Consider the following 56,228-nt stretch of genomic DNA (forward strand, 5'->3'; position numbering starts at 1 on the left):
GAATGGCTTCTCTCATTTTATCGCTTCAGCTTGGTGGTTTCATGGGAAGAACGGGTCGCACGCATCATTGCGCGGCGGCGAGACCGGTTTTGTCGCGCTCGTGGAGCTGCCCGACAAAAGAAAGGATCGCGTCAAGCGGCACCGCCTTCGAGAAGCCGCCCTGATGCGCCAGCCTGCCGCCAAGAGACTGGATAGCCTCGTTATACGGTGTCGCGACGTTATGCAGACGGCCGAGCAGCACAATCTCACCGTTGAGAAAGTCGACCTCGCTGGAAGCGCCCCGGGCAAAGCTCTGCCAGGTCGATTGCTGGCCGGGCTGAATGCCGCTGTTTTGAGCGATGCTCCAGCCTGAAATATCGACAGCCCGTTCAGAGGGAGAGGCGAGATTGTAGCCTGCTATCTCAAGCGTCTGGCGGGCTTCATTGACCAGCGCTTCGGCAATCGATGCTCGCAGATCGTCTTCTCCGTCGAACAGATCCAGCGCGTTGCGGACGTTATGAAGCAGTTTTGCCGATTTCCAGCGGCGGATATCGCTGCTGGTTTCCGCAAGATAATTGGCGCGTGTGAGGTCTGCGGCAATCTCCTTCGCCGTTTCATCGGAACCGGCCGGGAAGCGCCCGATCGTGACCACGCCGACCTGCGGATTGCCGGCCGCCGCAACCGCGCCGGTTTGTGTAAACCGGGCAGGGGTCAGAATACTGGCGCCGTAGACATTGGCGAAGGTCCTGAGCGCCAGCGCTTCCGTCGCCAGACCGTTCTGAAAGGTAACCACCGGCAACTGCGTGGCTGTTAGACCTTCCACGCCGGATACCTGTCGCCATGACCAGTCTGCCAGAGTGGCTGCCGCATCCTGCGTTTTGACGGTCAGCAGCAGGATATCGTCGGGCGCCAGGTCCGGCGGAGCGGATACGTCGAAGGCGTTCAGCCTTATTTGCTGCGTGCCTGAGGGGCGTTGGTAGCTCAGCCCCTGTTCAATGATGGAGGCAATTTGTGCGCCGCGTCCGACCAGAGCATATTTGATGCCGGAAAGCTCGAACTGTGCGGCAAGGCTTGCGCCAACCGCGCCTGCGCCAATGATAACGTATCGTGTCACCTTTTCCTCCAATTCTACCGGGCCGATAATGCGCCAGTATCAATTGCAGCGGTGCAGTTTGCTGGATCGATACGGGATTTCGCTCAACATCGGTCCTCCCTGACGGCGACCAATGATGACAGCTAAACTAGGCATGAGGAGCGCCTCAAGAAAGACAGGTCGTTCTTTTTCTATCTATTTTATAGAAAATAATTCGGCGTAGGGAAAATTTGCGATCACCTTATTCCCGACAGCAGTCCTGGCGCGGTGAAACCCTGGAATAAGCCCCAACGAAGCACACCGTCAGCGCGCATGGGAGAGCATCAACTCGCCGGGATTTTTCAGGAGGCCGCCTTGAAGAGAACCGTGACGACGGTTCCGCCGTCTTGTCGCGGATCTATCTGCAAATCGCTGTCATGCGCGCTTGCGATCGCTCGAGCAATCGACAGGCCGAGGCCGGTGCCACCGGTCTTACGTGCACGCGACGGCTCTGTGCGCCAGAAGAGTTCGATGCCGTGTGCCTCGATGCCGGGGGGAAAACCCGGCCCCTTGTCTTCGATTGTTATGAAGGGACGTCCTTCCCGGACTCCGGTCGAGCAGAAGAGGCTCTTCCCGCTCGCCGCATAGCGGCGTACATTATCCATCAGGATGAGCAGTAGCTGTTGAAGGCGTTGAGGGTCGCCGCTAATTGGAGCCGTCTGCAGCGACATATCGAGACGAATTCCTGCCTCTTCGAGAAGAGGCCGTGCCGCCTCCGCCACGGCCGCGCATTCGGTAGCGAGATCGAGTGGCCGCATCTCCGTAACGAGACTGTTGGTTTCTGCCAGCGAAAGCGTCCGCAGATCGTCGACGAGACGCGCAAGTCCTTCCACATGGCCGATTAGGTGGCGAATGGCCTGCTTGTCGAGCGGAAAGACGTCATCGGCAATGCCGTGTAAACGGCCTTGCAGGATGGTCAGCGGGGTGCGCAGCTCGTGGGCTACCGCCATGGTGTTGAACTTCAACCGGCGCTCCATCATCTGAAGCTCCTGCGTCAAAGTCTCGAAACTGTCGACCAGAAATCCGACTTCGGCGATGCGGCTCGCCTTGATCTTTGCGCCTCCGCTGAAGTCGCCCGTCGCCATGCGCCGCGCCGCGTCGGCAAGTTCGCCGAGAGGTGCTGCAATGCGCCGGGAGATGAAATAACCAAGCAAGCTGCATAGGAAGACACCGAGCAATCCGAAGAGGAACACCGATTTGAGAAGTTCGCTATCTGCCTGGTCCTCCAGGCCCGGTAAAACCTCGATAAGGGCCTGAAGCTGGCGCTGATCCGGCATCACGCCCCGGTCAATATCCGAGAAAGCCTTGGCGGCATCAGGCGACAGTTGGGCAAGGATGCGCTCCTCAATGGTGTCCGAATACCAGGAAACGCCGAAATAGACCAACGCAACCGCAAAGATGAGCATTGTGGTGATTGTGATCGCCGTCATCGTGCGCAGGCGGAGCCGCCGGAACCTCATGATGTCTGCTCCCTGGCAAGTCGGTAGCCGATGCTGCGCACCGACACCAGATAACCGCCAGCACCGTGATCCGTCAGTTTTTTACGCAGATTGGCGATGTGCGTATCGACCGTGCGTGCCAGCGCATCGCTTTCCGGCAGGCAGGCATCCAGAAGATCGGCCCGCTGAAAGGCATAGGTGGGGCGACGCGTCATATGGGCAAGAATTCTGAATTCGCTGAGCGTCAACGGCAGAACGGTTCGTCCCGCATCGCTGCAAACAGCCGCGATGTAAGCTTCGGTATCTATTTCGATGGCGCCGAAACGCAGGATCCCTCCGCCAGTTGGCTGACGCGAGCGTTTTAGAACGGCATTTACCCGGGCGACCATTTCCTGCGGGTTGAAAGGTTTGACGATGTAGTCGTCGGCACCCAGGCGCAGACCGGTCAGCTTGTCCATATCTTCGGCAAGGGCGGTGACCATGATGATCGGCGTATCACGCTCCCGCCGGATGCGTGTCAGCACATCGATGCCATCGAGCTTCGGTAGCCCGATGTCGAGAAGAATGAGATCCGGCCGCAGCATGGAGAAATGCGTCATGGCCGTCTCGCCATCCCCGGCTCTAACGGTTCTGTATCCGTCACGAATGAGATAGGCGTCCAGAATCTGCATGATGTCGGGGTCGTCTTCGACGATGAGAATGAGACCTTTGTCCATGCTGACCTTACGAACTTACTGATATTACCGCTTTATTGCCGGGACGCTAAGCCGACGCAAAGCGCCGGGCAAGAGCCGTCTCACGAGATAGATGCGGCAGGCACGCTTTTCCTCTCAGTCTTGGGACTTCCTCCGCAGAACCTTGACATTTCTACGGAAGAAAGCTGGCCATGCACCAGTATCTCTCCCATAAGACCGAACAGAAATGGCCAGGCCGGCCCGAAAAGCCGAAGTTCCGCTTTGCCGTCATCCCCACGGCGCGCCAGACTTTCGCATGGGTTTCCGGCAGCCCATCTCTGCTCGCGCTTTCGACCACGCTTGCAATGATGGTCTTCTTCACTGTCAGGCCGGATATCGATCTTGACGCCAGTCGCTGGTTCTGGACAGATGGTTTTCGTCTTGGCGAGGATCAATTCTTGATTTCCGTCCGCGATCTGAACCGCGCACTTCCCGCCATTTTATTGTCCACGCTTGTCTGCCTGCTCCTTGCAACGCCATTTGTCTCCGGCGTGCGGCGTGCCATCCGCCCTCACAAACTGCTACTTGTTCTCACCTTTTATGCGCTTGGGCCGGGTGCGACCGTGCATGTGCTGAAAAACCTGTTCGGACGTGCCAGACCGCGGCATATCAGTGAATTCGGGGCAGATTTGTTTTTTACGCCCGTTCTTTCCCTCGATGGCAGCTGTTCGCGCAACTGCTCCTTTCCGTCCGGCGAAAGCGCGTCCGCAATCGCCCTGCTGGCGTTCATCATCTTCCTGCCGGAAAAATTCCGCCTGAGCGCCACGGCGATCTTGATGCCGTTCATCGTGCTTTGCTCCCTAAACAGGGCAGCTATGGGCGCACATTTTCTCTCCGATGTCCTGATTGCATGGCCACTGATGCTCGCCGTGTTCCTCTCACTGCATCGGCTGTTCACGAAGCATGCGGACACAATCGACACTGCGTTTCTGTGCTAATTCATGGGAATACGGCATAGCGCCGAACAAAGGTCATGCCCTGAGCAATAAATTTGTGTTCGGGGTTCGTCCGCCGCCTGCTCAAATCGCACATGCCCGTGCCTGTGGTCTGGTACGGGCATGTGCAGACGAGGACTGCCTTATTTCACCTGGGCTACGACCAGCTTGCCATCCGCACGTTCGGCGATGAACTCGATGTTCGCGCCTTCCTTGAGCTTGGCGAGCAGGGCATCGTCCTTGACGCGGAACACCATCGTCATGGCGGGCATGTCGAGGTTCTTCAGTTCCTCATGAATGATGGTGACTTTCTTGGCGGTAGCGTCGACCTTCTTCACCGTACCCTTGGTGAATTCCTGTGCGAATGCGCCAAAGGGGGCTGTAAGCAACAGAGCGGCTGCAAGGGTAATTTTAACGATCGTCTTCATGGTCAGATTCCTTTTTTCGATTGGTTACTTGGCCGAAACTTTGAGATCGCCGCGCATGCCGGCCTCGTAATGTCCGGGCTTCAGGCAGGCGAATTCGAACATGCCGTCATTGGTGAATTTCCAGATAATTTCGCCACTTTCGCCCGGCGCAAGGCTGATTGCGTTCGGATTGTCGTGTTCCATCTCCGGGGCCTTTGCCATGGCGGCCTTGTGCTCCAGATTTGCGCTCTGTTCGTCGAGAATGAATTCATGGTCCAGCTCGCCGACATTCTTCACGGCAAAGCGAACGGTCTTGCCCTTCTTGAATTCGAACTTGGCGGGCGTGAACAGCATCTTGCCATCAGGCGTTTCCTTCATGGTGACCTGTATGGTCTGGGTTACCTTGGATTTGTCGCCGGGTTCGCCGATCGCCATCGCTTCATGGCCGCCGCCGTGGGTGCCCGATGCGAAGGCGGGTGTGGCAAGAGCGGTGAGAAGCAGTGCAAGTTTCAGTCTGGTCATCGAATTTTTCCTTGGTTCTGGTGGGGATATGGTCTGCACGATCAGCCGTGTTTCATCGGATTCGGCGTGATCTGTGTTTTCGGATCATTGGTCTTTTCGGTATCCGGCACGTCGCCGGTCCATTCCCAGGCCTGGGTACCGGGCGGGTTTTGGTACCAGCCGGGATCTGAGTAATCGCCCGCGGAAATGCCTTCGCGGACCTTCACCACGGAGAACATGCCGCCCATTTCGATGGGGCCGTGCGGACCCCAGCCGGTCATCATGGGAACGGTGTTCTCAGGGATTTCCATCTCCATCGCGCCCATATCGGCCATGCCGGCTGTACCCATCGGCATGTATTCCGGCCGCACCTTGCGGATCTTTTCGGTGACGGTCTTCTTGTCGACGCCGATGAAGGTTGGGACATCGTGTCCCATCGCATTCATCGTGTGGTGCGACTTGTGGCAATGGATCGCCCAGTCGCCGACATATTTGGCGTCGAATTCATAGGCCCGCATGGCGCCGACGGGGATGTCGATGCTGACCTCCGGCCACCGGGCCTCGGGCCGCACCCAGCCGCCATCCGTGCACGTCACCTCGAAATCATAGCCGTGCATGTGGATCGGGTGGTTGGTCATGGTCAGGTTGCCGACCCTGACACGCACCCGGTCGTCCTTGGAGACCACCAGCGGATCGATGCCCGGAAATACCCGGCTGTTCCATGACCACAGATTGAAGTCCGTCATGGTCATGATTTTCGGAACGTAGGAGCCGGGATTGATGTCGAAGGCGTTGATCAGGAACACGAAGTCGCGATCAACAGGCATGAAGGTCGGGTCCTTTGGATGGACCACGAAAAAGCCCATCATGCCCATCGCCATCTGCACCATCTCGTCTGAATGCGGGTGGTACATGAAGGTGCCGGACTTCACGAGATCGAACTCGTAGACGAAGGTCTTGCCAACGGGGATATGCGGTTGCGACAGGCCGCCGACACCGTCCATGCCTGATGGCAGGATCATGCCGTGCCAGTGGACCGTTGTATGTTCCGGCAGCTTGTTGGTCACGAAAATCCGCACCCGGTCGCCTTCTACGGCCTCGATGGTCGGGCCGGGTGACTGGCCGTTATAGCCCCAGAGGCGGGCGGTCATGCCCTCCGCCATCTCGCGTTCCACTGGCTCGGCGACAAGGTGGAATTCCTTGACGCCATTGTTCATCCGGAAAGGCAGGGTCCAGCCGTTGAGGGTGACGACCGGATTGTAATCGGGACCGGTAGTGGGCTTGACGGGGGCTTGCGTTGCTGCCGTTTCCATCACGGCAGCTTCCGGCAGGCTGCTATTCGATGTCTTTGCCCAGGCCGCCGTGGAGACCATTGCGGCGCCGACGCCCAGAAAGTTTCTTCTATTGAACATGGTCGTTTCCTCTCTCAGTGTCCGCCACCGCTGCCGCCACCAGTGGCGGCAACTTCGGTCTCCGCGCCTGCCGTACCCGCGCCACCGCCGTAGATGGCGGGCGCAAGGCCGGCTTCCGCGAGCCAGAAGTCACGTTTGGCATTGATGGCGAGCAGGTTCGAATTGACCTTTTCGCGGCTGTCGGCGAGCAGTTCGAAGGTGTTGGTGAGCATGCCGTTATAGGTCAGCAGCGACTCCTCCTCGATCTTGGTCCGCAGCGGCACCACGCTGTTGCGATAGTGCCGGGCGATGTCGTAGTTCGAGCGATAGGCCTGATAGGCGGAGCGGGCTTCGGAGCGGATATTGACCGCTTTTTCGGCCAGCAGGTTTGCTGCGCGCATATAGGCGAGTTCGGATTCCCGCATTCTTGCCCGACCGGAATCGAAGATCGGAATGACGAATTCCAGCTCGGCATTGCCCGTCGTCTGTTTGTGTTTTTCGCCGTCTTCAAGTTCGCGTTCGGTCTCGAAGCCGGAACGAAGTTCTAGATCGGTGACGTATCGGGTGGCTTCTGTGAGTTTAAACGACCGGGCGGTCGATTCCAGATCGAGCTTCGCCATCTGCAAATCCACCCGGCGCTGCAGCGCCTCAGCCTCGATCATCTCACGTTTGGCCAGATCCTTTGGAAGCTGGGGCAGGCGGTTGGGGATGGAGTAGTCTATGTCCGCGCCCCACAGGCCCATCAGCCTTGTCAGTTCCTCCTTCGCAAGCCGGGCTTCAAGCCGCGCCTTGGCGATCTGGCCGGTCAGTTCGGCATAGAAGACCTGCTCGCGAGCCTGGCCTTCCTTGTTCAGCGAGCCTGCTTCGCCAAGCTTCCTCGCAAGTTCCGAGGCGGCATCCGCGGCTGTCTGGGCCTGCGCCAGCTGGCCGACATTTTCCCAGGCAGCAACCGCCGTGATCCAGGCGCGGCGGGTATCTGCCGCCAATTGCAACGTCTTCAGCGCGGCTGCGAGCTGCGCCTTTCGGAAGCCGGTATCGGCAATCTCGACATTCTGTTTGAGCGTGGCCAGTGCCAGAATATTGGTGACGATCACACCCTCGATCGCCTTGTAGGCCCGGAGCCCCGGAGTGCCGATCCCCGTCAATCCGATGCCGACCCTCGGATTGACCAGCATGGTCGATTGCCAGGCGGTTGCGGCCGATTCACCCAGATCGGCATAGGCCGCCTGAAGGCCCTTGTTGTTGAGGAGCGCGACCTGAACCGCCGTCTCGACATCGATTGGTTTCGGCGACATCAGCGATTTGACGCGGGTTGCGGTTGCCTGCGCCTCGGCCCGGTTCTGTATCCAGACAGTCTGCTTTCCTGTCGCCTCGGTCGCCCTGGCCGAAACGGTGGTGAAGCCTGCGTTCTTCGAGGTGTAGTCGGTGGCCGTGACGCAGCCGCCAAGAACAAGCGGGACGGAAAGGACGGCCGTGAGTTTGATCACGCGTAGCGTCATGATGCGTCTCCTTTCGGAGCCTGCGCATCGTTCTGATTACGCCAGGGCTTCGGGTCCACCGGAGCACGGTGTGAGTAACCTGTGACCGGTGTCTGATAACGCAGAGGGGTGACGCCGAGCGACGGGTTTGCCGCGTCTTCATACGAGGCGGCCTCGTTCATCGAGGATGTGGCTGTGCAGCCGCCCAGCAAAAGGGGCGCTGCAACCACGATGTAGATAGGGTTCATGGTAATTTCCGAACAGGAGATGCAACGGCGCGACGGCGCTAAAGCCGTTCACGCACGATCATTGCCCGAGAGGCGGGCTTTGCCTGTTCAGATATTCGGTGGACGGTGAAGCAGCGGGATCTGGCCCACGGTCTTGCTGTCGTCAAGGAAGGAACGGATGGAATTGACGACTGGTCCGCCAAGGGCGTCATGCGCAATCAGTACCGCCATGCCGAGACAGAAATCGTTGCAGCATTCCGGCTTCACGGGCTTTTTGACGCCGCTGTCGTGGTCTGCCGTATCCATATTATGGTGGTCGCTGGACATCATGGCCGAACCGCCATGGTCCATCATCGCGCCATGATCCATCATCATGGCGGATTGGGTGGTCTGCATTTCCGCGGTATCGGGACCATGCATTGCGGCATTGACGGTGGAAACGCTGTATCCCGCCAGTGACAATATCATCACCAGTCGAAACAGCAGTGCCGTCAATTTCGATGTTCGCAACATCCCACGCATGCCCTGTAGAAGAGCCGCAGTCCTGAAGTTTGTCAATGGATATCGCTCATAACCATCAATAAATAGCACGTCTGCCGGTTCTTTAAACCTTACACTGTCTCCATAAAGGCATCGTCGAGAATGAGGAGTTTACGTGCCTGCATGCGGGCATATTCCTCGTAAAAGCCCTGGGAGATCCAGAGAGCGGAACGCCCCTTCCGTCCGCTCCAGCCGATGCCACCGATCAGTTCGGCCGCGCCAAGCTTGCGCCTGACATGGATTCGGGAAAGGGAGGGCGATGCCGCCAGTTGCGATGCTGTTTTAACATCCGTCAGGTGTCTGCCCTGTTCTGTCGGCTTTTCCCAGTCGATCCCGGCGATCAGGCGGTCCATCAGCAGCCCGCCCGCGTCGAACCAGTTGAAGATGATGGACAGCGGGCCCGGGCAGCGCACTTCCGGATTGGACAGCAGCGCCTGCGCCACGCGCGGATGGATGTGTGCGAGCATGGTTTCGGATCGCTCGATAAACCGAGAGGCTCTGAACCCCTCATCGATGAGGTCCAGCGCCTGAAAATGCACGTCGTACCATTGGGCAAGCATCGCCAGGGTGGACGGTGAAGGCACCACGCCATCGGCCGGCTTTTCGCCGGCTTGGTGCGCCGGTCTTGTCAGGCCGCGTTTCAGCGCCTCTTTGAAGAAGGCATAGGCGACATCATGGCTGGCAATGCCGTGTTGGAGCGCGAGTTGGCCGAAATCTTCCCGCGTCAGGGCGGGTTCGTCCGTTCCGGTCTTGCGCTTTTGAAAATAGAGCGCCAACAGCGCGTGGCAAAAAGCGCGGTTATGTCGGGCGAACCTTCGTACAGGGCGATGAAACTTCCCGCCAGCAACCGTAGTGCTGCCGCGAAAGCACCCGTTTGAAGCAACCGGTCGATTTCGCTGGGTGGTAGCCTGCGGCCAACGGCGGAGGCGTCCGGCAACCCGGAGATCGCGAAATCGAAAAAATTGGTCATGGGCAGCGCTCCTCGAATTGCCGGCACCATCCTCCTTGCGGAGTGTAATGAGGATTGGATGATCCATCGGCCTTACAGGGGTCGGGATGAGGCGTCTTCTCATTGCGCGCAGAGGTGACACTTTTAGGCCGTCGGCATGCCCGTGGCGCGGGCTTCGCCGGGCGTCATGCCATAGGTGCTGCTGAACACCCGGTAAAAGGTTGGAAGACTGTCGAAGCCGCAGCCATACGCGACCTGCGTGATTGGCAGGGCGGGAGATTCCAGCAGCAGGCGTCGCGCTTCCTCGATCCGCATGGAGGCGAGCGTGCGGGAAAAAGTCAGCTCTGCGCCATCGAAAACGACGTGCAGTTGCCGAAGCGAAATGCCCAGTTCCTTTGCCACTGCGGCAGGCGTGAGGTTCTGCCAGGACTTTTTGCGCATCATGATGTCCTGGGCCGCATAACAAAGCCCGGTGCGGAGTGCGGCGCGCACTTCCGGCATTGCAGGCGAAAGCCGTCCACGCGCCGTCATGGCTAATCGGGCGATATGTGTCACATCGCGCACGGGATCGATGAGCCTGCCGCGTTCGGCGTTCAGCGCGTTGAAGAGCGCCCGGAACGGCCGGGAGAAGGCGGTCTTGTCGGCGTAACGCGTGGCGAACAGGTCATCGGCCGGTCGGCCAAGCATGACTTCGTCGTCGACAGGGATCTTGAGCATCTTGTAGTGAAAATCCGCCTCACCGCCCGGTATCGCGTCATAGGGCAAGTCCGAATAGTTGATGGTGAAATCACCACCGCTGACGGCATGGATCCTGTCTCGGCCGGCATGCAGCAACCCCGAACCCTTCACCTGCAAGCCAATGCAGAGGCTGTCGCCGGCAATGCGGGCAATATCGGCTTCCGTGCGGTTGACCCGGTAAGAGGAAGCGCGCATTTCGCTTACGACGGCGCCTGCAACAGAGCGCGCCTGAAACGACCCGCTGAAGGCCTGGCGGCGATCCGGCGCAAGCTCAATCGTTACGCCAAACAGGCTTTTGCCGCGCACTTCGCGCCATTGGTCGAAGCGGTGCTCGGGCTGAAAATCCTCGGTTGCGAAACGGATGATGGTGTTCGTGGCTTGCTCCCCCCAGATGAGCCATGTCCCCGCGGCTTATTGTTCGGTTGCGCGAAACCCAAGATGGACGAGCGGATAGGGCCGTCCCTGCCCGTCGAGGTCGGAGCGTCCCGTCGGCTTGAAACCGAGCCGGCGATAAAAGCCCATGGCCTGCGTATTCTGTTCGTTGACATCGGTGGTCAGCGCGGGGTGTGTGGCAAGCGCTGCCTGCACGAGCGTCTTGCCGATGCCTCTGCCGTGATAATCCGGATCGATGAAAAGCGCTTCCATGTGCCCTTCATGCAAAAACATGAACCCGAGAGGCTTATCCGACGCATCGACGGCGAGCATCAAAGCGGCCTCGGGAAGAAAAGCCGTCACTTCTTTCTCGATTGCGGCGCGATCCGCTCTGTGAAGAAAGTCATGGGTAGCGTCTACGGCCTTACGCCATATTTCAAGGATGCGGGCCGTGTCGCGAGCGTTGGCGGGACGAAGTGTGATCATGCCTGACCCTTAGCAATTGCGGCGTTTTTGCGCCATGGATCTTTTTCGCAAGGCGTTTTCCCACCCGCTAAATCCCCGCAGCCAAACGGCGCAGTCTTATCCCGCATATTTCTTCGATCTCCGGTGCCTGACGTTTTTCTCGAAAAAAGTCCTTGCAAAAGGGTCCGATAAAAAAATAGATAAAAATAAGTTCTATCTATTTATTTGAAGGGAAGATCGCCGGATGAATCAGATTATCACGGAAATTGAACAAAATCAGGCGCAGATTCCCTCAATCAAAGCGGATCCTTCACTCGAAGAAGCAAAAATTATCTATAATTTACCATTTAATGACCTCCTGTTCCGGGCACAGCAGGTGCATCGTCGCCATTTCGATGCCAACGCCATCCAGATGAGCCGGCTTTTATCGATAAAGACCGGCGGCTGCCCGGAGGATTGTGGTTATTGCAGCCAGTCCGCCCGCAATCCAACAGGTCTGAAGGCTTCCAAACTCATGGAGGTGGAGCGAGTGCTGGCAGAGGCACGCAAGGCGAAAGAGGGCGGGGCGACGCGCTATTGCATGGGGGCGGCGTGGCGCAACCCTAAGGAGCGCGACATGGAGGCGGTGGTGGCAATGGTCCAAGGCGTCAAGGCGCTCGGCATGGAAACCTGCATGACACTCGGCATGCTGACGCCGGAACAATCCGAACGTCTCGCCCACGCCGGGCTAGATTACTACAATCACAATGTCGATACGTCGGAGCGGTTCTATTCGGAGATCATCACCACCCGCACCTTCGAAGATCGGCTGGAAACGCTTGCCAATGTTCGTGATGCCGGCATGAAGGTCTGCGCCGGCGGCATTCTCGGCATGGGAGAAACGGTCGAGGACCGTATTTCCATGCTGGTAACCCTTGCTAATCTGCCGGTTCCGCCGGAAAGCGTGCCGATCAACATGCTGATCCCGATCCCCGGCTCGAAGCTTGCCAAGGCCGCTCCGGTTGATCCGATCGATTTCGTCCGCACCATTGCGCTTGCGCGCATCCTCATGCCCCGTTCGCATGTGAGGCTTTCCGCCGGACGTACCGAAATGAGTGATGAGACGCAGGCGCTCTGTTTTCTGGCCGGGGCGAATTCCATCTTCGTCGGCGAGACGCTGCTGACGGCGGATAATCCGGGGGAAGATCACGATACGGCGCTGTTCCGGCGGCTGGGCCTGAAGCCGATGGCGTTGCAAACGGCGGAAGCGGGAGAGACCCGGTGAATTCGTCGGCGCTCTCCGCCTATGAGCTGAAGCTTGCCGGTCTGCACCGCAAGTCGCGCCTGCGGGCGCTAGCGCCCCGGCAGGGTATCGACTTCACCTCCAACGACTATCTCGGGCTTGCCGATGCACCCCGGCTGAAGGCGGCGATCACTGACGCAATCGAGAGGGGCGTGCCTGTGGGTGCAGGTGGTTCGCGGCTGCTTCGTGGCAACCATCCCGAACATGAGGCGCTTGAAACGGAGGCGGCGGTATTTTTCGGCGCTGAGAGGGCGATCTATTTCGGTAGCGGATTTGCCGCCAATGTCGCACTTTTTTCCGCGCTGCCGCTGCGGGACGACCTCGTTCTCTACGATGCGCTGATCCATGCCAGCGTGCATGACGGCATTGCCGCCGGCAAGGCGAAGGCGGTCGCTGTGCCGCATAATCAGGTTGAGGCATTCGAACGGGAAATAAACAGATGGCGGCAGGCGGGCGGCAAAGGTCGCCCGTGGATCGCGGTGGAGAGCCTCTATTCCATGGATGGTGACCGGGCGCCGGTTGCGGCCCTTGCCGACCTCGCCGGGCGACATGGCGGCTTTCTCGTCGTCGATGAGGCGCATGCCACCGGCGTGTTCGGGCCGGGCCGGCGCGGCCTGGCCGCTGAACTGGAAGGTCGGGGTAATGTCGTGGCGCTGCACACCTGCGGCAAGGCGCTTGGTCTTTCCGGCGCGCTTATCAGTCTGCCTGCGGTTCTTGCCGATTACCTCACCAACCGCGCCCGCGGTTTCATCTATTCGACCGCGCCGTCACCGCTGATGGCGGCGGCTGTGCGGGAGGCCTTGCGGATCGTCGCCGACGAGCCCTGGCGGCGCATCCGTCTGGAAGAACTGATAAATTTGGCCAGCGAACAATTACGATCCCGGCTGGGCGTGACGCCCGGCGGCTCGCAGATATTGCCGGTGATGATTGGTGACAATGCGCGTGCACTGAAGATCGCCACGCGTATGCGGGACGGCGGCTTCGACGTGCGCGCTATCCGCCCGCCAACGGTGCCGGAAGGCACGGCACGCCTGCGCATATCCATTACGCTCAATGTCGAGGAAAGCCAGATCGCCGATATGGTCGGGCTGCTCGCCCTCGCCATGGAGGAGGAACGATGAGCCTCCGTTTCATCGTCTCGGGCACCGATACGGGTATCGGTAAGACGGTTTTTTCTGCGGCGCTTACTCACGCATTGCAAGCCCATTACTGGAAGCCGGTGCAATCCGGGCTCGAGGAAGAGACCGACAGCGAGGTGGTGGAGCGGATGGGTGGCGTGCCGCGCGCGCGCATCCTGCCGGAGGCCTATCGCCTGAAAATGCCGGCCTCACCGCATCTTTCGGCCCGCTTCGACAATGTCACGATCGAGCCCGAGCTTTTGCTGCCGCCGGAAACGGATGGGCCGCTGGTGATCGAAGGGGCGGGCGGTCTGCTGGTGCCGCTGACCGACACATTGCTGTTTGTCGATATTTTCGCCCGCTGGCGAATTCCGCTGATCCTGTGCGCCAGAACCTCACTCGGCACCATCAACCACACGCTGCTGTCGCTCGAGGCGCTGCGGCTGAGAGCCATTCCGGTGCACGGCGTGGTCTTCATCGGTGATGAGAACCGGGAAAATCAGCGCATTATCGCCGATATCGGCCGAGTTCGCTCGCTTGGCCGCTTGCCTCGCATACCGGAGATGACTGCCGAGGCGCTGCACCATGCATTCGCTCAACAATTCGATCTCGCTGATTTCCTGGAGGTGCCGGCATGAGTCGTTCCCGCGTCTGGCATCCTTTTACCCAGCACGGGCTGGAACCGCCGATGAAACGCATCGTCTCGGCGGAGGGCGCCTATCTGGTCGATGAGGATGGCCAGCGGTTGTTCGATGCAATTTCATCCTGGTGGGTCATCACTCACGGCCACCGGCACTCGGCAATCATGTGCGCCATCCGCGCAGCGACCGAGACCTTCGACCAGATCATTTTCGCCGAGTTTTCGCACGAGCCGGCCGAAACGCTGGCCAAAGGGCTGATCGAACTCGCGCCTGCCGGCTTGGAACATGTGTTTTATTCCGATAGCGGTTCGACCTCGGTGGAAGTGGCGCTGAAAATGGCGCTCGGTTATTTTCACAATTGCGGTGAAAAGCGAGATCGCATCGTGGTCATGGAGCACGGCTACCACGGTGATACGATCGGCGCCATGTCGACGGGCGAACGCGGCGTGTTCAATGCTGCGTATGAACCACTGCTATTCGGCGTCGACCGACTTGCTTTTCCGGAAGCGGATTGTGAGCAGGAGACGCTCGACATGTTCGAAAGCTTTTGTCGTTCGGGCCGAGTCGCCGCCTTGCTGATCGAGCCGCTTGCTCTAGGTGCCGGTGGCATGAAGATTTACCGCGCGGACGTTCTCGCCGGACTGAAACAAATTGCCGAACGCTACGGTTGCCTTGTCATCGCCGACGAGGTGATGACGGGCTGGGGCCGGACAGGAACCATGTTCGCCTGCGAGCAGGCGGGAGTTTCCCCGGATATTCTGTGCACCTCCAAGGGGCTGACCGGCGGCTCCCTGCCGTTGGCAGCGACCTTGTGCAGTGGCGAAATCTTCGACGCTCACTTCTCGACCGATCGCCGCAAGACCTTTTTCCATTCGAGTTCCTACACCGCCAATCCGATTGCCTGCGCTGCCGCTGTCGCCAATCTGCAGGTTTGGCGGGATGAGCCAGTGGTGCAGCGCATCGGTCAACTGCAAGAAGTGCTGCGCGACAATCTCGGGCGATTTGCGGATGACAGGCGCTTCACCAACATACGCCAGATTGGAACCATCGCAGCGCTTGACCTCGTCGTGCCCTCCGGCGGTTATCTCGCGGAGGCGGGGCCACGCATGCGGCAATTGTTCCGCGAGCGCGGGCTCATCATCCGCCCGCTCGGCAATGTGCTCTATCTGATGCCGCCCTATTGTTCTACGGCGCAAGACCTCACCCGTGCCTTTGACGCCATGGACGAAGTGGCCTCGATCGTGACTGAAGCCGCTCCGGGAGAACCCGGCGCGGCCGCGATCAAAAACCGTCTCCGAAAGGCCTGACAATGCAGACCCGTTCTTCCCGCATGGCTGGCTTCGGGCATGCCGTGCCAGTGCGATGTGTCCGCAACGCGGAGATTGAGACGCGTCTTGGGCTGGAGGCTGGCTGGATAGAGCGTCGGACGGGGATCCGCACACGTTATTGGGCGCAAGAGGGCGAGACGCTGAGCGGCCTTGCCGAAAAAGCCGGCCGCATGGCACTGGAAAACGCGAAAATTGGCGCCGAGGATATCGCACTGACATTGCTTGCGACCTCCACACCAGACCATCTTTTGCCGCCTTCGGCCCCGCTGCTTGCGCACCGGTTGGGCCTCACACAATCCGGGGCGATCGATCTTGCCGGGGCCTGTTCCGGTTTTCTCTATGCGCTCACTCTTGCGGATGGTTTTGTCCGCACCCACGGCCGCGCGGTGCTGGTTGTTGCCGCCAATATCTTAAGCCGTCGTATCAATCCGGCGGAAAGGGCAACTGCGGTTCTGTTCGCCGATGCTGCCGGCGCCGTCGTGCTTGTCCCCTGCCGGGATGCGCAGCGCGGCCTTTTGTCTGCCGATCTCGTTTCGGATGGGAGCGGTTACGACCTGATCCAGATCGCGGCGGGCGGCAGCAGCCAGCCTTTTTCCAATGATACAGAGGCTGAAGATACCCTTATGACGATGCGGGACGGCCGCGAGGTCTTTTCCCGTGCGGTCGCCGCGATGACGCAGACCTCACAGCGCGCTCTGCAACGCGCAGAAATGACGGCTACCGATATCCACCGGTTCGTGCCGCATCAGGCCAATGCCCGCATGTTCGATGCCGTCTGCGGCAATATCGGCATCGACCGGCAAAAGACGGTACGTACAGTCGAAACCTTCGGCAACTCTTCTGCCGCCACTATTCCGCTTTCGCTTTCCGTTTCCAATGCTGAGCGGCCCATCGCGGAGGGTGAAACGCTGTTATTGACGGCGGCAGGGGCGGGGATGACTGGGGGGGCGGTGGTGTATCGAGGCTAGGCCAGCTGGATACGGAAATGTCTGAGTCGGATCGAGCCGCGCGTACAACGTTGGCAGATATAGGCAGAGCGCGGTGATGCAGCTCAAGTGCTCGAAACAGTTTGATTTTGTTTGGCGAAATTTGGCTGGGGAACCTGGACTCGAACCAAGATTAACGGAGTCAGAGTCCGTCGTTCTACCATTGAACTATTCCCCAAAAGCCTGAAGCGGGTTACCGCGTTCGCTTTGGTGGGTCGTCATATAGATGATTTCTTGCGAGGCGCAAGTCGAAAAAATCGAAAAATGCGTTTTCGTCGCTCTTTTGCGTCTGTCTCCTGCGTCAGAGCCGCGCACGGGTGGAGCGTGGGGTGGAGAGCAGAAGGCTGGTCTCGCTGCCGGTAATGCCAGGGACAAGGCGGATACGGCGGAGCACCGCGTCGAAATCGCTGAGAGTGGCGGCGTTAAGTTCTACGATCAGGTCCCAGCGACCGTTCGTGCTGTGAATTTCGGATATTTCCGGGAAACCGCCGAGCGTGCGGATGACGCGGTCCGTCACATGGCCTTCAATCTCGATCATCATGATGCCGCGGATCGCCGCCTCCACCGCATCGGCACGCAGGATGACGGTATAACCGATGATAGTCCCGTCATTTTCCATTTTTTCGATGCGTGAGCGTACCGTTGCGCGCGAGGTTTCCGTCTCGATCGCCAGATCGGAAATGCTGCGTCTGCCGTTATGCCTCAAAAGGGTCACGAGCCGTTCGTCGAGATCATCCATTGGTAGCCATTCTGATAAATAGATTTGACCAAATCGATAGCCTATTTCGATAATATTGCCAATATTTGATGTTCATTCCGCCATGTTTGTGTGGTTTAGTGAGGTTATCGGTTGATGAAAGCGAGGGCTCAAATGGATATCAGGCTGATCGGTGCGCCATTGCAAATCGGAGCCGGGCAATTGGGGTGTGAGATGGGGCCGAGTGCGTATCGCATCGCCGGTCTCACGCGGGCGCTCGAAGATCTGGGCCATCGGGTGGTCGATACCGGCAATGTAACGCCGGCGCCGCTGAGGGATTTTAGCCACCCCAATCCGGCGGTGCATCATCTCGCTGAGACAGTCGCCTGGACCGAGGCGCTGACGGAGGCCGCCTATCGCGAAAGTGCTGCCGCCGTTCCGATCTTTCTTGGCGGCGACCACGCAATTTCCGCGGGAACCGTCGCCGGCATGGCGCGGCGGGTGGCGGAGAGTGGCCGGCCGTTTTTCGTGCTCTGGCTCGATGCCCATACCGATTACCACACGCTTGAAACGACGCGCAGCGGTAACCTGCATGGCACGCCGGTCGCCTATTTCAGCGGTCGCGACGGATTTTCGGGTTACTTTCCGCCGCTCTCCCATGCGGTTCCTGAGGAAAATATCGGCATGATCGGCATCCGCAGCGTCGATCCAGCCGAGAGAGCCGCACTGGAAGACAGCGGCATCACCGTTCACGACATGCGCTCGATAGACGAGCATGGTGTCGCGGTTCTGCTGCGCGCGTTCCTTGCGCGGGTGCAGGCGGCAAACGGCCTGTTGCATGTCAGTCTCGATGTCGATTTCCTCGAACCGTCGATCGCGCCTGCGGTCGGCACCACGGTTCCGGGTGGGGCGACGTTCCGTGAGGCGCATCTGGTGATGGAGATGCTGCATGATAGCGGGCTTGTGTGCAGTCTCGATCTCGTGGAGCTTAACCCGTTTCTCGATGAGCGCGGCAGGACGGCGACGCTGATGGTCGACCTGGCTGCCAGCCTGATGGGCAAGCGGGTTATGGATCGCCCGACGCGGGCCGGCTGAGGGGGATGATGCAATGACGATTATACCGAACCTTAATATCGTACCTTTCGTCAGCGTCGATCATATGATGAAACTCGTGCTGCGCGTGGGGATCGATACGTTTCTGCGCGAGCTGGCCGACGTGGTGGAAGAGGATTTCCGCCGCTGGGAAAGTTTCGACAAGACGCCACGCATCGCATCGCATTCCCAAGAGGGCGTCATCGAGCTGATGCCGACCAGTGATGGAACGCTGTATGGCTTCAAATATGTGAACGGCCATCCGAAAAACATGAAGGAGGGCCGCCAGACGGTGACCGCCTTTGGGGTGCTTTCCGATGTCGGCAACGGCTATCCGCTGCTCCTGACCGAAATGACCATTCTGACGGCGCTGCGCACCGCTGCTACTTCGGCTGTCGCTGCAAAACACCTAGCCCGCAAAAATGCCCGCTCGATGGCCATCATCGGCAATGGCGCGCAGAGCGAGTTCCAGGCGCGGGCCTTCAAGGCCATTCTCGGCATCGACACGGTGCGGCTTTTCGATATCGACCGGACCGCCAGCGAAAAATGCGCCCGCAATCTTGCCGGGCAGGGCTTTACCATCGAAATTTGCGATAGTGCGCAGAGCGCGGTGGAAGGTGCTGATATCATCACCACCGTCACGGCTGACAAGCAATATGCGACGATCCTGACCGACAACATGGTTGGTCCTGGCATTCACATCAATGCCGTCGGCGGCGATTGTCCCGGCAAGACGGAACTGCACCGGGACATTCTGCTGCGGTCGGACATTTTTGTCGAATACCCACCGCAGACGCGCATCGAAGGTGAAATCCAGCAATTGCCCGAAGACTACCCCGTCACTGAGCTATGGCAGGTCATATCGGGTGAAAAGCAGGGACGGGTAAACGACAGGCAGATCACGCTGTTCGACAGCGTCGGTTTCGCGACCGAGGATTTTTCGGCGCTGCGTTATGTGCGCTCGAAACTGGCCGCCACCGGGCTTTATACGGAACTGGATCTGCTGGCCGATCCGGATGAGCCGCGCGACCTGTTTGGAATGCTGCTGCGTTGCGAGGCGGCTCTCGCCTGAGAGGACGTTCAACGGGAATGACGTCAGTCAGCCCGCCTGCGTTCCCTGCGGGCAACGGCATGTTCCCGCCAGATGGTGAAGAGACCGGCGGCGATCACGATTGCAGCACCCAGAACCATGTTGGATGTCACGACCTCGCCATAGATGGTGACGCCGATGATGGAGACGAGCACGAGCTGGTAATAGGAAAACGGCTGCACCGAGGCCGCATCCGCCAGCTCGAATGCCTTGATCAGGCAATAATGGCCGCTCATGCCGGTAATGCACAGCGCCAGCATCCAGCCCCAATCCTGGGGTGCGAGGCTAACCCAATAAAACGGACCCACCAGCGTCAGTGCTGCCGCACCGGCCACGCCGGTATAAAAGAAGCTCGTCATCGCTGAATCGCTCTTGCTGCCAAGGCGGGTCAGGACGCTGTAGAGCGCAAGCATGAAGGCGGCGATGAAAGTGATCAGCAGGCGGTTGTCGAACTCTTCGCCGTCAGGTTTCAGAATGACGAGAACGCCGATGAAGCCGACAAAAATAGCGCACCAGCGCCGCCAGCCCACATGTTCGCCAAGCAACGGCACGGACAGTGCGGCGACGATCAGCGGCGCCGAAGCGAGGATGGAGTGGCTGTGCGCCAGCCCGACAACGGCGAAGGAGAAAATGGAAAAAACAATCTGCACGGCAAGAAGGACGCCGCGGCTGATCTGCAGCCACGGACGGTTTGCCATGACAGCGCCCCGAATGCCGCCAGAGGACCTTGCAGCCATCAACAAAACGAAGACGGCGAAGGCCCAGTATCGAAGCATTGCGACGAAGACGGGCGGATAAGAACTGCCAAGATGTTTGGATATGCCATCCTGCGCTGCAAAGATCGTGAATGCTATGAGCGCATAAAGATAACCGGTCTTGGGTGATGGCATAAATAAACCACTGTCCGGCTGTTGCCGGCAAAAAGAGGATTCGGCGTGAATAAGGTGAACAGCAGCCATATGGTCTGGCCGCATCTTGTCAGACAACCTTATTTTCCGAATAGCTGCCATGCAAGTCCGAAGACTGCCTCTGCCCGGTCAAGTTCACGGGTGGCGCCGATGCTGGCGAAAGCTTTGCGAATAGCTGTTTTCCTGTCCGCCATGCGTTAACGCACCGCGGACAGGATGTCGGTTACGGAGTGATTTCTGCGTCGATCAGCCGATCGTCACGGCCGCCTTCGAGGTGACGGATTTCAGCGCAGCGTCGGCCAGTTTCAATGCGATCAGCCCATCCTTGATGGAGGGTGACGGAGCCACATTGTTTTCGATGCAATCGATGAAAGCGGTAATTTCCGCCGCGTAGGCCGCCGTATAACGCGTCATGAAGAAATCATGCAGCGGCGGGCGGGTGTAGCCCTCAGCATTGGCGATCTCGATGGAGACCGGCCGCTGGTTCTCGGCCGCAGCCGAACCGAGCGAACCATGCACTTCGATACGCTGGTCATACCCATAGGTCGCGCGTCGCGAATTCGAAATGCTGGCTTGCCTGCCGCTTTTCGTCGTCAGAATGATGCTGGCGCTATCGAAATCGCCGAGTGCACCGATCTCCGGATTGACGAGAACGGAACCGGTGGCGAATACGCTTTCCACTTCCTCGCCGAGCAGGAACCGCGCCATGTCGAAATCATGAATAGTCATGTCACGGAAAATGCCGCCGGAAACCTTGATATATTCGGCTGGCGGCGGGCCGGGATCGCGGCTGGTGATGGTCACCATTTCGACCTTGCCGATGCGGCCATCCTCGATTGCCTTGTGCACGGCCTGGAAATGCGGATCGAAACGCCGGTTGAAACCGAGCATCACCTTTGCACCGGTTTCCTCAACCACCTTGGCGCAGGCTTCCGCACGGGCCACATCCAGATCGACGGGTTTTTCGCAGAAGATGGCCTTGCCGGCACGGGCGAAACGCTCGATCAGATCGGCATGGGTGTTGGTCGGAGTGCAGATGATGACGGCATCGATCGTCTTGTCAGCCAGAACCTCGTCGATTGTGCTGACCTTGCACTGCGCTTCGCGGGCGATTGCTTCCGCAGCACCGGCAACGGCGTCCACAACGGCCACCAGCTTCGCACGGCTGTCGGTGGTGATCGCCTTGGCGTGGACCTTGCCGATCCGTCCAGCGCCGAGCAGTGCCAATTTCGTAACCATCTTTCCTCCGGTTCCTCACACCCGTCTTCCACTCCCGGAAAGACAGAATATGAACGCAAACAATGTTTCGATATGGAATATATGTTCTATTTTGCTAGATCGACATCGGAGGCGTGTCAAGCGTTTTGACGACGGGCAGGGCAGCCGAAATGATCTCTTCGGGAGGTTGCGCAGCACGGGTGAGCGCTGCGTTGAGAAAGCGTTGAAACGGGGACAAAATCACCACCGGCAGTCAGTTGACAGAGGGTGCGACGACCTCTTGTTGGGGAAGCGCATAAACCTCGACCGGGGTTTCAAGGCCGCGCAGAAGCCATGGGCCAAGATTGTCCAGCTTGTCCTCATGTCCGGCCATACGGACGAATTCTTCGGAAAACAGGACGTTGCGGCCGGTTTCCTTGGTCAGGGTTTCAAGCCGTGATGCGATGTTTACGGCCGGGCCGATGACGGTAAAATCGAGGCGGGTTTTCGAGCCGATATTGCCATACATGACATCGCCGACATGGACGCCGATGCCGTAACCCAGAGGGTCATGGCCTTTCTGGCAATTGATGTCGTTGAGGGCAACGAGACTTTTCTGTGCGCTGGCAATGGCTTTCAGCAGGTTTTCACAAGCCTGCGGATCGCTGAGCGGGAAAATCGCCAGCAGCCCATCGCCCATGAATTTCAGGATTTCACCACCGAATTCCTCGATCGGATCGCACATCGCGTCGAAATAACCGTTCAGCAATTCGATCACATCATCGCGCGGCCAGAGGTCGGAAATATGGGTGAAGTTGCGCAGGTCGCAGATCAGGATCGCCGCGCCGACCGTTATGCCGCTGCCGCGCGTCGTTGCACCATTGAGGATTTTTTCGCCCGCATGCGGCCCGACATAGGTCTCCAGCAGGGTGCGCGTCATGCGGTTTTTCAGGCGAATTTCGCTGACCAGCGCGAGCGCCGGTAGCAGGTTTTTCAACGCAAGGACTTCCGCTTCCAAAAAGCCACCGGGCCGATCGCTGGAAAAAGTGGCGACATGGCGCTTGCCGAACGTATGTTCGATCGGCCAGGCGAAATAATCCGTCAGCCCGTCGGCGCGCAATTGCTCATAGATCGGATAAGCGGATGGCTCGATTTCGTCTCCGGTCAGGCGGTGGCGGATTTCGGTTGCGCCCTGATGGATGTCGTTGATGGGACTGTTCAGATATTCGGGCGAGCTCTCCGCCCCATAGCCATAGGTGGTGATCTCGGCCGACGATATGCCGGCCTTCCACAGGATGCGCGCGCCAAGCCATTGCGGGTGACGAATGCGGAAGGCAAGTGCGCCCCGCGCTATGGAAATTCCACTCTCGCGCAACCTGCTACACAGCTCGAAGAATATCTCATCGATAAAGCGCTCGTCCTTCGTGCCGGTGACGAGCCAGTCGAGAATTTCCGTTTTCTCCGTTGGCCACAATTCATCCAATGCTGAAGAAACCCGTTCTTCGGTTTTAAGGCTGAGTGTCATGGCAGGATTCCGGAAATTATTGGTGCTCTCGCGCAGGCGGGCCACATGGCGAACATGTCCCGTGCGGACATCATGTGGTGCCGGATAACGGAAATGTTAAGAGAGCGGAGCGGAAAATGTTCCGGAGAGACTTGTAGCGTTCAAACCGTTACGCGCGCCGCCCGGATGTTGCGTGAACATCGTCCCCGGCGGCGCTGAGATTTGGTTCGGATCGTTGTGAACGATCAGATAACGGTTTCGACTGGAATATGCAGGGCGGCGGCAACGCGCCTGATGCGCAGAGGATCGCTGTCTGAGCCGTCTTCCAGGGCGCGGATTTCATTGGCTGTCAGGCCGCAGGTGATGGCAAGCTGATCGACCGTATATCCGGCGAGATTGCGCGCCATCAGGACTTTTCGGGCGAAAGGAGCATCTGTTTCCTGATCGGAATCGAGTTGTGAGACTGAAATTGTCATTTTTTGCATCTCCCTCATGGTGGACACTTTAATGCGGATGGCAAAGAAAGGTTGCCGGAGCCGAATGCGACCGCGTTACCGGAGAAAAATCGTGTTGCAACGCAGCGAGAACATAGCCGCTTCATCCACCTACGCAATAGTTAAATTTTGTTAAGATTCGTGATCGCAGGATTCCTGCGGGATTCATCGCACGAACAAGGGGTTGAGAAAAATACTATTTTTCCGGGGTTTAGGCGGATGAAGACTGGCGGCTTGTGCTACAGCATGCCCCAGGCACGGAAGCGGCCGCGGCCCGTAACCTCCCTCAACTCCAGTTGATTGGCGAGCCCTATCGCGCCCTGCGGCGTGGTGCCGAGTTCCCTGACGATCATGGCCGCCGAAACCACCGGCCGGGAGACGACAAGCTCCACCAGGTCTGGAAGACGCGAAGACGAGCGTCGGCCGGCCAGCTTGCGCATCATGCGTTCTCTGGCGTGGGTCAGCCTGTCATGTTCCTTCATGCTGGCCAGCGCCGCCTCGTAAAAGCTGTCGAGAAGGGCGACTAGGCGTTGCGTCTGGTTTCTGGCGTGCCGGCGCTCGCGCGGGACGGCACGAAGACCAGCGCTGAGCGCCGGCAGGTGGTCGGGAGAGACAGCCCCGTCGCGCAGAAAAGCGGCGGCCATGAGCCTGCCGAGCCAGGGGCTGCGTTGCAGAACCTCGATCATATTCCAGGCATCCAGCAGGATCGCGGTGCGCAGGATTGGGGGCAGCTCCTCCGTCTGGCCAAGGACCTGCCGCCATTCCTTCAGCCTTTCCTCCTCGTCCCAGTCGGGATCGTTGATCATCGGATGGGCCTCTTCCCGATGTGTCACCGGCGCAAGGGTGGTGCCGGCGGTGATCGCGTCCAAGGTCGCGGCGCTTCGCGCCAGAAGTGCGTCCAGCTCGGAAAAGGCCCCGTCCAGCGGTGTTTCGCCTTCTGCATCAGACTCTTCGTTGCCGGAATGATCCACCGTTTCCGGGGTAAATGCCGTCTCGTCGGCGGCAATTCCCATTCTTCCGCGCAGACGGGAAAGGCCTGGTGCAGTGAAGGCCCAGCCTGGCGCGTTTGAAAAAATCAGCCGCCTTGAGCGGACGATCCGGTGCGCCGCCGTCATTTCATGGGTTGGCGCCCGCACATCCATATGGGCGTCATGCAGGACCAGATCTTCCATATGGACGAGTTCGCCATCCACCCACATGGAGGAAATCGCGTCGGTAAAGTCCTGCCTTTCGATGAAGCCGTGTTTCATCGGCGACCGGCTTATCCTCTCGTCCAGTCGTGCCAGCGCTTCACCCGCGCGCGCGGCGGGGATTAGAAGCTTTTCGATATGGATGTCCGATGTATCGTAAATCATTGATATTTTTTAGTTTGAGCACGGCCGGGTGACAAGGCGGATTAGAATGGTCCGGCGCGGAAGATGGCGAGTAGACGCTGCCATTGCCATGCTGCGATGCGGCGTAAACTTGCGCATTGCAATATGGCGGGTATATACCCCCTCCGAGAGCGACAAATTATCACACCTTCCGTTCGCCCTTCCACCTCCAGGCGAGATGAATTGGAGTTTACCGTGAATATTATGGCAAATGGTCCCGCTACGGCACCGGATCAGAAAACCCGTTTGAAATCCATTATCGGCGGATCGGCGGGCAACCTCGTCGAATGGTACGACTGGTACGTTTATTCGGCCTTCACCCTTTATTTCGCGCCGGTGTTTTTCCCTTCCGGAAACCAGACCGCTGAATTGCTGAGCGCGGCCGCCGTTTTTGCCGTCGGATTTCTGATGCGGCCCATCGGTGCGTGGTTCATGGGAACCTATGCCGACCGCAAGGGCCGCAAGGCCGGCCTGACCTTGTCCGTTACCTTGATGTGCCTCGGCTCGCTGTTGATCGCAATTACACCCGGCCACGAGACGATCGGCATTGCAGCGCCTGCCATTCTGGTGTTTGCCCGCCTGCTGCAGGGCATCAGCGTCGGCGGTGAATATGGCGCCAGCGCGACCTATCTCAGCGAAATGGCCGGCAAGAACCGTCGCGGCTTTTTCTCCAGTTTCCAGTATGTGACGCTGATTTCCGGCCAGCTTCTGGCGCTGGCGGTGTTGCTGGTTCTGCAGCGGGTTCTGACACCCGAGCAGCTCGGCGCTTGGGGCTGGCGCATTCCCTTCTTCATCGGTGGCGTTCTTGCAATTGCGGTGTTTTACATCCGTCGCGGCCTTGCCGAGACGCAGTCCTTTGAAAATGCCAAGGCGGGCAACGCGGACAAGCCGAAATCGAGCGGATGGGCGCTGTTCAAGCACTATCCGCGGGAAGCGATGATGGTCATGGCGCTGACATCAGGCGGCACGCTCGCCTTTTACGCCTACACGACCTATCTGCAGAAATTCCTCGTCAATACCTCCGGCTTCAGCAAGGAAAGCGCGACCGAAATCACCACGGCAGCCCTCTTCGTCTTCATGCTGTGCCAGCCGATTGCCGGTGCGCTGTCGGACAAGGTGGGTCGCAAGCCGCTGATGGTCGGCTTCGGCATTCTTGGAACGCTGTTCACCTATCTCATCTTCACGACGCTGGCGACGACAACCGACCCGATCATGGCTTTCGCTCTCGTTCTGGTCGGCCTGTTGATCGTCACCGGCTACACTTCCATCAATGCGGTGGTGAAGGCGGAAATGTTCCCCGCCCACATCCGGGCGCTTGGTGTGGCTCTGCCCTACGCGCTGGCGAACACGATTTTCGGTGGAACGGCAGAATTCGTAGCCTTGAAGTTCAAGCAGATCGGCCACGAAAACTGGTTCTTCTGGTACGTTACGATCATGATTGCGCTGTCGCTGGTAGTTTATGTGAAGATGCGCGATACGCGCGACCATAGTCATATTCACGAGGATTGAGCGGCCACAATTATACCAGCGAAAGCCCCGCCCCCTGGCGGGGCTTTTGTTTTCAGCGGATTCAGGCGTCTTCGACCGGAAGCACGATGCGGGCCTCAAAACCGTCCTGTCTGCCGGGTGCAGGGGAGGATAGCACGAGTTCGCCGCCAATCTGTTCCATCAGGCTTCTGACGATAGCGAGGCCAAGCCCGGTGCCATCAGCCTTGGACGGGCCTCGGACAAAGCGCGTCGTCAGTTTGGGAAGAAGCGCTTTGTCGATCGCCGCGCCGGAATTGACGACGCGGATCGTGCCGTTCTCTTCGGCCAGTATGTGCACCGGGCTTTCCGGCGGACTGTGGATCAGGGCGTTTTCGAGAAGGTTGCGGATGATGATGCCGAAGGCATCCGTGCCCAGCTTGCAGTTCAGGCCGCCTTCGCAGCGATTGGTGAAGCGGATGCGCGACGTGCCGATCGCCGTTCTGCTCATATCGTCGATGATGAGCTCGAGAATGGGGATGAGGTCGGTCGCCGTGTCTGTTACCCCGATCCTTGCTTCCGCGCGCGACATCTGCAGCAGTTTTTCGGCGAGATGGCCGAGATGCATCAGGGCTTTCTCGATATTTTCCACGCGCGGTGCAAGTTCAGGCGGAATATCGGCGTGCAGCCGCTGCGCCTGCGCCAGCGCGCCGGCAATCGGCGTGCGCAATTCATGGGCGCTGTTGGCGGTAAACTCCCTTTCCGCTTCGATTGTCGATCGCAGCCGCCTCAGCAGCAGATTGACCGAGCGGGCAATCGGGTGAAGTTCAGCCGGAAACGGCAGGGTTTCCAGCGGCGCGAGATTGCCGCCGTCTTTTTTCCCGATCTCGTCGCGCAAGGTCTGTATCGGTTGCAGGGTTTTGCGCACCACAAAGATAACGGCAAAGATGCTGGCGGGGATAAGAATGAGAACGGGCAGCAAAATTGCAGTGCCGGCTTCCTCGATTGCCTCACGCCGGTTTGCGAAGGCATCTGCGACCTGAAGGAAGTAATTCCCGTCCGGTGTCGCCACCGTGTAGATGCGCTGGGTCGCCGTTTCAGAAAAACCTGGGTCGAGAGAGACCTCGAAAGGTTCGGTCGAACTGTCATGCGAATGAAGGACGACCTGTCCTTCCCGGTCGCGAACCTGATAGGTCAGATATTCCGCCGCATGTGCAGACTGGTTGAGTTTTTGCGAGGCGGGACCCGTGTTGTTTTCCCTGAGATCGTCCACCAGCAGTGGCAGCAGTCTTTCGGCTGTTTCCTCAACGCCAGCGTCGAAAATTTCAGCGAACTCGTCCTGCATCACCATGACGCCCAACCCGCAGGCGATAAACCAGGATATGGCGACAACGCTCGTCAGCGCCGTGACGAGCTTGCGGGTCATGCTGGTTGGTCTGGCCATTTCTGTCTACCTGATGGTGTAGCCGACGCCGCGCACGGTCTCGACGCGGTCATGGCCGATCTTCTTGCGCAGCCGGCTGATATAGACCTCGACCGTATTGCTTTCTATTTCCGCGCCGAATTCATAGAGCGTGTCGTGCAGTTGAGATTTAGAGACGACCGCACCGGGATGCTCGACCAGCTTTTCCAGCACGGCCCATTCTCTGGCGCTGAGCGTTTGCGCTGTTCCGTCAACGACGATATTGCGCGCCACCTGGTTGATTTCGATGCCGGGCAGGCGAATGACGGGGGCGGAGCGCCCCTCGTACCGCCGCGAGACCGCCAGCATGCGTGCCGAAAGCTCGTTGAGATCGAAGGGCTTGACCAGATAGTCGTCCGCACCGGCATTCAGTCCGGCAATCCGGTCGGACACCTGGTCGTGCGCCGTCAGAATGATCACCGGCGTCGAGTCATCGCGGTTGCGCAGTGATTGCAAAAGGGTGATGCCATCGCCATCCGGCAGCCGCATGTCGAGCAGGATGAGCCCGTAGGCCATGGTCAGCGTCGCCGCCGTGGCGTCGTCGAGCAACTTAAACCAGTCGACGGCGTGGCCTGCCGCGGCGACATGGTCTCGCAGCGCCTCTCCCAGCACATGATCGTCTTCAACAAGCAGAACCCGCAAGACAGCTCCTTTATCGCGTCGTCTTGCGTATCGCTTTCACGGGATAAGCGTCAAGCACTGTATGTTCAGCTATTCTGGCGCTGGGTGCAGCCGCCGAACACGTCCTGCGCGGAATCGTAGACGGAGGTGGAGACGTTCATCATTCCAAGGATACTGTGGAAATAATTGTCGTGCGAGCGCCCGCCCTTTGCTGCGCCTTTTGCAAGGCATGCGCGATCCAGCCCCATTGATTTGGCGAAATCATCATCGAACCAGACGAGAAACGGCACATGGGTCTGCTGGTCGGGTGCCAGCAGATAGGGTGCGCCGTGAAGATAGACGCCGTTCTCGCCAAGCGATTCACCATGGTCCGAGGCGTAGATCATCCCCGTTGCCAGCGTGTTGGAGCGTGCCTTCAGCTTGTCGATCACGGTCGACAGGAAATGATCGGTGTAGAGAAGCGTGTTGTCATAGGAATTCACGATTTGCGCGTCCGTGCAATTGCCAAGCTCAGCGGTTCGACAGTCCGGGGTGAACTTCCGGAATTCGTCGGTGTAACGCAGATAGTAGGTCGGCCCATGGCTGCCCATCTGGTGCAACACGATGACACTGTCCTTCTTGACGTTGTCGAGCCATGCGTCGAGCTTGTCGAAGAAGATATCGTCGCGGCATTCTCCGCCGGTGCAGAAGCGGGTGTCGTTGGTGGAAGGCAGGTCGAAAAAGGGAATGCGGTCGGCCACGTTCTTGCTGCCGGTGTTGTTGTCCAGCCAGGTTGCACCGACACCGGCATGGACAAGAACATCCATGACGTTCTCGTTGGCGAGCGCCTTGTTGTGGCTATACTCAGAACGCGGGAATTTCGAGAACATGCAGGGAATGGAAATCGCCGTCGCAGTGCCGCAGCTGGTTGTATTAGGGAAATAGATCACGTCGCGCTTTGCCAGTTCCGGGTTTGTGTCGCGCCCATAGCCGTTCAGGGAAAAGTTCGCGGCGCGCGCGGTCTCACCAGCCACGATGACGGTGATACGTGGCTTGTGGATGCCACCCAGCGCCGGCAGGATTTTCGCATCCTTGCCGATCGGGCTCACCTGTATGTCAGCTTCCTTTTCCGCCTGCGTCAGATAGTGAATGGTGGATATGATCGGCGACAAGGGATTGACGCTTTTGACGATATCCTTGTGCTGGCGCACGGCGGTGGTGAATGTTTTGGAATTCGCAAAGCTGATGATGCCGGCAACGGTGAGGCAGATCAGGATGCTGACGGTGTTCCACAGCAGCTTGTCGATGATCGGCCGATGCCGAACCCGGACGGCGGCGATGACGAGCGACGGCACCAGCCCATAGATGGTCAGATGCCAGAAAAGGCCAGGTGTCATCAGATTGCCCGCTTCCACCCGCGTGGTCTCCACGGCGTTGCGGATCATGTCGCTGTCGATGATGATGCCGTAGCGGTCCATGAACCATGAAGCCGCCGCGGCCGCGAATACCAGCAAGATAAGAAACGGCTTGATGAGATATTTGGCGGAAAAAATGGTGATGAGCGCGCCGAAAAGCGCCGCTATGGCGACATAAAGCCCAACGATGGCGACCGGATAGGCGGAAAGATAGGTGTGAACCTTCGACCAGAACGTCTGGTTTGTAAAAAACAGCAGATAGGCTCCCGTCAGCAGACAGAGCGGCACGCTGCCTATTTCCGGACGATACGTTATTGTTCCCGTCGCTTTCGCGGTAAAAAGAGCCACTGCCAGATCCACCAGATTTCCGATAGGCCGGCGGCAACGAAAAAGGGGCGGGAACGCCGCTGTCCAAGCTGCCGCATGGGCCGATCAATGGCGGATGCTTCATTTTGCTGACATCAACCTGAAAGCTTGTCATGAAAGTGTCACACTCCTTGGTGGGCTTCTGGCGAGGGCTGCGTTTCAGATCGAGGAGATCAGCCGGCGATGGAGCGCTCAATTGAGCCCCAGAATGCCTGTGGCGGTGGTGCGGGTTGCAAATATGCGGGTGGCCCTGACCGGCAGCAGGCTGCCTGCGGGCAGGTTCTGGAAGGTCACCGTCGCGCCAGAAAGCAGGGTCAGGCAGAGATGACCACCATTGCCCACATAGATGGCGCGCGTGGGGGAAGGAAGCGGGTTCGTATCATCAGGAACAACCTCGAAAGCATGGGATGCCGGGGATTCGAGGCCTGCGGCGTGGTGTTCGTAAGTCTCAGCCATTGCTGTCTCCCGTAAATCGAAATCTGCCGCGATTATACGGTGCGCCGCGGCTGCGGGGAAAAGCGGGAACAGAAAATATCCGGACGGGATTTAGGCCTTGCTTCCGGTTTGCCGAAAAGAGCGCCATTCTTTCCGTAATCTCATGTGGTTGCGTCGCTTGGCCTGTTGCCACCGATGCCGCGGAAACGGACGATGACGGGTTTTTCGTCCACGGGATCGGCAGCCGGGTCGTGGATATTCAGCGCATGGGCGGGTGCGGTCGCGTCAATTGCGGGTATGGAGAATGAAGGCCCTGACGGCGGGAGAGGCTTCCGTTTTCCGGTGGGCGATGGCGAGGTCGGAAGTCGTGGCGCTTGCTGCAAGCGGCACGTAGCGCACGCCGGGCAACCGCAGACAATCGAGCGAGCGCGGCACCAGCGCCACACCGAGGCCGATCGCCACCATGCTGGTAATGGTGGTGTAATCCCGGCCTTCCGGGCTTATCGTTGGCTGGAACCCGGCCTCGTTGCAGGCTTCTATCGTATTGTAATGAAAGCCGACATCCGGCGGCTGCCGCGGTGTGATGAAGGTCTCGTCGGCAAGGTTCTTGAGGTCGACCTGCAGCGCAAAGGCCAGGGGATGGTTTTCAGGAAGTGCGGCCACCAGCGGTTCGCGCAGAACCACATGGGTTGTGACACCTTCCGGAACGGGCGCAGGCGGGCGGATGAAGGCAAAATCCAGATTTCCGTCGGCGATCTTGGCGAGTTGCAGCCGCATCTCCATCTCGATCAGTTGCAGTTCCACATCGGGATGAGAGGCGCGGAAACTGGCGATGGACTGGATCATCAGGCCGGAATAGGCGGCCGAAGCGACATAACCGATGGAGATGCGGCCCGTCTCGCCGCGATCGACGCGTTTAAGCGCCGCAAGTGTCGCCTCGGCATTGGCGAGAATTTTGCGGGCATCCTCATAAAGAAGCTGGCCAGGCGTGGTGAGCTTCACCGATCGCCGTGTCCGGTCAAGCAACGGCATGCCGACGATCTGCTCGAGCGCCATGATCTGCTGGCTCAGACCCGGCTGGGCAATGCCGAGGCGGGCGGCGGCGCGCTCGAAATTGCGCTCATCCACCAGCGTGGTGAAATAGCGCAGGTGCCGCAGCTCGAACGCGTCCGCCCGGTTTGCCGGTTTCCTGCCCATCATCACTGCCTTTCCTGACGGATTTGAATAATTCCAAGCTATTATCCGTAAGAATTTTCATAATCAGTAGTTCTGAAAAAATCCAGTTTCACTTATTGGATCACAATCCGCTCCTTGCGTAATAAGATGACTTAAATTCTCCAGAAAAATAACCGTCTCATGGCGGCGCGGTTGATGAAGGGTCTTGGCGTGCAGGGAAAATCTAAACACATTTCCATTCTGGCGGGCGGTTGCGCTGCCATCGCCTATGTGGCGTTCGTGACCTCCGGCGTTGCCCTTGCGCAGGAAGCCGGAACGACGGTGCTGCAGACCATCACCGTGGACGGCGCGAAAAATCAGGACTCCAAGGCGCCGGTGAAGGGCTATGTGGCAAAAACCAGCGCCAGCGCCACCAAGACGGGGCGATCCCTGATCGAGACGCCGCAATCGGTTTCCGTCATCACCAGGGATCAAATGGATGCGCAGAATGTCCGTAATCTCAGCGAGGTGCTGAATTATGTGCCTGGCGTCGTCGCGCAGCCGTTTGGGGCGGATCCACGTTTCGATGCGCCGCGCATTCGCGGCTTTCAGGGTAACCAGCTGCAGTTCCTCAACAGTCTGCGGCTGATGCGCACGGCCGGTGCGCCGTCTTATGAGGTCTACGGTCTGGAGCGGGTGGAAGTCATTCGCGGGCCGGCCTCGGTGCTTTACGGTCAGGGTAATCCCGGTGGCCTCATCAATCTCATCAGCAAGCGGCCGACTTTCGAGCGTTTCGGCGAAGTCGGAGCGCAGATCGGCAGCTTCGATTATTACCAATCGATGTTCGATATTGGTGGGCCGGTCGCGGATAGCGACAGTTTTGCCTATCGCCTGACCGGCCTTGCCCGCAACGCCCATCTTCAGACGGACAATCTGCAGAACGATCGTTATTTCATCGCCCCGGCGCTGACATGGCAGCCCGACGAGGATACGAAACTGACGGTTCTCGCCTCCTATCAGCACGACAATCCGAGTTCGCCGTCTGGCCTGCCGCCGGCGCTGACCTATCTGAGACCAGGCAATATGCTGGACCGCAGCTTTTATGTCGGCGATCCCTCTTTCGATACCTCAAGCCGCAAGTTCACTAATATCGGCTATGAGTTCGAGCACCGTTTCGACGAGACCTTCACCTTCCGGCAGAATGCGCGTTATTCCAATTTCGACTGGTCCTACCGCGCGCTCGGCATGTCTTCGACCAGCGGCGGCATGATCGGCAATCTCATCCGCCGCAATGCGACGTTCCAGGATGAATTGCTGAACACCTTCAACATCGACAACAGCCTGCAGGCGGAGTTCTCCACGGGACCAGTCGACCACACCCTGCTTGTCGGGCTGGATTACCGCTATTTCGACAATAACGTCAAAACCGAATTCTGGGCCGCAACGCCGCTCAATCCCGTCAATCCTGTTTATGGCGGGCCAATTAGTCTCACCTCGCGCACGCTTTATGCCGATGTGAAGACGGATATTTCCCAGATCGGTCTTTATGCGCAGGACGAGATGGCCTTTGAGAACTGGCGGGTCACCGCCGGTCTGCGGCAGGATTGGGCAAGCACCGGCGGCACGACGTTCAACGGAACGACCTACCGCACTCTCGACAAGGACGACCATAAGCTGACGGGCCGTGTCGGGGTCAGCTATCTCTTCGATGGCGGCATCGCGCCGTATGTCAGCTACGCGACCTCCTTCGAGCCCGTGCCGCAGCCGGCTGTCGGTGATGCGCCGAAACCGACCACGGGCGAACAATGGGAAGCGGGCATCAAATATCAGCCCGAGGGCTTTGACGGTTTCTTTTCCGCGGCGATCTACGATCTGAAACAGAAGAACGTCACGACGACGGTGGGCGGGGTGACGCAGCAGATGGACGAGGCGCATGTGAGAGGCCTCGAACTGGAAGGCGTCGCAAGCCTTGCAGACGGGCTCGACCTGCGGGCGGCCTATACCTACATGGACAGCGAGGTCTCCGGCCGTGTGAACAACGGCAAGGAGCTGGATAGTACGCCCCGGCACGCCGCCAGCCTCTGGCTCGACTACACCTTCCCGGAAGATACGGCGCTTGAAGGTTTCGGCATCGGCGGCGGTGTCCGTTATGTCGGAAAACGTTATGGCGATGCGGCCAATGCCTTCGAAATGAAGGGCCTCGCCCTGCTCGATCTCGGCGTGCATTACGAGAAGAACGGCTACCGCGCCTCGCTTCTGGTGCAAAACTTGACTGATAAAGAATATATTTCTAGTTGCTCCACTTTCGGATGCTATTACGGTGACGGCAGAACCGTTATGGGCAAGCTGACCTACCGTTGGTAACGCCATATTAAAGTGAAGCAGCAGGGGCATGACGCGTAAGGATCGATGGATTTCCCCCCTCTGGGGGCGGCGGGAATTTTTAAGCCTGCTCGCCGCCTCGGCTCTTGCGGGCAAGGCGCGGGCAGCAGTGACGCCGCGCATCGCCGCCATCGACTGGGCCATGCTGGAAACATCTGTGGCGCTCGGCGTCATGCCGGTGGCGGCGACCGAACTCATCCAGTTCCGGTCCGGCGCGGTCGAGCCTGATATCCCTGAAACCGTCGCCGATCTCGGCCTGCGCGGCGCTCCGAATTTCGAGCTTCTGCAGCTCACCCGGTCGGAGCTCATTCTGATTTCGCCTTTCTACACACGTTATACCGGCAGGCTGGAAGCGATCGCCCCCGTCTTTTCACTGCCCTTTTACGTGAAGGGTGAGCCGCCTTTCGAAAAGGCGCTGGCGGCGGTCACCGCGCTTGGTGAAAAGCTCGGGCGGGCCGAAGAGGCGCGCAAGGTTCTGGGTGAAACGGAAGCGGCACTGCACGCCATGCGGGCCCGTCTTGCCGGGTTTTCCGCACGGCCGACCTATGTCATCAACATAGGCGACGCCCGGCATTTTCGTGCCTTTGGTGCGGATAGCATGTTCGGGGATGTTCTTGGCCGTCTGGGGCTGACCAATGCCTGGGTGGATCGGTCGCAATTCACCTTCGCGGCCCCGGTGCCGCTTGAAAACCTCGCCGCCTCATCCGATGCGCGCATCGTCATCGTCTCCGATATTCCGGTGGAGGCGCGGGAAACTCTGCGCAACAGTGCCATCTGGCGTGCGCTTCCGGCCGTGCGGGAAAACCGGGTGGTCACCCTCGGTAATGTCAGCCCCTATGGCGGTATCACCGCAGCCATGCGTTTTGCGCGGCTTTTGACCGAGGCTCTGGCAACCCACGGAGAGGCATTGTGACGGCACGGCCTCTCCAGCTTTTCTTCGGCCTCGTCTTTCTTCTGGCCTGCGGGCTTTCCCTGCATGCCGGATTGCTGCGGTTACCCCTCGGCGCTTGGCCCGGCCTGCCGTTCGATGCTGCGTCCATGTCGATGGATCAGGTCATTTTCGCCTTCAGCCTGATGCCGCGTGTGGCGGTTGCCATTCTGGCGGGGGCGATGCTGGGATTGTCGGGTGCGCTTTTCCAGAAATTGCTGCGCAATCCGATTGCCGACCCCTCCACCCTTGGCATCTCTGCCGGCGCCCAGCTGGCAATCGTCATCGCGACTCTTTTCTTCCCCTCGGTGCTGGATGGCAACCGCGCATGGGTGGCGCTCGCCGGCGGTACTGCTGCGGCCTCCGTGGTGTTTCTTCTCGGCTGGCGGCGGTCCTTCGAGCCCGTCACCATGGTGGTGTCCGGACTGCTGGTCGGCATCACCGCCGCTTCCGTTGCCGCCGCGCTGACGCTTGCACGAGGCGAATATCTGATGTCGCTTGTGGTCTGGAATGGCGGTTCGCTCAGCCAGCAGGACTGGTCGAATGCGTTTGTGCTTGCCGCCCAACTTCTCGCTGGTCTCGTTCTCACCGGGCTGCTGATAAGGCCATTGACGGTTCTGGGTCTCGGCGATTCCAGTGCGCGATCGCTCGGCGTATCGCTCTTTTCGATCAGGCTGGCGGTGGCTGCCGTCGCCGTGATGCTGGCGGCATTCGTCGCCGCCGCCGTCGGTCTCGTCAGTTTTATCGGACTTGCAGCACCTGCGCTTACCCGTGCGCTGGGTGTGCGACGTGCATCCTCCGTGCTGTTCGTTTCACCACTTCTGGGCGGTCTGCTGCTCTGGTTCTGCGACGGTCTCGTGCAGCTTCTGGCGAGTACGACAGCGGAAGTGTTTCCGACGGGTGCGGTCACGGCTCTCATCGGCGGGCCTTTGCTGCTTTGGCTGCTGCCGAAAATCCCGCCTACGAATATCCATCGCAATGAGGGCGGCGATCTCGCGATCAGACGCAGGCTTGCCTCCCTGCTGCCGGTGCTTGTCATCATGGCCGGGCTGGTTTTTGCAGCCCTCGCCATCGGCAAGGGGCCGGAGGGCTGGGCGGTGCTGAAAGCTGGCGACCTGCAAAGCCTTCTGCCCTTTCGTTGGCCGCGGTTGATGGCGGCTTGTGCTGCCGGTGGTTTATTGGCGATGGCGGGCGCGCTTCTGCAGCGGCTGACCGGAAATCCCATGGCAAGCCCGGAGGTGATCGGCGTCAGCGGTGGCGCGGGTCTTGGTTTTGCCGCCGCCATCACGCTCTTTCCGGCCGCCGGGCTGTTCGAACTATTTTGCGGCGCCGGCCTCGGCTCGGCAGCCGTCATGATGCTTGTTCTGTTCTTTTCGGTGCGCCGGCATCTGGCGCCTGAAAAAATACTGCTCGCCGGCATTGCCATCAGTTCGCTCTGCTCGGCGGTACTTTCGGCACTGCTTGCCATTGGTGATCAGCGGGCCTGGCAAATTCTCTCCTGGCTCAGCGGCTCGGGTTCGACGGCGACATCAGCTTCGGCGATCTTTCTTGCGGTGCTTTCCGTCGTGCTCCTGGCCGCTGCCCTGTCGGTGACGCGCTGGCTGGTGATCCTGCCGCTTGGCCGGGATGTGCCGCTCTCACTAGGTCTGCCGCTCGCTACGGCGCGTATTGCAGTCATCGCCGTGGCCGGCATTGCCACCGGTGCGGCCTCACTGCTGGTCGGTCCGCTGAGCTTCGTCGGGTTGATGGCACCGCACATTGCGCTTCGGGCCGGTTTCACCACACCGCGCGACCACCTGTTTGCATCGTTCCTGTTCGGTGCGGTGCTGATGGCGCTTTCTGATCTCGGGGCAAGAACCGTGACCTTTCCTTACGAGTTGCCGCTTGGGCTTTTTGCGGCTCTGGCCGGTGCGCCCTATCTGATCTGGCTTTCAGGCAGGCGATGATGATTTTTCTGAACGATTTACGGAGATGAGAACAATGGGTCAGGCCGCACCTGCCGTGGATTACGACGATATCCCGCTTTTCTCTCTGGAAGCGGTAACGATGGAGGTTCCGGGGAGGACATTGCTGCATCCGCTGACTGCAAGCTTTGCGACCGGCAAGACCATCGGTCTTATCGGCCATAACGGTTCGGGAAAATCGACGCTGCTCAAGATACTCGCGCGCATGCAGGAGCCGACGGCGGGCAAGGTGTCGTTCGAGGGGCAGCCGCTAGGGAGCTGGGGCAACCGCGAATTTGCGCGAAAGCTCGCCTATCTTCCGCAATATACGCCTGCTGCCTCCGGCATGCTGGCCAAGGAACTGGTGGCGCTTGGCCGTTACCCCTGGCACGGCGCGCTCGGCCAATTCACCAAGGCGGATCAGGAGAGGGTGGACGAGGCTATCGAGCTGACCGACACCGTGGCCTTCAGGGACCGGCTGGTGGACACGCTTTCCGGCGGGGAGCGCCAGCGCGTGTGGCTGGCCATGCTGGTTGCCCAGAACGCCGAAAGCCTGCTTCTCGACGAACCCATATCGGCGCTCGACATGGCACACCAGCTCGAGGTTCTCTCGCTGGTGCAAAGACTGTCGCGGGAAAAGGGTCTCGGCGTCATCGTGGTGCTGCACGATGTCAACATGGCGGCGCGGTTCTGCGATGAGATCGTCGCACTGCATTCCGGTAGGCTTATCGCAAGGGGAACGCCGAAAGAAATCATGACGCCGGAAACGCTGGAGCGTATCTATGGCGTCCGTATGGATGTCATGACCCATGCTGCGACCGGCTTTCCCGTAGCACTGCCGCTTTGACATCGTTGCAGCAAAACAACGCCCTGAAGTACTCGCCTTTAACAGGAATTCGACAGGCGTTTCCCGCCCTAACAATGTCTTAATGGCATCCTACCGCCAGTAGACATTGTTAACCGTTTTGCTTTCCTTGCACCCAATTCAGTTGTTTTGGATCGATTTCGGGGAACAAACGTTAACAGTGCGGAATTCAATATCCGGAGAGGGCAAGAAGGGCTGCTGCGGGTAGGAATAAAACAGGAGAAAATCAGATGAAAAAGGCTGTTGCCGTAACTTTTGCCGCATTGACGATGGGTCTCGGTGGAACCGTGTCCGCACTCGCTGCCGACCTTGCAAGATATGAGCCGGCTCCGCAGGAGCAGGACGAACGCAATGGCGTCAAGATCGGTTACCTCACCTGCGATATCGGCGGTGGCGTCGGTTACGTAATCGGCTCGGCCAAGGAACTGGATTGCACCTTCCAGTCCACCATGGGCGCGCGTCGCACCGATCATTACACCGGCGCCATCCGCAAGATGGGCGTTGACCTTGGCTTCACCACGCAGGGCCGTCTGGTCTGGGCCGTTTTCGCCCCGACAGCGGGTTACCACCGTGGTTCGCTCGGTGGCCTTTATCAGGGCGCCACGGCTGAAGTAACCGTTGGCCTCGGCGTTGGCACCAACATCCTCGTTGGCGGCACCTCGGGCTCCATCCAGCTTCAGACGGTCAGCGTGACGGGTCAGGTTGGCCTCAACCTCGCCGCAACCGGTACATCCGTGACGCTCACTGCGATGAACTGATCATCGACGTACTGCCCGGCTTATAACGCCGGGCATTCTGTCGCATGTCAAAAAACGCCCTCTTCGTTGTCAGACGGAGAGGGCGTTGTATTATGCGGGGCATGATGATCTCGGCATTCAGAACGCTTCCGGCTTCAATGGCTTTTTTCCTCTGCATTGCTGCGCCGGCATTGGCCGAAGGCGATGCGGTGCACGGGGAAAAAGTTTTCAGCCGCTGTTCCACCTGCCACACCATCGATGCGCCGCGCACCCGCATGGGACCGCATCTGATGGGCGTGGTGGGCAGGCCGATAGCCTCCGTAGCTGATTACGGCCATTATTCGCAGGCGCTGAAGGATGCCGGTGCCGCGGGTCGGGTGTGGACGGAGGAGGAGCTGCAAAGTTTTATCTCGAGCCCAAAAAAGGCGATCCCTGGAACCTCGATGCGCTTTTTCGGGCTGTGGAGCGAAACGGATATTGCCGATCTGATCGCCTATCTGAAAACGCATCCGATGCCGCAATAACCCTTAAAGCGGTGCTTCCGAAACGATCTCTTCTGCCTCTTCCACCGTCATCGCCATCACCTTCGCGCCGATTTCGAAGCCGAAGCCGTTGCGGGCGAATGCGGAAAATTCCTTCGACTTGCGTTTTTCATCAAGCTCGACACGGCGAAAGGGGCCGAAGGCGCGCTTGCGCGCAAAGATGACGGCCGCCACCAGATCGTTGGTTTCCTGCAGTGCGACTGCGGCCGTTTCCCGATCAATGCCCTTGATCTGAAGTTTTTGCGCAAGCCCGCGCTTCGACTTGCCGCTGCGCTGGCCACTTCGCACGGCAATTTCTGCATAAGCCGTATCGTCGAGCGCCTTTATGCCATAGGCGAAGGTCACGGCGAATTCGCCAAGCGCCTTTATCTGAGCGGGGCTGATATCCTCGAATTTTTCCCGCGCCTTGCGGGTGATCGCATCGCGCAGCTGCTTTTCCGTCATCATGCGCTGTTCCAGCCGGTAGAGAGCGGAATTGCGCGCCCATGACAGCATGCGGCTGGTGGGTTCGATGGCCTGCGTTTCGCCATCCAGTGCCATGTCGTCGGTCAGGAAGGGGCTGGAATCATCGTTCATCCCGCTTTTATAGCGCAGCGAAGCCGTCTTGCCAGTTCCCGTCTGCTACACGCCCTCTGGTTTTTCAGCGTCTCACGGCGTCTGCGCGCCGGTTGCGGCGACGTAGACCGAATAGAGCGATTTCGTTGCGGTGATGAACAGGCGGTTTTTCTTCGGGCCGCCGAAGGTGAGGTTTGCGACGGTCTGCGGCACCTTGATCTTGCCAAGCAGCGTACCGTCAGGCGAGAAGCAGTGGACGCCATCGCCGGCACTGGTCCAGAGATTGCCCGCTGTATCCAGACGGAATCCATCAGGCAAGCCATTGTCGAGATTGCAGAATTCCCGGCCGTTTGTGAGCTTCACGCCGTCCACGACATCGAAAACGCGGATATGGCGTGGGCGGGATACATCATGGCTGTAGGAACTGTCTGCGACATAGAGCTTGGTTTCATCAGGCGAGAAAGCAAGGCCGTTCGGCTGCACGAAGTCATCGATGGCGATCTTGATTTCACCGGTTGCGGGATCGAGCCGGTAAACATTGCGCGTCTTCTGTTCGGGTTCCGCCTTGTAGCCCTCATAATCGGAAAGAATGCCGTAAGTGGGGTCGGTGAACCAGACGCTGCCATCGGATTTCACCACCACGTCATTAGGCGAGTTCAGCCGCTTGCCGCCGTAGCTGTCGGCAAGAACGGTGATCGAGCCGTCGACTTCGGTTCGGGTGACGCGACGGCCGCCATGTTCGCAGGAAACCAGCCGTCCCTGCCGGTCGCGCGTATTGCCATTGGTGAAGTTGGAGGGTTGGCGGAATACCGAAATCCCGCCATCCGGCACCCAGCGCAACATGCGCTCATTGGGAATGTCGCTGAACACCAGGCAGCTCAGATCGGAAAACCACACCGGGCCTTCCGCCCAGCGGCAGCCGGAATAAAGCTCTTCCAGTTCCGCATTGCCGACAATCAGAAGGCGGAAGCGTTCATCGTGAATTTCGTAAGGGGAGGCGTTGTCTGTGGTCATGAGCGTGGTCCGCTTGAGGGCTTTTCGTTCGGGGTTCAGCGTGTGGCCTTGGGGCCGCTTGCCAGAAGAATGACGGAAATGATGATGAGGCCGGTGAGGATGAGGCGGATGCCCGCGCCGAAACCATAGGTGTTCAGCATCGAGACCACCAGGAACATGAACAGCGAAGCGCCCCAGATACCGGGTACGTTGGAATCGCCGCCCGCAACCGCCGTGCCGCCGATCACCACCACGGCGATGGACATCAGCAGATATTCCGATCCCATGTTGAGTGCTGCGCCGCCGGAGAAGCTGGCGAGTAGATAACCCGCGATCGCCGCCAGTACCGCGCAGAGCACATAGGTGACGAAGCGTGCTCCATCCACCGGAATGCCGGTCATGCGGGCGGCGAAAGTGCTCTGGCCGATGGCGGAAATCCAGCGTCCGTAAAAGGTGCGGTCGAGCAGCAGCCAGGCGATGACCGAGAGGACAAGGGCGACGAGGGCAACATTCGGAATGCCGAGAGAGCTCGACGTGGCAAAGGTGGCCAGTGTTTCCGGCGGCTTGATCCGCAGGCCGCGGTTGGACCAGATGGCGATGGACTGCACGATGAAGCTCATCGAAAGCGTCGCGATGATCGGTGGGATGCGCAGAAGCTTGATCAACGTATAGTTGCCGATGCCGATGGCGATGCCGATCAGGATGGCGATCAGCAATCCCGGCAGGATGAGACCATCGGACACATCCATGAATTTGAGCGCCAGCGTGCCTGATAGCGTCATCGTGGCGGGAACGCAGAGGTCGATATTACCCGGCCCGAGCGTGATGACGAACATCTGGCCGATACCGACGATCACGGAAAAGGCCGCGAAGGTCAGGGCTGCGTGCGACAGGCCGAAGGAGCTGGCGCCGCCGGTGAACATGACGGTAACGATCCAGACTGCAGCCGTTGCGGCGAACGACCATATCCATGGTTTTTTCGAGAGAGACGAAAGCCCGTTCATTGGTTTTTCTCCCGCTTTTCGAGACGGTTGAGCAGGATGCGGAGCGCCAGCACGATGATGAGGATCGCCCCTTGCGCGCCGATCTGCCAGTCCGGCGAAATGCGCATGAAGGACAGGAACGAGCCGGCAAGGGTGAGCGTCAGCGCGCCGATGACAGCACCGATGGGCGAGACCCGACCGCCGACGAATTCGCCGCCGCCCAGAATAACGCCGGCAATCGACAGCAGCGTGTAGCGAAGCGCGATATTGGCATCTGCCGATGTCGTCAGCCCGACGAGCGCTATGCCCGACAACACCGCGAAGAAACCGGCCAGCGCGAAGGTGGCAGCACGTATGCCGATGACCGACCAGCCGGAGCGCTCGACGGAGCGGAAGTTACCGCCGACGCCGCGCATCAGCACGCCGAAGGAGGAGCGCATGACGATGTAGTGGGCAACGACCGCAATCACGATGCTGGCAACGATGGCAATTGGCACGAGCGGCGGTTTTGCCGTCATCAGCGCCCGGATGAAGGCTGGCGCCTGGCCGCCGGGTGAGGGGAGGATGAGGACGGCAAGGCCGCCCCAGACAAAGCTCATGCCAAGCGTGACGACGATTGAGGGCAGGGCGCGGATGTGGATGATGGCGCCCAGCATCGCATAAACCGCAATCGCACCGGCGAAGATCGCGATACCGAGCAGTGGCGTCGTTTGCAGGAAGGTGGCGGTGACGCAGGCGCAGAAACTGACGAAGGTACCCATCGACAGATCGAGATCGTTGACGGACATGATCAGCATCTGCGCAATGGTGGCAAGTGCAATCGGCACCGCCAGATTGAACAGCAAGTTGAGTCCGTTATAGCTCATGGCGCGCGGCTGCATGTAAAAGACGGCGGCGAGCAGGAAGGCGAGCGAGGCGGCGGGAATGATGAGACGAAGGGCACTGGCGGAGAGTTTCATGCGTGGTCCTCTCCGGAAAAGGAAGCGGCCAGCACATTCTGTTCGGTGATGTCCTCTCCCACCAGCTCCGCCTGAATGGCGCCGTCGCGGAAAACATAGACCCGGTCGCAAAGGCGGATTTCATCCATCTCGGTGGAGTACCAGATGAAGGTGCGGCCGTGGGAGGCTTCGGTTCTCAAGATATCGTAGACCTCCTGTTTGGTGCCGATATCGACGCCGCGCATCGGGTCGTCCATCAGCACGGTGCTGGCCGTGGTGGCGAGCGCACGGGCGAAAAGCACCTTCTGCTGGTTGCCGCCGGAGAGCGAAAGGATTTTGTTGCCCATGTCGGGCGTGCGAATTTCGATGCGCTTTTTCCACTGCGCGCCAAGCTCGGTTTCCTTGCCCCTGTCCACCATGCCGGCGGATGAAATATCCCGCAGCGAGGCGATGGAAAGGTTTTTGAGGATGCTCCACAGCGGGAAGGTGCCGTTCAGACTGCGATCACCCGCCACAAAGGCGATGTCGGTCTTGCGCGCAGGCAGCCAGCTGCTGTTGCGGGCAAGGTATAGATCGAGCAGCGCTTCGGTCTGGCCGTGGCCGCCGAGACCGGCAAGGCCGATGATCTCACCGCGGAAAGCCTCGAAGGCGAGGCCTTCGCCCCGGCGCGCCGGCATCGAAAGCACCTTCTCTCCCGCCTTGCGGTTTTCGCCCTTTTGCCTGTCCTGTTCCTTGACGACGCTGCCCATGGCTTCCACCAGCGTGCGCGTCGTGAACTCGCCCGCTGCCCGATCAGCGACCACTCGGCCGTCCTTCATCACCACGATGCGGGTTGCTGTCGACAGAATCTCGCCGAGAATATGCGAGATCAGCAGCACGGAGCCGCCGGTGCGCACGAAACTGCGAACATAATCCATCAATTGTTCCGCAAGACCGGCATCGAGCGAGGAAGTCGGTTCATCGAGGATCACCAGTCTCGGCGCATCCGGGGTTCGACAGAAATTGATGGCGATTTCTACCATCTGCCGCTCGGCGATGGAGAGTTCCGCGATCGTCAATTCGCAATCGATACCGTGGCCGGGAAAAATCTCGTCCAGCGTATGCTGGATCATGGTGAGCGCACGTCCGCGCCAGTTCCGCCCGTTCATCGCGGCATGCATGATGCGGACGTTTTCGCTGATCGTCAGGTTCGGGCAGAGCGACAATTCCTGAAACACGCAGCGAACGCCGCTGGCGCGTGCTGCCGCGATGCCTTGACGGCCTTGTTCGCCGCGATAGGAAATGGACCCCTCATGCGGCGTCAGCCCGCCATTGATGACGTTGACGATGGTGGATTTTCCCGCACCGTTATGGCCGACGAGCCCCAGGCATTCGCCCGAACGGATGACGAGATCGGCCCCATCAAGCGCTCTTACCGCGCCGAACACGACCTTCACGCCGCGCGCGGCAACGACTTCTTCCGCCTCGATGATGTCATTCATGAGCATTCACGCCAGTGATCTGAAACTTGGATAATATAGGTAGCAGTTGCGGCGCCCGTTCAGGGAGCGCCGCAATCGCTTCCGTCCGGAAATTGTCCGGCCTATTTGGCGGAGGCGATGGCCTTCTGGGCGTCTTCCTGTGAATATTCCACATTCGCGACGCCGCCCTTCTGGGTGTTCTTGAGGTTTTCCTCAAGATTGCCCTGATCGATGCGCAGGAAAGGTACGGTCAAATCCTTTTTGACATCCTTGCCGTCGAGGATTTGCTGCGCCACCCAGAAAGCGAGCGTGGAAACGCCGGGGGCGATGGAGACCGACATGGTCTCGTAGCCGCTGGCATCCTTCTGCTGCTTCCACCATTGCAACTCGTCTTCGCGGTTGCCCATGACGATGGTGGGTGTCGGGCGCTTGGCGGCGGCGAAAGCCTGTGCCGCGCCGTAACCGTCGCCGCCCTGCGTCACGACTGCCGCAACTTCGGGAAGGCTAGGCAGAATTCCGGCGACGGCGCGCTGTGCGACGTCCTGCGCCCAGTCGCCATTGACCGAACCGACAATCTTGAACTGCGGGTTCTTGGCGACGGCGTCGACGATGCCGGCATGGATTTCATCGTCCACCGAAACGCCCGCGAGGCCGCGGATTTCGAGCAGGTTGCCACCCTTCGGCATCGCCTTGGCGAGATAGTCGATCTGGCTTGCGCCCATGGCCTTGAAGTCTACGGCGATGCGCCAGGCGCAAGGCTCGGTGACGATGCCATCGAACGAGACGACGGTAATGCCGGCGTCGCAGGCTTCCTTCACGGCACCGTTAAGAGCGGTGGGCGAGGCGGCGTTGATGACGATGGCGTCGTAACCCTGAAGAATGAGGTTCTGGATCTGCGCCGCCTGTTCGGTCGCCTGATTTTCGGCTGTCGTGAAGGCGTCAGCGGCAGCGACCTGCTTGTCTGCAACCGCCTGCTTGGTGATCTTGTCCCAGCTCGTCAGCATTGCCTGACGCCAGGAATTGCCCGCGTAATTGTTCGAAAGCGCGATTTTTTTAGCCGAGGTGTCGGCGTGAGCGGTGATCGGCAAAGCTGCGCATGCGACAGCGGCCGATGCCAGAAGCATCTTTCTGAAAGCCATTGATTTTCCTCCCTGGTGGCTTGCCCTTTTTGAGCTCGGAACCCGCTTTCCCGCAAATCTCCTCGGCGGCAGGCGGAATTCCTTTGCACTGGAGCTCCTTTCCCCAGTAAAAGCGAGAATGACCAAGAAGGTTTGGCTTGTACAGGCGGATAACGGCAATCTTCCTGCGGGTTTCCGCAGAAAGGATGCGGGAACCCGCAGGACGAAACGCCACCGCCGGGCGCAGAATAGCCGAAACGGGGCAGGTCGCGCCGCCACAAGTTGACAAGGCAGGCGCTTGGGAGGGTGTCCGCACATGCTGGATACGCCGAAAAGCGCTCTTTTCCATCACTACATGGGCATTTCGCGGCTGCTCGCCGGGCAGCTCGAATTCAACGCCATCATTCAGGCGGTCGCCACCGAAATCACCCATATCATTCCTCACGTCCACATGGATGTCTGCATCAAGCAGCTGGATGACAAATTTCACATCGCCTATGAAAGCGGTCTGGCAAGCGCCTGGAGCCGCCAGCCGCCCGCCCTTCTGTCCGGCAGTCCGATCCGTTCCGTGCTCTCGGGCGAGGTGGAATATCTTTTGAGCGGTGATGCCTGCGCCGATCCGCGCTTCCATTTCGAAGGTGCATTTTCCAGCCCGATCATCGAGCTTGATCTGCATAGCCGCCTGCACGTGCCGATGAAGGTGCATGGCGACATTATCGGCGCGCTCAGTTGCTCCTCGCACCAGTCGGATGCCTATACGATGGAGGATGTCGCCAATGCCCGCGCGGTTGCGGATTTGCTGGCGCCCTATTTTTACGCCATCCGCGCCGCCGAACAGGCCAAACGGTCTGCGATCGAGGAGGCGCGCGCCAATGCCCGCGAGGAGGGGTTGCGGCTGGGTGCCCTGCAATTGACCGAAGCGCTGGAGGCCGAGCGACAGCGGATCGGCATGGATTTGCACGACCAGACGCTGGCGGACCTGACGCGGCTTGCACGGCGCATCGAGCGGATGAGCCACGCACCGGACGTGTCGGGCGAGATGCTGGAACCGGTGGTGCGCAGCCTGCAGCACTGCATGCAGGATCTGCGCGAGATCATTGAGGAGGCGAAACCCTCCATCCTGCAATTGTTCGGCGTCGTGCAGGCCATCGAGACCTATGTGGATCGCTCCGTGCGCGACAGCGGCTCTTCTATCGACTGGTCGGTTACGGACGAGACGGACGGGCTTGTGGAAACACTCGACAAGACCGTTGCCATCTCGCTGTTCCGCATCGTGCAGGAGGCGGTCAACAATGCCATCCGTCACGCGCAGCCGGAAACGATTGCGGTGACACTGTCGTTGACGGATGGCGGGCTGCGGGTGACCGTGAGCGATGACGGTAGCGGCCGTGGCGAGGGGGCTGTCTCTGGTGGACTAGGCATCGGCAACATGAAGACGCGGGCACGGCTGATTTCAGCCAGATTCGATATTGGTGGCAATGGCAAAGACGCTGGAACCCGCATTACCGTGACGTTGCCTGAAGGCGCTTTCGACCGGCGGGAGGAAATATGACATGGATGTGCTGATCGTTGAGGACGATGCGCTACACCGCGCCTATCTGAACGAGGCGGTGAGAGCCGCCCTGCCGGAATGCGACAAGGTGCTGGAGGCGGCAAACGGCAGAACCGGCGAAAAGCTGGCGCGGGAAAACCGCGCCGCCCATATCGTCATGGATTTGCAGATGAACGAGCGCAACGGCATAGAGGCGGCGCGCACCATCTGGAAGGAGCGGCCGGACACCCGCATCCTGTTCTGGTCCAACTATTCCGACGAGGCCTATGTGCGCGGCGTTTCCCGCATCGTGCCCGAAGGTGCTGCCTATGGCTACGTGCTGAAATCAGCATCCGACGATCGGTTGCGGCTGGCGTTGCGCAGCATCTTCATCGAGGCGCAATGCGTGATCGACAGGGAAGTGCGCGGCCTACAGGAAAAAAGCCTCGGCAAGGCGCATGGCTTCACCGATTCCGAATATGAAATCCTTGTTGATGTTGCGCTGGGCCTGACGGACAAGGCGATTGCTCGCCGCCGTAACCTTTCGTTGCGCAGCGTGCAGAACCGGCTGCAAAGCCTCTACGAAAAGCTGAACGTCCATCAGGCGGCCGGTGATGACGAGGCGGAAGGTCGTTATAATCTTCGAACCCGCGCCGTCACCGTCGCTTTCCTGCGCAAGCTGTTGAATTACAGCGCGCTCGAAAGGGCCGAGCGGGAACTGGGCGAATGGGCGACTGGCCGCTGATTATCACGGCAGGAAGGCAAGCAGACGTCTTTCATCGGCCCTGAGGCCCGAGACCGGCTTTGCGCCCACCTTCAGAATACGGCCAAGCTTCTTCTGCGCCTTCTCCTCCGTCGCTATATCGAGAACGGCAGGATGTACGTAGCTCTTGCGGCAAATGGCGGGTGTGTTGGACAGTTCCGTCGCCGCTGCCTGACACATACCCTTGATGCTGGGTTTTTCACCCGCAGCCACATGTTCCATCGCATGACAGAAGGCCGCAAGCGTTCCGCCCCAGGTACGGAAAGTCTTGGCAGAAATGCCTTGTCCGCCGACGCGGGAAAGATAGGCGTTGAGATCGCTTGAATCGACGGAGTGAACCCGGTTTTCACTGTCCTGCCAGACAAACAGCTCCTTGCCGGGCAGATCGGCGATTTCCTCGAGGATTTTTTGAAGGCGCGGGTGGCGCAATTGCCGCTTCACCTTCTGCCCGCCCTTGGCTGCAAAGCGCAATTCGATTGTCTCGCCGAAGGACACGTGGCGCTTGAGCAATGTGGTTGCGCCATAGGTACCGTTGGTTTCAAGATAAGAACGGTTGCCGACGCGCAGATAGGCGGCATCGAGAAGCAGCGTCAGGGCCGCCAGTGTCATGTCCTGACCGTGATCCTGTTTTGCAATGTCAGCCATCGCGCGTCGCCGGATGGCGGGCAGCGCCTTGCCGAAGCTTTTCAGCTGAAAGAACTTCGTCTCACCGCGCAATGCGTGCCAGTCGGGATGGTAACGATATTGCTTTCGCCCGCGCGCATCGAAGCCCGTTGCCTGCAAATGCCCGGATGGGTCGATGCATATCCAGACATCTTTGTAGGCAGGCGGGACGCCGAGCGATTTGATGCGCTTCAACTCCACGTTATCGGACAGAAGTTCGCCGCCCGGCAACCGGTAACAGAAACCGCGCCCGCGCCTTTCTCGGGCTATGCCCGGCTCCTGATCGTTGACATAGGCGAGTCCGATTTTGGCAAGAAGGCGGGTGGGCGGTTGTGGCATCGTTTTTTCCGGCAGGTTTAAGGTTGCAGGAAACGAGAAACAGGCCGCCTTCGTTCCGGCGGCCTGCTGTTCCGGTCATGACTTTCTCAGCCGGCCTTGGCGATCCGCAAAATTTGCGAGTTGCCGCCGCCGCGCTCTTCGGTCACGGCATAGACGGCCCCATCCGGACCCACTTTCACATCACGAATGCGCGCTTCCAGCGGCAATCGGCTTTCCGTCGCAACCTTGTCGCCGTCAATGTGCAGGATGACGAGGCCCTGGCTCACCAAACCGCCTACGATGAAGGCTCCCTTCCACTCGGAAATCTGGTCGGCGTCGTAAAAGGCCATGCCGGACGGGCCGATGACGGGGTCCCAATAATAAACCGGCTGTTCCATGCCTTCCTTGGCGGTGGCACCTTCGCCAACGGACCGACCGCTATATTCGACACCGTAGGTGATGACCGGCCAGCCATAATTGAGGCCCGCCTTCGGCAGGTTCATCTCATCGCCGCCTTTCGGGCCATGTTCCACTGTCCAGAGCCTGCCCTGCCCATCCAGTGCTGCCGACTGGAGGTTACGGTGGCCATAGCTCCATATCTCGGGGAGGGCGTTCTGCTGGCCGGCGAAGGGGTTGCCCTCGAAGGCCTTGCCTTCGGCATCAATGCGGAAGACCTTGCCAAGCCCGCTCGACAGGTCCTGCGCCTGCACACGCGGCGTTGCGTCTGAACGTTCACCGACGGTGACGTAGAGCTCGTTGTTCTGGCCGAAGACCAGGCGGGAGCCGAAATGCTTATCACCATCATAGGTCGGCATCTGGCGGAAGATCACCGAGACGTCTTCCAGTTTTGCTGCTCCACCCTCTTCGGTCAACTTGGCCGATGCGACGGAGGTGCCGTTGCCGCCATCCCGTGGCTCGGAAAAAGAGAAGAAGATTTTACGGGAGGTTTCGAAATCGGGAGCCAGCGCGATGTCGAGCAGACCGCCCTGTCCGTCGGACGCCACCTCCGGCACGCCCGCGATGGCAGGGCTGGCTTTCCCGTCTGCGACGATGTGCATTGCGCCTTCCTTGGCCGCTACGATCATGCGGCCATCGGGCAGGAATTCCATCGACCAGATATGCGGTAGGCCCTCGGCAATGACGGTTTTTTCGACATCCGGCTGAGTGGCGGCTTGCGGCGCACGGGTCTGACCCTCGAAAGCCGGTTTCTGATCCGGCGCATTGGGCCGTTTCGTCTCGACTGCCGGGGCGGTCTGTGCGTGGGCGCCGCCGGCAAGTGGTACGGCCAGCAGCGCGAATAGCATCGTCGAACTCAGAAATCGGTTGTTGCGGAACATGGGTCTCCCTTCCTTTGTCTGCATCGGGCAGAGAACCATTTGGGGAGGAATTCGTTTCTTGCGATAGTTTCAAGAAAACTTGATGAGGCCGTGTACGGGCGGCATCCTCTTTTTTCATCCATGTAAACTTACAGGGAACCGCAAGCCCACGCCTACGTTTTCCCCCTGGTTACACGGAGGGCGCCGCCATGCAGATCATCGACAACAAGAACATAGACGGGAACAGAGCCAAGCCAATTCTCAATGTTGCGGAGTTTTGCCGCCGTTACCGGCTGGACAAGGCCGAGGAGACACGGTTGAGAAGGCTGTTCGGAGAATTCGCATCCCGGCACGAGCTTTTAATGAACGCTCAGCGCAAGCCGAATTTCCGCTGATCATTCCTCCGGATCGAGAGATTTTCCGAAAATCATGAAAACATCATATCGGGTGTTCTTTCCCGTTATCTGGTGCGAAGGCTTGCGAATGCCGGGCATAGGTTCGGCGCGCAGAGGCCATTTTAGAACCACCCGCTTCGTCGCATGTTCAAGCGCAGCCTCCATAAGCTCTACCTGATCGGGATCGGATCCCACCAGTTCCCGCAGCACCCGCATCTCCTTTTTCACCAGCGCCGTGTTGTGGCGCGGCGGATGCATTGGGTCAACGATCACCACCTCCGGTGAAAGTTCTTTCAGCAGAAGCCGGGAATCGCCCTGCAGCAGCGTCATGCGGGAGGCAGCCTCGGCATAGGCTCCACCCGCCTCCAATGCGCGGCGAATGCCGTCAGCAAGGTGGGCGTGCATACCGGGTGAACGCTCTATCAGCGTAACTTCGGCTCCGAGTGACGCCAACAGAAAGGCATCGCGCCCGAGCCCTGCCGTAGCATCGACGATTTTTGGCGTGCGGCCTTTGGTGAAGCCCGCGGCCTTCGGCAGAGCCTGTCCGCGCCCCTCGCCGGAGCGGAAACGGTGACCGACCGCACCGCCAACAAAATCCACCACGAAGCTTTCGTCTTGTTCTTTCATCGCAGGCCTCAGAAGGGGCAGGGCACGGTATAGGTGACGTCGCGGCCATCCGGGTGACGAAAGCCCACCGCCTCGGCATGCAGCATAAGACGCGGCGCGGCGGCGAGCGCTTCACCTTCTGCATAAAATTCATCGCCAAGGATAGGGTGGCCGAGAGCCTTCATATGCACCCGCAATTGATGGGTGCGGCCGGTGAGAGGGGCAAGTGCGAGCCTCGTGGCGGGAAGCGGCAATCTTTCCAGCACGCGCCAAAGGCTTTGCGCCGGCTTGCCATGGTCGTGGTCCACCCGGTGGCGGGGCTTGTTCTCGGGGTCGATCGCAAGTGGCAGGTCCACCTTGCCCTCTTCACCCTCGACTTCACCCCAGACGACGGCAACATAGGATTTGCGGGTCTGGCGGTTCTCGAACTGGGCGGCGACGGTCGCGTGCGCCTTGCGGTTCAGGGACATCAACACGATGCCTGATGTATCCTTGTCCAGCCGGTTGATCATCAGTGCTTTTGGAAACTGTTTCTGCACGCGCGTCAAAAGACTGTCGGAGAGCGCGGGATCGCGTCCCGGCACCGAAAGAAGTCCGCTCGGCTTGTCCAGCACCAGTAGATCGTCATCCCGGTGCACGATAGTGAGCCACGGTTCGAGCGGCGGATTATAGACGGGGTTGGAAAGCTCAGATGACATTGCGCTTCCTTAGCACAAATCGGGCATGGGGCCAGATGCCCACCGCGCAATATGATTAGTCCGGAATATGAAGATTGACGCGGCCACTGGTCAGATCGCTGATGAGCCGTGTCAGACGCTCGGCTTCCTCTACGGGAACCGAAAGCTGCATATCCGCGCCGGTGCCGGTGAAGTCCTCCTTTTCCACTCGCAGGTTTTGCGTGGCGGCGAGGCGCGATTTTACCAGGGCCAGATCGGAGAACGGGCAGCTCAAGGTCGCGCTGACATAGGCGATGACCGGTGACGTCTCGCCAAGCCGAAGGCAGGCCGCCGCCGTGCCGCCATAGGCGCGCATGAGGCCGCCGCTGCCGAGCAGAATGCCGCCGAACCAGCGGATGACGAGGACCGCGACATTGTCCAGGGCCTGACCGTCGATAGCCTGAAGGATTGGCTTTCCCGCCGTGCCGGAAGGCTCGCCGTCGTCACTGAAACGATAGGTCTGGCCGGTTCGCCATGCCCAGCAATTGTGGTTTGCGTCGAAGTCAGAATGCGCCGCAAGGAAGCTTTTCGCATCCTCCTCGCCAGTGACAGGTGCTGCAAAGGCAATGAAGCGGCTTTTCTTGATATCCTGCGAAAAGGTGACGGGTCGGTCGAGCGTGAACATGCGCGCTTCAATATCGCATATATTCGCGCGCGGAAATCGGTATAAGGCCACAATGGCGAAGATGCGATGGAGCGGGTTTTGAAGAAGGCAAGGCAGGTCGCGATTGTCGGCGGCGGGCCAGCGGGCCTGATGGCGGCCGAAGTGCTGTCTGCGGCTGGCCATGCCGTAACGGTGTTCGAGGCCATGCCGACCGTCGCGCGCAAATTGCTGATGGCCGGAAAATCCGGTCTCAACATCACCCATGCCGAAGACTACGACATTTTCCTCCACCGTTTTGGCGACGCGGAGCAAAAGCTGCGCGCCGCCCTCGATGATTTCACGCCCGGCGCGCTGCGTCACTGGGCGCAAGGTCTGGGGCAGGAGACCTTCGTCGGCACGTCAGGTCGGGTGTTTCCGACGGTCATGAAGGCCTCGCCGCTGTTGCGGGCATGGCTTGCCCGGCTGGAGGCACACGGCGTTATCATCAAGACGCGGCATCGCTGGATGGGTTTTTCCGCAGACGGGCTGGTTTTCGCGACACCGGAGGGCGATGTCTTCATGAAGGCCGATGCCGTTCTTCTGGCGCTCGGCGGCGCAAGCTGGCCGCGTCTGGGTTCGGATGCGGCATGGGTGCCGGCACTCGCGGCTGAAGGCGTGGAGCTTAACCCTTTCCGCCCCGCCAATTGTGGCTTTGATGTCGATTGGAGCGATGTCTTCCGGCAGCGTTTTGCCGGTGAGGCGTTGAAATCCGTCACCACCATTTCCCCGGCCGGAGCGCTTCAGGGTGAGTTCGTGGTGACGCAGCACGGCATTGAGGGCAGCGTCATCTATGCCCATTCCGCCGCACTTCGCGACCAGCTGGAACACACGGGAAAGGCGACACTCGCTGTCGATCTGGCGCCGGGACGTACCGTGGAGCGCCTTGGCCGGGATCTGGCAAAGCTTGGCCGCAAGGAGAGTTTTGCAAACCGGTTGCGGAAGGCCGTGGGCCTCTCCGCCGTCAAGGTCGGACTTCTGCGGGAAATCTTTCACGATATCTCGGCGATGCCGGATGATCTGGTCGCCGCAAGAATCAAACATGCGGAGATACCGCTTGCACGGACGAGACCGATTGCCGAGGCGATTTCATCGGCTGGGGGCGTTGACTGGCAAGGTATCGATGAGAACTACATGCTGAAAAAACTCCCCGGCATTTTTGCTGCCGGGGAAATGCTGGACTGGGAGGCGCCGACCGGCGGTTATCTGCTGACCGCCTGTTTTGCCACTGGCAAGGCCGCCGCCAAGGGCATGACCAAATGGCTCGACGGCTTGGCCTAACCGGCCTCGGCCAGTTTTTTTTCCGCGCTTGGCGTGGTCCTGACGAGGCAGCGCATGATGGCATCCGTGGTGACGGAGCCGAGTGACTTGCCGTTTTCGCCGATGATGACGGCACTGCCGACATCCTCCCTGACGAGCGCGCGCAAGCCTTCCTCGACGGTCATGTCCGCATCGAGCTGAAGACGCGACTGGCCGGTAAACTCCGGCTGGACGATGGCGCCGAGACGAATGACCCGGCCACGATTGACCTCTTCCACGAAGGCTTCGATATAGCTGTCTGCCGGACTCATGACAATTTCGGCGGCCGTACCCTGCTGGATGATCTCGCCGTCGCGCAGAATGGCGATCTTGTCTCCCAGCCGAAGGGCCTCATCCAGATCGTGGGTGATGAAGACGACGGTCTTCTTCAGCTCTTTCTGCAATTCCAGCAGCACTGTCTGCATGTCGACGCGGATGAGTGGATCAAGTGCCGAATAGGCCTCGTCCATCAGCAGGATTTCGGCGTTGTTGGTCAGCGCGCGGGCGAGACCCACGCGCTGCTGCATGCCGCCTGAAAGCTGGTTCGGATAATGGCTCGAAAAGCCTTCCAGCCCCACCCGCTTGATCCAGACGTCGGCTTTTTCTTCCCGCTCGCCCTTGTCGACGCCCTGCACCTCAAGGCCATAGACGACGTTTTGCAGCACGTTGCGGTGCGGCAGCAGGCCGAATTTCTGGAATACCATCGCCGTCTTGTGGCGGCGGAATTCCAGAAGTTCCGCTTCGTTGAGGCGACAGACATCCGTTCCGCCATAAAGGATTTCTCCCGCTGTGGGGTCGATCAGGCGGTTGACGTGGCGGATCAGCGTCGATTTTCCCGAGCCGGAAAGGCCCATGATCACGGTGATCTGCCCGCCCGGCATGGTGATGTTGATGTCGCTGAGGCCGAGCACATGGCCGTGCTTGGCGTTCAGTTCCGCCTTGGACATGCCGCCCTTCACGGCGTCGATGTAGTTCTCCGCCTTGGAGCCGAAAATCTTGTAAAGGCTGCGGATTTCGATCGATTGACTAGCCATGCGCCACTTCCCGGTGTTTTTGCAGGCGAAGGCCGTAGGCCTGGCTGATGCGGTCGAAGATGATGGCGATGCCGACGATTGCCAGGCCGTTGAACACACCGAGCGTGAAATACTGGTTGGCGATGGCCTTCAGAACTGGCTGGCCAAGGCCCTGAACACCTATCATGGAGGCGATGACGACCATGGCGAGCGCCATCATGATTGTCTGGTTGATGCCTGCCATGATGGTGGGGAGTGCAAGCGGTAGCTGCACCTTGAAAAGCTTCTGGCGCTTCGAGGAACCGTAAGCGTCTGCCGCTTCCAGCACGTCCCGGTCAACCATGCGGATGCCGAGATTGGTAAGCCGGATCATCGGAGGAATGGCGTAGATCACCACGGCGATGACGCCCGGGACCCGGCCGATGCCGAGCAGCATGACGACGGGAATGAGATAGACGAAACTCGGCATCGTCTGCATGACGTCGAGAACGGGGTTCACGATACTCTGCAGGCGGTTGGACCGCGCCATGGCGATGCCAATCGGCAAACCGATCACGATCGAGAGCACGGCGCAGACGAAGATCATCGAGATCGTCTTCATCGTGTCTTCCCACATGCCGAACCAGCCGATGGCAAAGAGAATACCGCAACATAGTCCAACAATGGTGGCGCTGCGGCTGGCAAACCAGGCGAGTACGCCGACAATAAGAATAACGACCGGCCAAGGGGTGCCGATCAAAAGCCTTTCCGCCCAGATGAGGAAGCTCTGGAGCGGTGTGAACAGCCCCTCTATCGTGCCGCCATAGGCTCTGGTGAAACCCCGAAACCCCTCGTCGATCACTTTCTTCAGCGCACGCAGGGCATCATCATTCATGGTCGGAAATTTGAAAAGCCAATCCATATCCTGTTCTCCACGACGAACCGGGGCCGGCGGGCAATATCCGCCGCGCTCCGGAACTTAAAAACGGCCGGGCGCCGCCATTGGCGGGCCAAGCTGTCGACCACATATGTCGTGCCGCCCTTTTAGAGGGCAGCCTTGACCTTTTGCGCGACGTCGGGGGAAACCCAGCCCGTCCACAGAGCCTCGTTTTCCTTCAGGAAGTGTTTCGCACCATCTTCGCCGGTTGCCTGATTGTCGGTCATCCAGGCGATCAGCTTGTTGACGGTGTCGTTGGTCCAGGCGCGTTTGTTCAGATAGTCCATGGCCGGGCCGGCGCGGTCGGCAAAGGTCTTGCTGACCAGCGTCTGCACGTCGTCAACCTGCCATGCATTGGGCTTCGGGTCCGCGCAATCGGCAACCGAGGTGCAGCGCTTCCATTCGGCAGAGTCATATTCCGTGCCGAAGCCGAGCTTCACCATCTCATATTTGCCGAGCAGCGAGGTCGGAGCCCAGTAATAGCCTACCCACGGCTGTTTCGCTTCGTAAGCCTTGGCGACCGAGCCGTCGAGACCTGCGGCAGAACCGGTGTCCACCAGGGTGAAGCCAGCCTTTTCACCACCAAAAGCCTTGAAAAGCTGGGCGGTGACGACGGTGCCGCCCCAGCCCTGCGGGCCGTTGAAGACGGCGCCCTTTGCCTTGTCTTCAGGCGAGGGGAAGAGCTCGGGATGCTTGAAGAGATCAGGAATGGTC

The 56,228-nt window shown here is 59.5% G+C and carries 56 protein-coding genes, 1 tRNA gene and 1 pseudogene (2 of these 58 only partly in view); 19 read left to right on the forward strand and 39 right to left on the reverse strand.

The window, feature by feature from the left end; genetic code table 11:
- The 4 genes from G6L97_RS19060 to G6L97_RS19075 all read right to left on the reverse strand — a co-directional run.
- A protein-coding gene (locus G6L97_RS19060; RefSeq protein WP_174003574.1) for a TetR/AcrR family transcriptional regulator crosses the window boundary here: on the reverse strand, positions 1-16 show its 5' end (the start). 563 nt of this gene lie to the left of the window's left edge; the window shows 16 of its 579 coding nt (coding positions 1-16); it begins with the start codon at positions 14-16; the stop codon falls past the left edge of the window.
- 48 nt (positions 17-64) lie between these two features.
- Positions 65-1,093 carry a ketopantoate reductase family protein gene (locus G6L97_RS19065; RefSeq protein ID WP_004431571.1) on the reverse strand — a complete coding sequence of 343 codons (1,029 nt, stop codon included), beginning with the start codon at positions 1,091-1,093 and terminating at the stop codon, positions 65-67.
- 320 nt (positions 1,094-1,413) lie between these two features.
- Positions 1,414-2,571 carry an ATP-binding protein gene (locus G6L97_RS19070; RefSeq protein ID WP_004431573.1) on the reverse strand — a complete coding sequence of 386 codons (1,158 nt, stop codon included), beginning with the start codon at positions 2,569-2,571 and terminating at the stop codon, positions 1,414-1,416.
- Positions 2,568-3,266: a response regulator gene (locus G6L97_RS19075; RefSeq protein ID WP_004431575.1), complete on the reverse strand. Its 699-nt coding sequence runs from the start codon at positions 3,264-3,266 to the stop codon at positions 2,568-2,570. The genes G6L97_RS19070 and G6L97_RS19075 overlap by 4 nt, the downstream gene beginning before the upstream one ends.
- A gap of 170 nt (positions 3,267-3,436) precedes the next feature.
- On the opposite strand from G6L97_RS19075, the gene G6L97_RS19080 reads away from it, so the two are divergent.
- Complete coding sequence (locus G6L97_RS19080) at positions 3,437-4,222, forward strand: phosphatase PAP2 family protein (RefSeq protein ID WP_174003577.1); 786 nt, start codon at positions 3,437-3,439, stop codon at positions 4,220-4,222.
- 140 nt (positions 4,223-4,362) lie between these two features.
- Here G6L97_RS19080 and G6L97_RS19085 read toward each other — a convergent pair whose 3' ends face one another.
- From G6L97_RS19085 to G6L97_RS19125, 9 genes and pseudogenes are all read right to left on the reverse strand, one after another.
- Positions 4,363-4,647: a copper-binding protein gene (locus G6L97_RS19085; RefSeq protein ID WP_004431579.1), complete on the reverse strand. Its 285-nt coding sequence runs from the start codon at positions 4,645-4,647 to the stop codon at positions 4,363-4,365.
- Positions 4,648-4,671: 24 nt separating this feature from the next.
- Positions 4,672-5,148: a cupredoxin domain-containing protein gene (locus G6L97_RS19090; RefSeq protein ID WP_004431582.1), complete on the reverse strand. Its 477-nt coding sequence runs from the start codon at positions 5,146-5,148 to the stop codon at positions 4,672-4,674.
- Positions 5,149-5,189: 41 nt separating this feature from the next.
- Entirely contained in the window at positions 5,190-6,539 is a 1,350-nt protein-coding gene (locus G6L97_RS19095) for a multicopper oxidase family protein (protein WP_060642184.1), read from the reverse strand.
- Positions 6,540-6,553: 14 nt separating this feature from the next.
- Positions 6,554-8,017: a TolC family protein gene (locus tag G6L97_RS19100; protein ID WP_060642185.1), complete on the reverse strand. Its 1,464-nt coding sequence runs from the start codon at positions 8,015-8,017 to the stop codon at positions 6,554-6,556.
- Entirely contained in the window at positions 8,014-8,244 is a 231-nt protein-coding gene (locus G6L97_RS19105) for a hypothetical protein (RefSeq protein WP_004431588.1), read from the reverse strand. Before G6L97_RS19105 ends, G6L97_RS19100 begins: the two co-directional genes overlap by 4 nt.
- A gap of 87 nt (positions 8,245-8,331) precedes the next feature.
- Positions 8,332-8,745: a hypothetical protein gene (locus G6L97_RS19110; protein ID WP_035252624.1), complete on the reverse strand. Its 414-nt coding sequence runs from the start codon at positions 8,743-8,745 to the stop codon at positions 8,332-8,334.
- Positions 8,746-8,834: 89 nt separating this feature from the next.
- Positions 8,835-9,733, reverse strand: a pseudogene (locus tag G6L97_RS19115) (hypothetical protein).
- A gap of 123 nt (positions 9,734-9,856) precedes the next feature.
- A complete protein-coding gene (locus G6L97_RS19120; protein ID WP_174003579.1) occupies positions 9,857-10,756 on the reverse strand; it encodes a helix-turn-helix transcriptional regulator in 900 nt (299 codons plus the stop codon).
- Positions 10,757-10,861: 105 nt separating this feature from the next.
- Positions 10,862-11,308: an acetyltransferase gene (locus tag G6L97_RS19125; protein ID WP_060642188.1), complete on the reverse strand. Its 447-nt coding sequence runs from the start codon at positions 11,306-11,308 to the stop codon at positions 10,862-10,864.
- Positions 11,309-11,531: 223 nt separating this feature from the next.
- On the opposite strand from G6L97_RS19125, the gene bioB reads away from it, so the two are divergent.
- From bioB to G6L97_RS19150, 5 genes are read left to right on the forward strand one after another with little or no spacing between them, the layout of a single operon-like run.
- Positions 11,532-12,551 (forward strand): biotin synthase BioB, encoded by a 1,020-nt coding sequence (gene bioB / locus G6L97_RS19130; protein ID WP_060642189.1) that lies wholly within the window; start codon positions 11,532-11,534, stop codon positions 12,549-12,551.
- A complete protein-coding gene (locus tag G6L97_RS19135; protein ID WP_013762019.1) occupies positions 12,548-13,690 on the forward strand; it encodes an 8-amino-7-oxononanoate synthase in 1,143 nt (380 codons plus the stop codon). Before bioB ends, G6L97_RS19135 begins: the two co-directional genes overlap by 4 nt.
- Positions 13,687-14,325, forward strand: a complete 639-nt coding sequence (gene bioD, locus G6L97_RS19140; RefSeq protein WP_013762020.1) for a dethiobiotin synthase — start codon at positions 13,687-13,689, stop codon at positions 14,323-14,325. The genes G6L97_RS19135 and bioD overlap by 4 nt, the downstream gene beginning before the upstream one ends.
- Positions 14,322-15,635, forward strand: a complete 1,314-nt coding sequence (locus tag G6L97_RS19145) for an adenosylmethionine--8-amino-7-oxononanoate transaminase (RefSeq protein WP_174003582.1) — start codon at positions 14,322-14,324, stop codon at positions 15,633-15,635. The genes bioD and G6L97_RS19145 overlap by 4 nt, the downstream gene beginning before the upstream one ends.
- A 2-nt stretch (positions 15,636-15,637) precedes the next feature.
- A complete protein-coding gene (locus tag G6L97_RS19150; RefSeq protein WP_060642192.1) occupies positions 15,638-16,624 on the forward strand; it encodes a beta-ketoacyl-ACP synthase III in 987 nt (328 codons plus the stop codon).
- A 122-nt stretch (positions 16,625-16,746) separates the two neighbouring features.
- Here G6L97_RS19150 and G6L97_RS19155 read toward each other — a convergent pair.
- A tRNA-Gln gene (locus tag G6L97_RS19155) sits at positions 16,747-16,820 on the reverse strand.
- Positions 16,821-16,943: 123 nt separating this feature from the next.
- Complete coding sequence (locus G6L97_RS19160; protein WP_004431612.1) at positions 16,944-17,381, reverse strand: Lrp/AsnC family transcriptional regulator; 438 nt, start codon at positions 17,379-17,381, stop codon at positions 16,944-16,946.
- Between the two features lie 132 nt (positions 17,382-17,513).
- Here G6L97_RS19160 and rocF point away from each other — a divergent pair, with 132 nt between their 5' ends.
- Together rocF and G6L97_RS19170 are read left to right on the forward strand one after the other, a co-directional pair.
- A complete protein-coding gene (rocF, locus tag G6L97_RS19165; RefSeq protein WP_060641890.1) occupies positions 17,514-18,434 on the forward strand; it encodes an arginase in 921 nt (306 codons plus the stop codon).
- 13 nt (positions 18,435-18,447) lie between these two features.
- Positions 18,448-19,503, forward strand: coding sequence for an ornithine cyclodeaminase (locus G6L97_RS19170; RefSeq protein ID WP_065703355.1), 1,056 nt, complete (start codon positions 18,448-18,450; stop codon positions 19,501-19,503).
- 23 nt (positions 19,504-19,526) lie between these two features.
- Here the strand turns inward: G6L97_RS19170 and G6L97_RS19175 are convergent, their stop codons facing one another.
- The 5 genes from G6L97_RS19175 to G6L97_RS19195 all read right to left on the reverse strand — a co-directional run bounded on the left by G6L97_RS19175 (position 19,527) and on the right by G6L97_RS19195 (position 24,979).
- Positions 19,527-20,411: a DMT family transporter gene (locus G6L97_RS19175; RefSeq protein ID WP_060641926.1), complete on the reverse strand. Its 885-nt coding sequence runs from the start codon at positions 20,409-20,411 to the stop codon at positions 19,527-19,529.
- 264 nt (positions 20,412-20,675) lie between these two features.
- Positions 20,676-21,668 carry an inositol 2-dehydrogenase gene (gene iolG, locus G6L97_RS19180; RefSeq protein ID WP_004431628.1) on the reverse strand — a complete coding sequence of 331 codons (993 nt, stop codon included), beginning with the start codon at positions 21,666-21,668 and terminating at the stop codon, positions 20,676-20,678.
- Between the two features lie 232 nt (positions 21,669-21,900).
- The gene (locus G6L97_RS19185) at positions 21,901-23,151 is read right to left on the reverse strand and encodes an adenylate/guanylate cyclase domain-containing protein (protein WP_174003584.1); all 1,251 of its coding nucleotides are present in this window, start codon (positions 23,149-23,151) and stop codon (positions 21,901-21,903) included.
- Between the two features lie 224 nt (positions 23,152-23,375).
- Entirely contained in the window at positions 23,376-23,606 is a 231-nt protein-coding gene (locus G6L97_RS19190; protein WP_004431634.1) for a helix-turn-helix domain-containing protein, read from the reverse strand.
- A gap of 257 nt (positions 23,607-23,863) precedes the next feature.
- On the reverse strand, positions 23,864-24,979 hold the full coding sequence (locus tag G6L97_RS19195) for an RHE_PE00001 family protein (RefSeq protein WP_060641892.1): 1,116 nt from the start codon (positions 24,977-24,979) through the stop codon (positions 23,864-23,866).
- 222 nt (positions 24,980-25,201) lie between these two features.
- Here G6L97_RS19195 and G6L97_RS19200 point away from each other — a divergent pair, with 222 nt between their 5' ends.
- Positions 25,202-26,506 carry an MFS transporter gene (locus G6L97_RS19200; RefSeq protein WP_004431639.1) on the forward strand — a complete coding sequence of 435 codons (1,305 nt, stop codon included), beginning with the start codon at positions 25,202-25,204 and terminating at the stop codon, positions 26,504-26,506.
- Between the two features lie 61 nt (positions 26,507-26,567).
- Here G6L97_RS19200 and G6L97_RS19205 read toward each other — a convergent pair whose 3' ends face one another.
- The 5 genes from G6L97_RS19205 to G6L97_RS19225 form a co-directional block, all read right to left on the reverse strand.
- On the reverse strand, positions 26,568-27,905 hold the full coding sequence (locus G6L97_RS19205) for a sensor histidine kinase (RefSeq protein WP_035252629.1): 1,338 nt from the start codon (positions 27,903-27,905) through the stop codon (positions 26,568-26,570).
- A gap of 6 nt (positions 27,906-27,911) precedes the next feature.
- Complete coding sequence (locus G6L97_RS19210) at positions 27,912-28,565, reverse strand: response regulator transcription factor (protein ID WP_004431644.1); 654 nt, start codon at positions 28,563-28,565, stop codon at positions 27,912-27,914.
- A 65-nt stretch (positions 28,566-28,630) separates the two neighbouring features.
- Positions 28,631-30,298, reverse strand: coding sequence for a phosphoethanolamine transferase (locus G6L97_RS19215; RefSeq protein WP_174003587.1), 1,668 nt, complete (start codon positions 30,296-30,298; stop codon positions 28,631-28,633).
- Positions 30,299-30,496: 198 nt separating this feature from the next.
- Positions 30,497-30,760 (reverse strand): spike base protein, RCAP_Rcc01079 family, encoded by a 264-nt coding sequence (locus G6L97_RS19220; protein WP_003508451.1) that lies wholly within the window; start codon positions 30,758-30,760, stop codon positions 30,497-30,499.
- A gap of 264 nt (positions 30,761-31,024) precedes the next feature.
- Complete coding sequence (locus G6L97_RS19225) at positions 31,025-31,939, reverse strand: LysR family transcriptional regulator (protein ID WP_004431656.1); 915 nt, start codon at positions 31,937-31,939, stop codon at positions 31,025-31,027.
- Positions 31,940-32,095: 156 nt separating this feature from the next.
- On the opposite strand from G6L97_RS19225, the gene G6L97_RS19230 reads away from it, so the two are divergent.
- From G6L97_RS19230 to G6L97_RS19255, 6 genes are all read left to right on the forward strand, one after another.
- Positions 32,096-34,258 carry a TonB-dependent siderophore receptor gene (locus G6L97_RS19230; protein WP_004431660.1) on the forward strand — a complete coding sequence of 721 codons (2,163 nt, stop codon included), beginning with the start codon at positions 32,096-32,098 and terminating at the stop codon, positions 34,256-34,258.
- Positions 34,259-34,286: 28 nt separating this feature from the next.
- Positions 34,287-35,189, forward strand: coding sequence for an iron-siderophore ABC transporter substrate-binding protein (locus tag G6L97_RS19235; protein ID WP_004431662.1), 903 nt, complete (start codon positions 34,287-34,289; stop codon positions 35,187-35,189).
- On the forward strand, positions 35,186-37,150 hold the full coding sequence (gene fhuB / locus G6L97_RS19240; RefSeq protein WP_174003590.1) for a Fe(3+)-hydroxamate ABC transporter permease FhuB: 1,965 nt from the start codon (positions 35,186-35,188) through the stop codon (positions 37,148-37,150). Before G6L97_RS19235 ends, fhuB begins: the two co-directional genes overlap by 4 nt.
- Positions 37,151-37,184: 34 nt before the next feature.
- The gene (locus G6L97_RS19245) at positions 37,185-37,994 is read left to right on the forward strand and encodes an ATP-binding cassette domain-containing protein (protein WP_019566560.1); all 810 of its coding nucleotides are present in this window, start codon (positions 37,185-37,187) and stop codon (positions 37,992-37,994) included.
- A 248-nt stretch (positions 37,995-38,242) separates the two neighbouring features.
- The gene (locus G6L97_RS19250) at positions 38,243-38,770 is read left to right on the forward strand and encodes a DUF992 domain-containing protein (protein WP_004431668.1); all 528 of its coding nucleotides are present in this window, start codon (positions 38,243-38,245) and stop codon (positions 38,768-38,770) included.
- A 92-nt stretch (positions 38,771-38,862) separates the two neighbouring features.
- Positions 38,863-39,273: a c-type cytochrome gene (locus tag G6L97_RS19255; protein WP_174003632.1), complete on the forward strand. Its 411-nt coding sequence runs from the start codon at positions 38,863-38,865 to the stop codon at positions 39,271-39,273.
- A gap of 3 nt (positions 39,274-39,276) precedes the next feature.
- On the opposite strand, the gene recX is transcribed toward G6L97_RS19255, so the two are convergent.
- From recX to G6L97_RS19285, 6 genes are all read right to left on the reverse strand, one after another.
- Positions 39,277-39,867 carry a recombination regulator RecX gene (gene recX / locus G6L97_RS19260; RefSeq protein ID WP_013762039.1) on the reverse strand — a complete coding sequence of 197 codons (591 nt, stop codon included), beginning with the start codon at positions 39,865-39,867 and terminating at the stop codon, positions 39,277-39,279.
- A gap of 72 nt (positions 39,868-39,939) precedes the next feature.
- On the reverse strand, positions 39,940-40,860 hold the full coding sequence (locus tag G6L97_RS19265; protein ID WP_174003593.1) for an SMP-30/gluconolactonase/LRE family protein: 921 nt from the start codon (positions 40,858-40,860) through the stop codon (positions 39,940-39,942).
- A gap of 35 nt (positions 40,861-40,895) precedes the next feature.
- Positions 40,896-41,843: an ABC transporter permease gene (locus G6L97_RS19270; protein WP_004431681.1), complete on the reverse strand. Its 948-nt coding sequence runs from the start codon at positions 41,841-41,843 to the stop codon at positions 40,896-40,898.
- Positions 41,840-42,781: an ABC transporter permease gene (locus G6L97_RS19275; RefSeq protein ID WP_004431684.1), complete on the reverse strand. Its 942-nt coding sequence runs from the start codon at positions 42,779-42,781 to the stop codon at positions 41,840-41,842. Before G6L97_RS19275 ends, G6L97_RS19270 begins: the two co-directional genes overlap by 4 nt.
- A complete protein-coding gene (locus G6L97_RS19280) occupies positions 42,778-44,241 on the reverse strand; it encodes an ATP-binding cassette domain-containing protein (RefSeq protein ID WP_113048411.1) in 1,464 nt (487 codons plus the stop codon). The genes G6L97_RS19275 and G6L97_RS19280 overlap by 4 nt, the downstream gene beginning before the upstream one ends.
- A 101-nt stretch (positions 44,242-44,342) precedes the next feature.
- Positions 44,343-45,359: an ABC transporter substrate-binding protein gene (locus G6L97_RS19285; RefSeq protein WP_004431691.1), complete on the reverse strand. Its 1,017-nt coding sequence runs from the start codon at positions 45,357-45,359 to the stop codon at positions 44,343-44,345.
- Between the two features lie 295 nt (positions 45,360-45,654).
- Between G6L97_RS19285 and G6L97_RS19290 the strand changes: the two genes are divergently transcribed.
- Positions 45,655-46,890, forward strand: a complete 1,236-nt coding sequence (locus tag G6L97_RS19290; protein ID WP_019566558.1) for a GAF domain-containing sensor histidine kinase — start codon at positions 45,655-45,657, stop codon at positions 46,888-46,890.
- Position 46,891: 1 nt separating this feature from the next.
- Positions 46,892-47,614, forward strand: a complete 723-nt coding sequence (locus G6L97_RS19295) for a response regulator transcription factor (protein WP_004431697.1) — start codon at positions 46,892-46,894, stop codon at positions 47,612-47,614.
- A gap of 3 nt (positions 47,615-47,617) precedes the next feature.
- Here G6L97_RS19295 and G6L97_RS19300 read toward each other — a convergent pair whose 3' ends face one another.
- Positions 47,618-48,634, reverse strand: coding sequence for a DNA topoisomerase IB (locus G6L97_RS19300; protein WP_060641902.1), 1,017 nt, complete (start codon positions 48,632-48,634; stop codon positions 47,618-47,620).
- 86 nt (positions 48,635-48,720) lie between these two features.
- Positions 48,721-49,950, reverse strand: coding sequence for a PQQ-dependent sugar dehydrogenase (locus G6L97_RS19305; RefSeq protein ID WP_174003596.1), 1,230 nt, complete (start codon positions 49,948-49,950; stop codon positions 48,721-48,723).
- 188 nt (positions 49,951-50,138) lie between these two features.
- On the opposite strand from G6L97_RS19305, the gene G6L97_RS19310 reads away from it, so the two are divergent.
- Positions 50,139-50,324 carry a hypothetical protein gene (locus G6L97_RS19310; protein ID WP_004431706.1) on the forward strand — a complete coding sequence of 62 codons (186 nt, stop codon included), beginning with the start codon at positions 50,139-50,141 and terminating at the stop codon, positions 50,322-50,324.
- Here the strand turns inward: G6L97_RS19310 and G6L97_RS19315 are convergent, their stop codons facing one another.
- From G6L97_RS19315 to G6L97_RS19325, 3 genes are read right to left on the reverse strand one after another with little or no spacing between them, the layout of a single operon-like run.
- A complete protein-coding gene (locus G6L97_RS19315) occupies positions 50,325-50,951 on the reverse strand; it encodes a class I SAM-dependent methyltransferase (RefSeq protein ID WP_013762047.1) in 627 nt (208 codons plus the stop codon).
- Between the two features lie 8 nt (positions 50,952-50,959).
- The gene (locus tag G6L97_RS19320) at positions 50,960-51,628 is read right to left on the reverse strand and encodes a pseudouridine synthase (protein ID WP_004431711.1); all 669 of its coding nucleotides are present in this window, start codon (positions 51,626-51,628) and stop codon (positions 50,960-50,962) included.
- A gap of 55 nt (positions 51,629-51,683) precedes the next feature.
- Complete coding sequence (locus tag G6L97_RS19325; protein ID WP_019566553.1) at positions 51,684-52,271, reverse strand: IMPACT family protein; 588 nt, start codon at positions 52,269-52,271, stop codon at positions 51,684-51,686.
- Between the two features lie 66 nt (positions 52,272-52,337).
- Between G6L97_RS19325 and G6L97_RS19330 the strand changes: the two genes are divergently transcribed.
- A complete protein-coding gene (locus G6L97_RS19330; protein ID WP_174003599.1) occupies positions 52,338-53,567 on the forward strand; it encodes a TIGR03862 family flavoprotein in 1,230 nt (409 codons plus the stop codon).
- On the opposite strand, the gene G6L97_RS19335 is transcribed toward G6L97_RS19330, so the two are convergent.
- From G6L97_RS19335 to G6L97_RS19345, 3 genes are all read right to left on the reverse strand, one after another.
- Positions 53,564-54,619, reverse strand: a complete 1,056-nt coding sequence (locus G6L97_RS19335) for a quaternary amine ABC transporter ATP-binding protein (protein ID WP_025595241.1) — start codon at positions 54,617-54,619, stop codon at positions 53,564-53,566. The two genes, G6L97_RS19330 and G6L97_RS19335, sit on opposite strands and share 4 nt — an antisense overlap.
- The gene (locus G6L97_RS19340; RefSeq protein WP_004431720.1) at positions 54,612-55,499 is read right to left on the reverse strand and encodes an ABC transporter permease; all 888 of its coding nucleotides are present in this window, start codon (positions 55,497-55,499) and stop codon (positions 54,612-54,614) included. Before G6L97_RS19340 ends, G6L97_RS19335 begins: the two co-directional genes overlap by 8 nt.
- Before the next feature lie 122 nt (positions 55,500-55,621).
- Positions 55,622-56,228 carry the 3' portion of an ABC transporter substrate-binding protein gene (locus tag G6L97_RS19345; RefSeq protein ID WP_004431723.1) on the reverse strand. The gene runs 392 nt beyond the window's last position, so the window shows 607 of its 999 coding nt (coding positions 393-999); its start codon lies off the right edge, out of view — the gene reads right to left on this strand; its stop codon occupies positions 55,622-55,624.

Source organism: Agrobacterium tumefaciens, assembly GCF_013318015.2.
Lineage (GTDB): Bacteria > Pseudomonadota > Alphaproteobacteria > Rhizobiales > Rhizobiaceae > Agrobacterium > Agrobacterium tumefaciens.

Coding starts and splice junctions, on each gene's coding strand:
- G6L97_RS19085 (WP_004431579.1), bottom strand. CDS start 4,647: ATGAAGACGATCGTTAAAATTACCCTTGCAGCCGCTCTGTTGCTTACA.
- G6L97_RS19100 (WP_060642185.1), bottom strand. CDS start 8,017: ATGACGCTACGCGTGATCAAACTCACGGCCGTCCTTTCCGTCCCGCTT.
- G6L97_RS19230 (WP_004431660.1), top strand. CDS start 32,096: ATGGCGGCGCGGTTGATGAAGGGTCTTGGCGTGCAGGGAAAATCTAAA.
- iolG (WP_004431628.1), bottom strand. CDS start 21,668: ATGGTTACGAAATTGGCACTGCTCGGCGCTGGACGGATCGGCAAGGTC.
- G6L97_RS19125 (WP_060642188.1), bottom strand. CDS start 11,308: ATGATCACACTTCGTCCCGCCAACGCTCGCGACACGGCCCGCATCCTT.
- G6L97_RS19315 (WP_013762047.1), bottom strand. CDS start 50,951: ATGAAAGAACAAGACGAAAGCTTCGTGGTGGATTTTGTTGGCGGTGCG.
- G6L97_RS19330 (WP_174003599.1), top strand. CDS start 52,338: ATGGAGCGGGTTTTGAAGAAGGCAAGGCAGGTCGCGATTGTCGGCGGC.
- G6L97_RS19320 (WP_004431711.1), bottom strand. CDS start 51,628: ATGTCATCTGAGCTTTCCAACCCCGTCTATAATCCGCCGCTCGAACCG.
- G6L97_RS19195 (WP_060641892.1), bottom strand. CDS start 24,979: ATGATTTACGATACATCGGACATCCATATCGAAAAGCTTCTAATCCCC.
- rocF (WP_060641890.1), top strand. CDS start 17,514: ATGGATATCAGGCTGATCGGTGCGCCATTGCAAATCGGAGCCGGGCAA.
- G6L97_RS19250 (WP_004431668.1), top strand. CDS start 38,243: ATGAAAAAGGCTGTTGCCGTAACTTTTGCCGCATTGACGATGGGTCTC.
- G6L97_RS19075 (WP_004431575.1), bottom strand. CDS start 3,266: ATGGACAAAGGTCTCATTCTCATCGTCGAAGACGACCCCGACATCATG.
- G6L97_RS19225 (WP_004431656.1), bottom strand. CDS start 31,939: ATGATGGGCAGGAAACCGGCAAACCGGGCGGACGCGTTCGAGCTGCGG.
- G6L97_RS19310 (WP_004431706.1), top strand. CDS start 50,139: ATGCAGATCATCGACAACAAGAACATAGACGGGAACAGAGCCAAGCCA.
- G6L97_RS19205 (WP_035252629.1), bottom strand. CDS start 27,905: ATGGCCAGACCAACCAGCATGACCCGCAAGCTCGTCACGGCGCTGACG.
- G6L97_RS19305 (WP_174003596.1), bottom strand. CDS start 49,950: ATGTTCCGCAACAACCGATTTCTGAGTTCGACGATGCTATTCGCGCTG.
- G6L97_RS19255 (WP_174003632.1), top strand. CDS start 38,863: ATGCGGGGCATGATGATCTCGGCATTCAGAACGCTTCCGGCTTCAATG.
- G6L97_RS19110 (WP_035252624.1), bottom strand. CDS start 8,745: ATGCGTGGGATGTTGCGAACATCGAAATTGACGGCACTGCTGTTTCGA.
- G6L97_RS19335 (WP_025595241.1), bottom strand. CDS start 54,619: ATGGCTAGTCAATCGATCGAAATCCGCAGCCTTTACAAGATTTTCGGC.
- G6L97_RS19070 (WP_004431573.1), bottom strand. CDS start 2,571: ATGAGGTTCCGGCGGCTCCGCCTGCGCACGATGACGGCGATCACAATC.
- G6L97_RS19220 (WP_003508451.1), bottom strand. CDS start 30,760: ATGGCTGAGACTTACGAACACCACGCCGCAGGCCTCGAATCCCCGGCA.
- G6L97_RS19145 (WP_174003582.1), top strand. CDS start 14,322: ATGAGTCGTTCCCGCGTCTGGCATCCTTTTACCCAGCACGGGCTGGAA.
- G6L97_RS19285 (WP_004431691.1), bottom strand. CDS start 45,359: ATGGCTTTCAGAAAGATGCTTCTGGCATCGGCCGCTGTCGCATGCGCA.
- bioD (WP_013762020.1), top strand. CDS start 13,687: ATGAGCCTCCGTTTCATCGTCTCGGGCACCGATACGGGTATCGGTAAG.
- G6L97_RS19245 (WP_019566560.1), top strand. CDS start 37,185: ATGGGTCAGGCCGCACCTGCCGTGGATTACGACGATATCCCGCTTTTC.
- recX (WP_013762039.1), bottom strand. CDS start 39,867: ATGAACGATGATTCCAGCCCCTTCCTGACCGACGACATGGCACTGGAT.
- G6L97_RS19190 (WP_004431634.1), bottom strand. CDS start 23,606: ATGACAATTTCAGTCTCACAACTCGATTCCGATCAGGAAACAGATGCT.
- G6L97_RS19300 (WP_060641902.1), bottom strand. CDS start 48,634: ATGCCACAACCGCCCACCCGCCTTCTTGCCAAAATCGGACTCGCCTAT.
- G6L97_RS19270 (WP_004431681.1), bottom strand. CDS start 41,843: ATGAACGGGCTTTCGTCTCTCTCGAAAAAACCATGGATATGGTCGTTC.
- G6L97_RS19290 (WP_019566558.1), top strand. CDS start 45,655: ATGCTGGATACGCCGAAAAGCGCTCTTTTCCATCACTACATGGGCATT.
- G6L97_RS19340 (WP_004431720.1), bottom strand. CDS start 55,499: ATGGATTGGCTTTTCAAATTTCCGACCATGAATGATGATGCCCTGCGT.
- G6L97_RS19275 (WP_004431684.1), bottom strand. CDS start 42,781: ATGAAACTCTCCGCCAGTGCCCTTCGTCTCATCATTCCCGCCGCCTCG.
- G6L97_RS19325 (WP_019566553.1), bottom strand. CDS start 52,271: ATGTTCACGCTCGACCGACCCGTCACCTTTTCGCAGGATATCAAGAAA.
- G6L97_RS19150 (WP_060642192.1), top strand. CDS start 15,638: ATGCAGACCCGTTCTTCCCGCATGGCTGGCTTCGGGCATGCCGTGCCA.
- bioB (WP_060642189.1), top strand. CDS start 11,532: ATGAATCAGATTATCACGGAAATTGAACAAAATCAGGCGCAGATTCCC.
- G6L97_RS19175 (WP_060641926.1), bottom strand. CDS start 20,411: ATGCCATCACCCAAGACCGGTTATCTTTATGCGCTCATAGCATTCACG.
- G6L97_RS19080 (WP_174003577.1), top strand. CDS start 3,437: ATGCACCAGTATCTCTCCCATAAGACCGAACAGAAATGGCCAGGCCGG.
- G6L97_RS19200 (WP_004431639.1), top strand. CDS start 25,202: ATGGCAAATGGTCCCGCTACGGCACCGGATCAGAAAACCCGTTTGAAA.
- G6L97_RS19280 (WP_113048411.1), bottom strand. CDS start 44,241: ATGAATGACATCATCGAGGCGGAAGAAGTCGTTGCCGCGCGCGGCGTG.
- G6L97_RS19295 (WP_004431697.1), top strand. CDS start 46,892: ATGGATGTGCTGATCGTTGAGGACGATGCGCTACACCGCGCCTATCTG.
- G6L97_RS19105 (WP_004431588.1), bottom strand. CDS start 8,244: ATGAACCCTATCTACATCGTGGTTGCAGCGCCCCTTTTGCTGGGCGGC.
- G6L97_RS19160 (WP_004431612.1), bottom strand. CDS start 17,381: ATGGATGATCTCGACGAACGGCTCGTGACCCTTTTGAGGCATAACGGC.
- G6L97_RS19170 (WP_065703355.1), top strand. CDS start 18,448: ATGACGATTATACCGAACCTTAATATCGTACCTTTCGTCAGCGTCGAT.
- G6L97_RS19185 (WP_174003584.1), bottom strand. CDS start 23,151: ATGACACTCAGCCTTAAAACCGAAGAACGGGTTTCTTCAGCATTGGAT.
- G6L97_RS19235 (WP_004431662.1), top strand. CDS start 34,287: ATGACGCGTAAGGATCGATGGATTTCCCCCCTCTGGGGGCGGCGGGAA.
- G6L97_RS19090 (WP_004431582.1), bottom strand. CDS start 5,148: ATGACCAGACTGAAACTTGCACTGCTTCTCACCGCTCTTGCCACACCC.
- G6L97_RS19265 (WP_174003593.1), bottom strand. CDS start 40,860: ATGACCACAGACAACGCCTCCCCTTACGAAATTCACGATGAACGCTTC.
- G6L97_RS19095 (WP_060642184.1), bottom strand. CDS start 6,539: ATGTTCAATAGAAGAAACTTTCTGGGCGTCGGCGCCGCAATGGTCTCC.